This window comes from Streptomyces sp. V1I1 (assembly GCF_030817355.1).
Taxonomy (GTDB): domain Bacteria; phylum Actinomycetota; class Actinomycetes; order Streptomycetales; family Streptomycetaceae; genus Streptomyces.
In genome coordinates this window covers 5,358,548-5,415,435 of record NZ_JAUSZH010000001.1, presented here as the reverse complement: position 1 = coordinate 5,415,435, position 56,888 = coordinate 5,358,548, and the positions used below count along the sequence as shown (strand labels likewise).

The 56,888-nt window shown below is 69.8% G+C and carries 46 protein-coding genes and 8 pseudogenes (2 of these 54 running past the window's edge); 27 read left to right on the top strand and 27 right to left on the bottom strand.

Features of this window, described 5'->3' with window-relative positions:
• Together QFZ67_RS25610 and QFZ67_RS25605 are read left to right on the top strand one after the other, a co-directional pair.
• A pseudogene (locus tag QFZ67_RS25610) lies at window positions 1-3,105 on the top strand (type I polyketide synthase); its annotated part reaches 15 nt to the left of the window's first position; the annotation flags it as partial.
• Window positions 3,106-3,192: 87 nt separating this feature from the next.
• Window positions 3,193-3,738, top strand: coding sequence for a TetR/AcrR family transcriptional regulator (locus tag QFZ67_RS25605; protein ID WP_307663416.1), 546 nt, complete (start codon window positions 3,193-3,195; stop codon window positions 3,736-3,738).
• Window positions 3,739-3,765: 27 nt separating this feature from the next.
• Here the strand turns inward: QFZ67_RS25605 and QFZ67_RS25600 are convergent, their stop codons facing one another.
• The 3 genes from QFZ67_RS25600 to QFZ67_RS25590 all read right to left on the bottom strand — a co-directional run bounded on the left by QFZ67_RS25600 (window position 3,766) and on the right by QFZ67_RS25590 (window position 6,778).
• Window positions 3,766-4,527, bottom strand: coding sequence for a thioesterase II family protein (locus tag QFZ67_RS25600; RefSeq protein WP_307663415.1), 762 nt, complete (start codon window positions 4,525-4,527; stop codon window positions 3,766-3,768).
• A gap of 93 nt (window positions 4,528-4,620) precedes the next feature.
• The gene (locus tag QFZ67_RS25595; protein WP_307663414.1) at window positions 4,621-5,094 is read right to left on the bottom strand and encodes a DUF1772 domain-containing protein; all 474 of its coding nucleotides are present in this window, start codon (window positions 5,092-5,094) and stop codon (window positions 4,621-4,623) included.
• A 67-nt stretch (window positions 5,095-5,161) separates the two neighbouring features.
• Window positions 5,162-6,778, bottom strand: a complete 1,617-nt coding sequence (locus QFZ67_RS25590) for a von Willebrand factor type A domain-containing protein (RefSeq protein WP_307663413.1) — start codon at window positions 6,776-6,778, stop codon at window positions 5,162-5,164.
• Between the two features lie 365 nt (window positions 6,779-7,143).
• Between QFZ67_RS25590 and QFZ67_RS25585 the strand changes: the two genes are divergently transcribed.
• The gene (locus tag QFZ67_RS25585; protein ID WP_307663412.1) at window positions 7,144-7,746 is read left to right on the top strand and encodes a DNA-binding response regulator; all 603 of its coding nucleotides are present in this window, start codon (window positions 7,144-7,146) and stop codon (window positions 7,744-7,746) included.
• A gap of 45 nt (window positions 7,747-7,791) precedes the next feature.
• On the opposite strand, the gene QFZ67_RS25580 is transcribed toward QFZ67_RS25585, so the two are convergent.
• Together QFZ67_RS25580 and QFZ67_RS25575 are read right to left on the bottom strand one after the other, a co-directional pair.
• Window positions 7,792-8,649: an ABC transporter permease gene (locus tag QFZ67_RS25580; RefSeq protein WP_307663411.1), complete on the bottom strand. Its 858-nt coding sequence runs from the start codon at window positions 8,647-8,649 to the stop codon at window positions 7,792-7,794.
• The gene (locus QFZ67_RS25575; RefSeq protein WP_307663410.1) at window positions 8,646-11,411 is read right to left on the bottom strand and encodes an alpha/beta fold hydrolase; all 2,766 of its coding nucleotides are present in this window, start codon (window positions 11,409-11,411) and stop codon (window positions 8,646-8,648) included. Before QFZ67_RS25575 ends, QFZ67_RS25580 begins: the two co-directional genes overlap by 4 nt.
• A 145-nt stretch (window positions 11,412-11,556) precedes the next feature.
• Between QFZ67_RS25575 and QFZ67_RS25570 the strand changes: the two genes are divergently transcribed.
• A complete protein-coding gene (locus QFZ67_RS25570; protein WP_307663409.1) occupies window positions 11,557-11,973 on the top strand; it encodes a GNAT family N-acetyltransferase in 417 nt (138 codons plus the stop codon).
• Window positions 11,974-12,165: 192 nt separating this feature from the next.
• Window positions 12,166-13,353 (top strand): S8 family peptidase, encoded by a 1,188-nt coding sequence (locus tag QFZ67_RS25565; protein WP_307663408.1) that lies wholly within the window; start codon window positions 12,166-12,168, stop codon window positions 13,351-13,353.
• 108 nt (window positions 13,354-13,461) lie between these two features.
• Here QFZ67_RS25565 and QFZ67_RS25560 read toward each other — a convergent pair whose 3' ends face one another.
• The 6 genes and pseudogenes from QFZ67_RS25560 to iolC form a co-directional block, all read right to left on the bottom strand.
• Window positions 13,462-14,235 (bottom strand): DUF2637 domain-containing protein, encoded by a 774-nt coding sequence (locus QFZ67_RS25560; RefSeq protein ID WP_307663407.1) that lies wholly within the window; start codon window positions 14,233-14,235, stop codon window positions 13,462-13,464.
• A 495-nt stretch (window positions 14,236-14,730) separates the two neighbouring features.
• The gene (locus QFZ67_RS25555; RefSeq protein ID WP_307663406.1) at window positions 14,731-16,230 is read right to left on the bottom strand and encodes a CoA-acylating methylmalonate-semialdehyde dehydrogenase; all 1,500 of its coding nucleotides are present in this window, start codon (window positions 16,228-16,230) and stop codon (window positions 14,731-14,733) included.
• 26 nt (window positions 16,231-16,256) lie between these two features.
• Entirely contained in the window at window positions 16,257-18,173 is a 1,917-nt protein-coding gene (gene iolD, locus QFZ67_RS25550; RefSeq protein ID WP_307663405.1) for a 3D-(3,5/4)-trihydroxycyclohexane-1,2-dione acylhydrolase (decyclizing), read from the bottom strand.
• Window positions 18,170-19,060 carry a 5-deoxy-glucuronate isomerase gene (gene iolB / locus QFZ67_RS25545; RefSeq protein WP_307663404.1) on the bottom strand — a complete coding sequence of 297 codons (891 nt, stop codon included), beginning with the start codon at window positions 19,058-19,060 and terminating at the stop codon, window positions 18,170-18,172. The genes iolD and iolB overlap by 4 nt, the downstream gene beginning before the upstream one ends.
• A 16-nt stretch (window positions 19,061-19,076) precedes the next feature.
• Window positions 19,077-19,961 carry a deoxyribose-phosphate aldolase gene (locus QFZ67_RS25540; RefSeq protein ID WP_307663403.1) on the bottom strand — a complete coding sequence of 295 codons (885 nt, stop codon included), beginning with the start codon at window positions 19,959-19,961 and terminating at the stop codon, window positions 19,077-19,079.
• Window positions 19,958-21,066: pseudogene (gene iolC / locus QFZ67_RS25535) on the bottom strand (5-dehydro-2-deoxygluconokinase). Before iolC ends, QFZ67_RS25540 begins: the two are co-directional and overlap by 4 nt.
• 129 nt (window positions 21,067-21,195) lie before the next feature.
• Between iolC and QFZ67_RS25530 the strand changes: the two are divergent.
• Together QFZ67_RS25530 and QFZ67_RS25525 are read left to right on the top strand one after the other, a co-directional pair.
• Window positions 21,196-22,107 carry a sugar phosphate isomerase/epimerase gene (locus QFZ67_RS25530; protein WP_307663402.1) on the top strand — a complete coding sequence of 304 codons (912 nt, stop codon included), beginning with the start codon at window positions 21,196-21,198 and terminating at the stop codon, window positions 22,105-22,107.
• 214 nt (window positions 22,108-22,321) lie between these two features.
• Window positions 22,322-22,519: an AlpA family transcriptional regulator gene (locus tag QFZ67_RS25525; protein ID WP_307663401.1), complete on the top strand. Its 198-nt coding sequence runs from the start codon at window positions 22,322-22,324 to the stop codon at window positions 22,517-22,519.
• A gap of 43 nt (window positions 22,520-22,562) precedes the next feature.
• On the opposite strand, the gene QFZ67_RS25520 is transcribed toward QFZ67_RS25525, so the two are convergent.
• Window positions 22,563-24,947: an MMPL family transporter gene (locus QFZ67_RS25520; RefSeq protein WP_307663400.1), complete on the bottom strand. Its 2,385-nt coding sequence runs from the start codon at window positions 24,945-24,947 to the stop codon at window positions 22,563-22,565.
• 164 nt (window positions 24,948-25,111) lie between these two features.
• Here QFZ67_RS25520 and QFZ67_RS25515 point away from each other — a divergent pair, with 164 nt between their 5' ends.
• The 3 genes from QFZ67_RS25515 (at window position 25,112) to QFZ67_RS25505 (ending at window position 28,825) form a co-directional block, all read left to right on the top strand.
• Entirely contained in the window at window positions 25,112-25,963 is an 852-nt protein-coding gene (locus tag QFZ67_RS25515) for a TetR/AcrR family transcriptional regulator (RefSeq protein ID WP_307663399.1), read from the top strand.
• Between the two features lie 118 nt (window positions 25,964-26,081).
• Window positions 26,082-26,393 carry a heavy-metal-associated domain-containing protein gene (locus tag QFZ67_RS25510; RefSeq protein WP_307663398.1) on the top strand — a complete coding sequence of 104 codons (312 nt, stop codon included), beginning with the start codon at window positions 26,082-26,084 and terminating at the stop codon, window positions 26,391-26,393.
• Window positions 26,394-26,566: 173 nt separating this feature from the next.
• Window positions 26,567-28,825, top strand: coding sequence for a cation-translocating P-type ATPase (locus QFZ67_RS25505; RefSeq protein ID WP_307663397.1), 2,259 nt, complete (start codon window positions 26,567-26,569; stop codon window positions 28,823-28,825).
• Between the two features lie 405 nt (window positions 28,826-29,230).
• Here the strand turns inward: QFZ67_RS25505 and QFZ67_RS25500 are convergent, their stop codons facing one another.
• From QFZ67_RS25500 to QFZ67_RS25490, 3 genes are all read right to left on the bottom strand, one after another.
• The gene (locus QFZ67_RS25500) at window positions 29,231-30,520 is read right to left on the bottom strand and encodes a citrate synthase (protein ID WP_307663396.1); all 1,290 of its coding nucleotides are present in this window, start codon (window positions 30,518-30,520) and stop codon (window positions 29,231-29,233) included.
• A 229-nt stretch (window positions 30,521-30,749) separates the two neighbouring features.
• A complete protein-coding gene (locus QFZ67_RS25495; protein ID WP_307663395.1) occupies window positions 30,750-32,957 on the bottom strand; it encodes an ATP-dependent RecD-like DNA helicase in 2,208 nt (735 codons plus the stop codon).
• Window positions 32,958-33,290: 333 nt separating this feature from the next.
• On the bottom strand, window positions 33,291-33,500 hold the full coding sequence (locus tag QFZ67_RS25490; RefSeq protein WP_307663394.1) for a hypothetical protein: 210 nt from the start codon (window positions 33,498-33,500) through the stop codon (window positions 33,291-33,293).
• A 232-nt stretch (window positions 33,501-33,732) separates the two neighbouring features.
• Between QFZ67_RS25490 and QFZ67_RS25485 the strand changes: the two genes are divergently transcribed.
• The 6 genes from QFZ67_RS25485 (at window position 33,733) to QFZ67_RS25460 (ending at window position 37,670) form a co-directional block, all read left to right on the top strand.
• Window positions 33,733-33,867 carry a DUF397 domain-containing protein gene (locus QFZ67_RS25485; RefSeq protein ID WP_307663393.1) on the top strand — a complete coding sequence of 45 codons (135 nt, stop codon included), beginning with the start codon at window positions 33,733-33,735 and terminating at the stop codon, window positions 33,865-33,867.
• 85 nt (window positions 33,868-33,952) lie between these two features.
• Window positions 33,953-34,444 (top strand): SseB family protein, encoded by a 492-nt coding sequence (locus QFZ67_RS25480; RefSeq protein ID WP_307663392.1) that lies wholly within the window; start codon window positions 33,953-33,955, stop codon window positions 34,442-34,444.
• The gene (locus tag QFZ67_RS25475) at window positions 34,441-35,088 is read left to right on the top strand and encodes a hypothetical protein (protein ID WP_307663391.1); all 648 of its coding nucleotides are present in this window, start codon (window positions 34,441-34,443) and stop codon (window positions 35,086-35,088) included. The genes QFZ67_RS25480 and QFZ67_RS25475 overlap by 4 nt, the downstream gene beginning before the upstream one ends.
• Complete coding sequence (locus QFZ67_RS25470; RefSeq protein ID WP_307663390.1) at window positions 35,088-36,764, top strand: putative T7SS-secreted protein; 1,677 nt, start codon at window positions 35,088-35,090, stop codon at window positions 36,762-36,764. Before QFZ67_RS25475 ends, QFZ67_RS25470 begins: the two co-directional genes overlap by 1 nt.
• A gap of 31 nt (window positions 36,765-36,795) precedes the next feature.
• Window positions 36,796-37,215: a DUF4279 domain-containing protein gene (locus tag QFZ67_RS25465; protein ID WP_307663389.1), complete on the top strand. Its 420-nt coding sequence runs from the start codon at window positions 36,796-36,798 to the stop codon at window positions 37,213-37,215.
• A gap of 5 nt (window positions 37,216-37,220) precedes the next feature.
• Complete coding sequence (locus QFZ67_RS25460; RefSeq protein ID WP_307663388.1) at window positions 37,221-37,670, top strand: DUF4279 domain-containing protein; 450 nt, start codon at window positions 37,221-37,223, stop codon at window positions 37,668-37,670.
• 201 nt (window positions 37,671-37,871) lie between these two features.
• Here QFZ67_RS25460 and QFZ67_RS25455 read toward each other — a convergent pair.
• A pseudogene (locus tag QFZ67_RS25455) lies at window positions 37,872-38,324 on the bottom strand (sugar phosphate isomerase/epimerase family protein); the annotation flags it as partial.
• On the opposite strand from QFZ67_RS25455, the gene QFZ67_RS25450 reads away from it, so the two are divergent.
• The gene (locus QFZ67_RS25450; RefSeq protein ID WP_307665959.1) at window positions 38,269-38,814 is read left to right on the top strand and encodes a DUF937 domain-containing protein; all 546 of its coding nucleotides are present in this window, start codon (window positions 38,269-38,271) and stop codon (window positions 38,812-38,814) included. The pseudogene QFZ67_RS25455 and the gene QFZ67_RS25450 sit on opposite strands and share 56 nt — an antisense overlap.
• Before the next feature lie 130 nt (window positions 38,815-38,944).
• Here the strand turns inward: QFZ67_RS25450 and QFZ67_RS25445 are convergent.
• The 5 genes and pseudogenes from QFZ67_RS25445 to QFZ67_RS25425 form a co-directional block, all read right to left on the bottom strand.
• Window positions 38,945-39,237: pseudogene (locus QFZ67_RS25445) on the bottom strand (ATP-dependent RecD-like DNA helicase); the annotation flags it as partial.
• 64 nt (window positions 39,238-39,301) lie between these two features.
• A pseudogene (locus QFZ67_RS25440) lies at window positions 39,302-39,682 on the bottom strand (hypothetical protein).
• Window positions 39,679-39,933, bottom strand: coding sequence for a hypothetical protein (locus tag QFZ67_RS25435; RefSeq protein ID WP_307665958.1), 255 nt, complete (start codon window positions 39,931-39,933; stop codon window positions 39,679-39,681). Before QFZ67_RS25435 ends, QFZ67_RS25440 begins: the two are co-directional and overlap by 4 nt.
• A 65-nt stretch (window positions 39,934-39,998) precedes the next feature.
• Window positions 39,999-40,325 carry a hypothetical protein gene (locus tag QFZ67_RS25430; protein WP_307663387.1) on the bottom strand — a complete coding sequence of 109 codons (327 nt, stop codon included), beginning with the start codon at window positions 40,323-40,325 and terminating at the stop codon, window positions 39,999-40,001.
• Entirely contained in the window at window positions 40,322-40,603 is a 282-nt protein-coding gene (locus tag QFZ67_RS25425) for a hypothetical protein (protein WP_307663386.1), read from the bottom strand. Before QFZ67_RS25425 ends, QFZ67_RS25430 begins: the two co-directional genes overlap by 4 nt.
• A 127-nt stretch (window positions 40,604-40,730) precedes the next feature.
• Between QFZ67_RS25425 and QFZ67_RS25420 the strand changes: the two genes are divergently transcribed.
• From QFZ67_RS25420 to QFZ67_RS39155, 3 genes and pseudogenes are all read left to right on the top strand, one after another.
• On the top strand, window positions 40,731-41,552 hold the full coding sequence (locus tag QFZ67_RS25420) for a helix-turn-helix transcriptional regulator (protein WP_307663385.1): 822 nt from the start codon (window positions 40,731-40,733) through the stop codon (window positions 41,550-41,552).
• Window positions 41,539-41,763, top strand: a complete 225-nt coding sequence (locus QFZ67_RS25415) for a DUF397 domain-containing protein (protein ID WP_307663384.1) — start codon at window positions 41,539-41,541, stop codon at window positions 41,761-41,763. Before QFZ67_RS25420 ends, QFZ67_RS25415 begins: the two co-directional genes overlap by 14 nt.
• Window positions 41,711-41,842 (top strand): annotated as a pseudogene (locus QFZ67_RS39155) (hypothetical protein); the annotation flags it as partial. The gene QFZ67_RS25415 and the pseudogene QFZ67_RS39155, both read left to right, overlap by 53 nt.
• Window positions 41,843-41,860: 18 nt before the next feature.
• Here QFZ67_RS39155 and QFZ67_RS25410 read toward each other — a convergent pair.
• A pseudogene (locus QFZ67_RS25410) lies at window positions 41,861-41,950 on the bottom strand (DUF993 family protein); the annotation flags it as partial.
• A 77-nt stretch (window positions 41,951-42,027) separates the two neighbouring features.
• Here QFZ67_RS25410 and QFZ67_RS25405 point away from each other — a divergent pair.
• Window positions 42,028-43,731, top strand: coding sequence for a serine/threonine-protein kinase (locus tag QFZ67_RS25405; protein WP_307663383.1), 1,704 nt, complete (start codon window positions 42,028-42,030; stop codon window positions 43,729-43,731).
• Between the two features lie 112 nt (window positions 43,732-43,843).
• Here the strand turns inward: QFZ67_RS25405 and QFZ67_RS25400 are convergent, their stop codons facing one another.
• From QFZ67_RS25400 to QFZ67_RS25390, 3 genes are read right to left on the bottom strand one after another with little or no spacing between them, the layout of a single operon-like run.
• Entirely contained in the window at window positions 43,844-44,644 is an 801-nt protein-coding gene (locus QFZ67_RS25400; RefSeq protein ID WP_307665957.1) for a sugar phosphate isomerase/epimerase, read from the bottom strand.
• Between the two features lie 38 nt (window positions 44,645-44,682).
• Window positions 44,683-45,825 carry a dihydrodipicolinate synthase family protein gene (locus QFZ67_RS25395; protein WP_373430124.1) on the bottom strand — a complete coding sequence of 381 codons (1,143 nt, stop codon included), beginning with the start codon at window positions 45,823-45,825 and terminating at the stop codon, window positions 44,683-44,685.
• Window positions 45,822-46,973, bottom strand: a complete 1,152-nt coding sequence (locus QFZ67_RS25390) for a Gfo/Idh/MocA family protein (protein ID WP_307663382.1) — start codon at window positions 46,971-46,973, stop codon at window positions 45,822-45,824. Before QFZ67_RS25390 ends, QFZ67_RS25395 begins: the two co-directional genes overlap by 4 nt.
• 156 nt (window positions 46,974-47,129) lie before the next feature.
• On the opposite strand from QFZ67_RS25390, the gene QFZ67_RS25385 reads away from it, so the two are divergent.
• Complete coding sequence (locus tag QFZ67_RS25385) at window positions 47,130-48,194, top strand: LacI family DNA-binding transcriptional regulator (protein ID WP_307663381.1); 1,065 nt, start codon at window positions 47,130-47,132, stop codon at window positions 48,192-48,194.
• 116 nt (window positions 48,195-48,310) lie between these two features.
• Here QFZ67_RS25385 and QFZ67_RS25380 read toward each other — a convergent pair whose 3' ends face one another.
• Entirely contained in the window at window positions 48,311-50,353 is a 2,043-nt protein-coding gene (locus QFZ67_RS25380) for a TerD family protein (protein WP_307663380.1), read from the bottom strand.
• 365 nt (window positions 50,354-50,718) lie between these two features.
• On the opposite strand from QFZ67_RS25380, the gene QFZ67_RS25375 reads away from it, so the two are divergent.
• Complete coding sequence (locus tag QFZ67_RS25375; protein ID WP_307663379.1) at window positions 50,719-51,654, top strand: helix-turn-helix domain-containing GNAT family N-acetyltransferase; 936 nt, start codon at window positions 50,719-50,721, stop codon at window positions 51,652-51,654.
• Window positions 51,651-52,421, top strand: a pseudogene (locus QFZ67_RS25370) (sugar phosphate isomerase/epimerase family protein); the annotation flags it as partial. The gene QFZ67_RS25375 and the pseudogene QFZ67_RS25370, both read left to right, overlap by 4 nt.
• Here the strand turns inward: QFZ67_RS25370 and QFZ67_RS25365 are convergent.
• Complete coding sequence (locus QFZ67_RS25365) at window positions 52,315-53,271, bottom strand: EamA family transporter (RefSeq protein ID WP_307663378.1); 957 nt, start codon at window positions 53,269-53,271, stop codon at window positions 52,315-52,317. The pseudogene QFZ67_RS25370 and the gene QFZ67_RS25365 sit on opposite strands and share 107 nt — an antisense overlap.
• Window positions 53,272-53,372: 101 nt before the next feature.
• Between QFZ67_RS25365 and QFZ67_RS25360 the strand changes: the two genes are divergently transcribed.
• The 3 genes from QFZ67_RS25360 to QFZ67_RS25350 all read left to right on the top strand — a co-directional run.
• Window positions 53,373-54,272: a LysR family transcriptional regulator gene (locus tag QFZ67_RS25360; protein ID WP_307663377.1), complete on the top strand. Its 900-nt coding sequence runs from the start codon at window positions 53,373-53,375 to the stop codon at window positions 54,270-54,272.
• A gap of 290 nt (window positions 54,273-54,562) precedes the next feature.
• Entirely contained in the window at window positions 54,563-56,380 is a 1,818-nt protein-coding gene (locus QFZ67_RS25355; protein WP_307663376.1) for a glycoside hydrolase family 3 protein, read from the top strand.
• Window positions 56,381-56,514: 134 nt separating this feature from the next.
• Window positions 56,515-56,888, top strand: partial view of a hypothetical protein gene (locus QFZ67_RS25350; RefSeq protein WP_307663375.1) — the 5' portion only. The gene runs 316 nt beyond the window's last position; 374 of the gene's 690 nt are visible here — the first part of the coding sequence; the start codon lies at window positions 56,515-56,517; its stop codon lies beyond the right edge, outside the window.

Genomic DNA, 56,888 nt, shown 5'->3' with positions numbered 1-56,888 from the left:
TACCTCAAGTGGGTCACGGCCGACCTGCACGAGACCCGGCAGCGGCTGGCGGAGCTGGAGTCCGCCGCCCAGGAGCCGATCGCGATCGTGGGCATCGGCTGCCGGTATCCCGGGGGTGTCCGCAGCCCCGAAGACCTGTGGCGGGTCGTCGACTCCGGCACCGATGTGATCGGCGGCTTCCCGGAGGATCGCGGCTGGAATCTGGAGGCGCTGTACGACGCCGATCCCGACCGGCCCGGCACCTCGTACACCCGCAGTGGCGGCTTCCTGCCCGACGCCGCCGAGTTCGACGCCGGCTTCTTCGGACTCGGCCCGCGCGAGGCGCTGGCCACCGACCCGCAGCACCGGCTGCTGCTGGAGACCGCCTGGGAGGCGTTCGAACGGGCCGGTCTGGACCCGCAACGCCTGCGGGGCAGCCGGACCGGCGTGTTCGCGGGCCTGATGTACAGCGACTACGCGGCCCGGCTGCCCTTCATCCCCGAGGAGGTGGAGGGGTTCATCGGCAACGGCACCGCACCCTCGGTCGCCACCGGCCGGATCGCGTACACCTTCGGTCTTGAAGGCCCGGCCGTCACCATCGACACCGCCTGCTCCTCCTCGCTGGTCGCCATCCATCTCGCCGTCCAGTCCCTGCGGCAGGGCGAGTGCACCCTGGCGCTGGCCGGCGGTGCCACGGTGCTGGCGACGCCGGGGCTGTTCACCGAGTTCAGCCGCCAGCGGGGGCTCTCCCCCGACGGCCGGTGCAAGTCCTTCGCCGCCTCCGCCGACGGCACCGGCTTCGGCGAGGGTGCCGCGCTCATCGTCCTGGAGCGGCTGTCCGACGCCCACCGCAACGGGCACGACGTACTGGCCGTGATCCGCGGCAGCGCCACCAACCAGGACGGCGCCAGCAACGGCCTGACCGCCCCCAACGGCCCGGCGCAGGAAGCCGTCATCCGCCAGGCCCTGGCCAACGCCCGGCTCGCCCCCGGCGATGTCGACGCCGTGGAGGCGCACGGCACAGGCACCACGCTGGGCGACCCGATCGAGGCGCAGGCGCTGCTGAACACCTACGGACAGGACCGGGACACCGAACGCCCGCTGTGGCTCGGCGCCCTCAAGTCGAACATCGGCCACACACAGGCCGCGGCCGGGGTCGGCGGCGTGATCAAGATGGTGATGGCCATGAACCGCGGCACGCTGCCCCGCACCCTCCACGCCGACGAACCCACTCCGCACGTCGACTGGCACAGCGGTGCCGTACGCCTCCTGCCGCAGCCCCGGCCCTGGCCTGCCGAGGACGGCCGGCCGCGCCGGGCGGCCGTCTCCTCCTTCGGGATCAGCGGGACCAACGCCCACCTCGTCCTCGAGGAAGCGCCCGAGCCCCCGTCCGCGGAACCTGCCGCGGAACCCGGACCCGCCGCGCTCCCCGTCGCCCCCTGGGTCCTCTCCGGCCGTGGCACAGCGGCCCTGGCCGCGCAGGCACAACGGCTGCTGGAGTACGTACAGGAGCAGCCGTCCCTCACCACGGCCGCGGTGGCGAGGGCACTCGTCTCCCGGCCGGCGCTGGAGGACCGCGCCGTGGTGCTCGGCGAGGACCGTGCGGAACTGCTGCGCGGCCTTGCGGACCTCGCCGCGGGTGCGGGAGGCGCCGGTGTCCTGCGCGGCCGGACGGACCGGGGAGCCCGCACGGCGTTCCTCTTCACCGGCCAGGGCAGCCAGCGTCTGGGCATGGGCCGCGAACTGTACGGGACCCACCCGGTCTTCAGGGCCTCCTTCGACGAGGTGTGCGCACTCTTCGACGAACACCTCGAACACCCGCTGCGCGACGTCGTGTTCGCGGCGCCCCGCACGCCGGAGGCGGCGCTCCTGGACCGGACGCAGTACGCGCAGGCCGCGCTGTTCGCCCTGGAGACCGCGCTGTACAGGGTCATGGAACACCACGGCCCGGTCCCGGACTTCGTGATGGGGCACTCCGTCGGCGAGCTGGCCGCCGCTCACGCGGCCGGGGTGCTCACCCTGGACGATGCCGTCGCTCTCGTCGCCGTTCGCGGCCGTCTCATGCAGTCGGCCCGAAGCGACGGCGCGATGGTGTCGGTGCAGGCGTCGGAGGACGAGGTGAGCGCGTTCCTGACGGACGGTTACGCGGGACGCCTCGCCGTCGCGGCCGTCAACGGCCCGCAGGCCGTGGTCGTCTCCGGCGACGCCGATGCCGCCACCGAGGCCACGGCATACTGGCGCGCTCAGGGCCGTAAGACCAAGCGCCTGCGGGTCAGCCACGCCTTCCACTCAGCCCACATGGACGGTGTCCTGGACGAGTTCCGCCGCGCCGTCTCGGAGCTGTCCTTCAAGCCTTCGGCCATTGCGCTCATCTCCAATCTGACCGGCAGACCCGCGACAGCCGACGAACTGTGCGACCCCGACTACTGGGTACGGCACATCCGCGAGACCGTCCGCTTCCACCATGGAGTGCGCTACCTGGAGGACAACGGCGTCCGTGTCCATGTCGAGCTGGGCCCCGACGGGGTGCTCTCGGCGATGGCCGGGCAGAGCCTTGGGACCGCGCCGCTGGTCCTCGCCCCGGCCCTGCGGGGCGACCGCCCGGAGCTGCGGACGCTGCTGACCGCGCTCGGGCTGGCCTGGGCGCACGGCCGTCCGGTGGACTGGCGGCAGGGGCCCGCGGACGGTGTCAGGCGCGTGTCCCTCCCGACGTACGCCTTCCAACGGCGCACGTACTGGCTGCACGGCCCTGCCTGGCAACCCGCGCCGGACGGCGCCCCCTCGACCCCGGCGCAGGACAGCGCACCCGAAACCGTCGATGCCCTCGGGGAAACTGTCCTGCGCCGGAATCTGACCGGTCTCGGTCCCGATGAGCAGGACGCCGTGCTGCTTGACCTGGTCCGCTCCACGGCGGCCTCGGTGCTGGGGCACGAGTCGGCGGAGGAGATCGACCCCGCACTCACCTTCCTGGAGGCGGGCTTCACCTCGTTCACCGGTCTTGAGCTGCGGAATCTCCTGTGCGAGGCCACCGGTCTCGCGCTGCCCGCGGTCGTCGCCTTCGACCACCCCACCCCCGCGCAGCTCGCTCGGCGCCTGCGCGACGAGCTCGAAACCGAGGCAGGGTAGAATCCGGGGGCATACCCCGGTTTGGTGCTGCTGCCGTCACCGACGGGAGCAGCACCGCTCCCTGGACGGCAAGGAGAGAGCAGCCCGATGCGCGCAGACGCCCGCCGCAACTACGAGCGACTCCTGTCGGAGGCCAAGACGGCCTTCGACAAGCACGGTATCCACACGTCGCTCGACGACATCGCCCGGCAAGCGGGGCTGGGAAACGCAACCCTCTACCGGCACTTCCCCACCCGGGAGAGCCTGCTGAAGACGATGCTGCACGACAGCATCAAGGAACTCGGCACCACTGCCGAGGAGTTGCTGACCACGGAGCCCGCGGGTGAGGCGCTGGCGACGTGGGTGCGGGCCGCGGTGGCGCATGCGACGACGTACCGGGGGCTGGTGACCCTGTTGATGGACAGCCTCAAGGACGAGGCGTCCGAGTTGAACAACGCCTGTACGTCCATGCAGTCGTCGGGCCAGCATCTCCTGGAGCGGGCGCAGCGGTCCGGGGAGGTGCGCGACGACACCTCCCCCAACGAGCTGTTCGCGCTGATCGCCTCCGCGGCGTGGGCCCGGGAGCACGCCCCCGACGAGGCCGACCAGGTCCTGACCGTCCTCATCGACGGGCTGTGGCCGCCGCGCCGGTGACGGTCAGCGGGTGGGCGGGTCGTCGGGTCAGCGGGCCGGCCGGGCGACTCTGCGAGTGATCAGGGCTGCCAGGTCCGCTGCGTAGTCCTGGTCCGACAGATAGAAGTGCCCGCCGCCGGGAAAGACGTTCAGCGCGAACTCCCCCGTGGTGTGGGCGCTCCAGGCCCGCGCCTCCTCTTCGGTGACCCGCGGGTCGCGGTCTCCGAGCAGGGCCTCGAGCGGTGTTTCGACGACGGCGTCCGCGTCCGGGCTGTAGGTCTCGATCGCCCGGTAGTCGGCCCGCAGCGGCGGCAGGATCAGCTCCCGCATCTCCGGATCGGCCAGCAGCCGTGCGTCGGTCCCGCTCAGCGCCTCTGTCTCGGCCACCAGCCCGTCGTCGTCGAGCAGATGAAACGCCTCCGGCCGGTGGGTCGACGGCGCTCGCCGTCCCGACACGAACAGCACCTGCGGCGGCAGACGGCGGGCCGCCTCGAACGCGACGAGCGCACCCATGCTGTGCCCGAAGTACGCGAGCGGCCGGTCCGCCCACGGCTCCAGCGCGGCGATCACTCCCGACGCCAGCTCCTGGAGGTCGTCCGCCGGCGCCTCGGCCCGCCGGTCCTGCCGCCCCGGATACTGCACGGCGAGCACCTCGACCGCCGGACTCAGCAACCCCGACAGTGCGTGGAAGTAGCTTGCCGAGCCGCCCGCATGCGGAAAGCACACGAGCCCAATGCGCTCCTCGCCGCCGGCCGGCAAGGAGTGGTACCGCCTGATCCACAGCTCGCTGTCGACGATGATCCCCGCCATGCCTGTCTCCTCCGTACGCCAGTGATCACATGCACTCGGCCACGAGCTTGCGCCAGGCCGCTAAAGCGACGGTTTCCTCCGGCCTGTTCACGGTCACTGCAGCGCGGCGCCGACCAGCAGGGCGAACGACGCGAGCGTGAACAGGGTGCGGATCAGGTGCAGGAGGTTCCAACGGGGCTCGAAGGCCGCGCGAACCTCGCTGTCGGGGGCGGCCGGAGAGAGGTTCTCCGCCGCGGCGAGGGCGTTGTTCAGCGGGATGTTGCCGACGATGGTGATCAGATGGTTGATGACCGCGCACACCAGGCCCGCGACGATCAGCCATCGCTGGGTGTCCGTGCGCCCGTCGACGGGCACGGCGAGTGCCGCGGCGGGGAACGCGATGATCCCGAGGAAGAGGAGAAGGAAGGCAGGGCGCGGTACGACCTCGTTGATACGGCGCATGGCCGGCAGGAACTGGTCGTCCGACAGCCGGGCGAGCGCGGGCATGACCGAGATCTGGAAGGTCAGCATGAAGCCCGCGTACAGCCCCGTGAAGATGATGGCGAGGGCGAGGAGAAGGGTGGCCATGGCGCACATCATGACGCGAGGGGACGGACGACGCGGCATCGCGCCGCGCCGCCCGTCCCCCTCCCCCTCAGTCCCGTACGCGCTGCGCCTGAGCGATCGCCTCCGCCAGCTCACGCACCGCGCCGTCCTCCGTCGAGCCCGCCAGCTTCCTCGCCCGGCCCACCAGTTCGCCCAGCCCCGGCGCCCCGGGCATCGAGCCGCCCCGCATTGATTCTGCGAAGTACGCCGCGACCGCGGTGACTTGGAGCCGCTTCGAGCCCCCGTCCCACAGCGCGCCGTCGACCGCGTCCGTCTCGACCGAGCCCGTCTGTTCGTGCGGCGCCCGCGTCCTCGGGTCGAGCCAGCGGACGGTCGCCGTCGCGACGTGACCGCTCGCGCCTTCCCTGAGCCGTACGGCATACAGCGCCGTCACCGTATGGCCCGGGCCGACCTCGCCGCCGTCCACCGTGTCGTTGCGGAAGTCCTCGTCCTCGACCGCGCGGTTCTCGTATCCGATGAGCCGGAACTGCTGGACGGTCTTCGGGTCGAAAGCCACCTGCGCCTTGGCGTCCCGTGCGCGCAGTTCGACATGCGTGGGCAGCTGGTCGCAGAAGACCTTCCTGGCCTGCTCGCTGGTGGAGACATACGTGGTGTGCCCGTCGCCCTTGTCGGCGAGCCGCTCCATCAGCGCATCGCCGTACTCACTGCCGACGCCCACGCCGAAGAGCGTGATGCCGTACGTGCGACGGGCGTCGTCGATCCGGTCGAGGATCGCGTCGGCCTCGGTCTCGCCGGTGTTGGCGAGTGCGTCGGAGAGGAGGACGACGCGGTTGGTGGCCCCGCGGCGACGGCCCTCGACCGCCTCGTCGTAGCCCTGCCGCACGCCCGCCTCGACATTGGTGGAGTCCGTGGGCTCCAGGCTGTCGATCACCTCGTGGATACGGTCGCGGTTGTCGTCGACCCTGGTCATCGGCAGCCGCGTCTTGGCCTCGTCGCTGAAGGTGACCAGCGCCATCGAGTCGTCGTCGCGCAGCTCGTCGGTGAGGATGCCCAGCGACTCCTTGACCAGATCGAGCCGGCCCGGCTCCGCCATGGAGCCGGAGATGTCGATGACGAAGGTGAGGGCGGCCGGCGGCCGTTCACCCTTGCGGTCGGAGGGGCGGGTGGAGAGACCCACGCGCACCAACGACCAGTCCCCGCCGCCCGCTCCGTCATCGCCCCGGCCGCGGATCTCGCCCTCCGCGCTGCCGGGCCGCGCCCCGTCGACCGTCACCGAGAAGCCGTCGCCCTTCGGCCGCGGGTAGTCCTGCCGGAAGCTGTTGATGAACTCCTCGGGCCGGATCTGACCTGGCTCCGGCCGCCGCCCGTCGGCGAGGGTGCGGCGAGCATAGCCGTACGAGGCGGTGTCCACGTCGAGCGCGAAGGTCGACAGATAGTCGGGGGCCCGTTCGGACTCCCGGAACGCGTCGCCCTCCCGCGCCCCGTCAGCCCCTCCGTCCACTCCCGTGGCGGGCGCGCCTCCTCCCCCGTCCGGCGCTATCGGCGCGGGATCGGGCCTCGCGCCGTCGTTCGCCCGCTCCTTGGCGCCGCCCTGGGAGGTCCGGTCGGCGTGGCCGCCGCCACCGCCGCAGCCGGCGGTCAGCAGCATGCCGCCGGCCAGGACCGCGGCCAGCACTCCCCTGTACGTCCGTGCGCTGAGCTTCATCTGGGCTCCCCTGGGTCGTCAGCACTTGTGAATGTGACGTCCGAGACGGCCCCGGGGAGCTGTCGAAGGAGTTGCGGATGAATCTCAATGCGGCAACGGCGGGCGGGAGTTGCCCGGAACCGTTCCCGGAACCGAAAGGAATGGCAATGACTCGCCAGCCGCGAACCGGAACTTGTCACCATGTGCAATCGTGGTTGTACATGGAGTGGCATACGGATCCGAGGGGACGGGCCGTGTGGCGTGTGAAGGGCGGGGGATGATCTGTCATGGCAGTGGGGGTGGCCCCGGGCTCCGTGCTCGGTCGGGAGGTCTCTCGGTCTGTCCTGCGCGAAGCGCCGGGGCAGCCGGTTCAGGGAGTGACTCAGGTGAGAGCGGCCCTGGCAGGGCTGGTCCGCTCGGCGCGCCATGAGCTCCTCAGCTTCGACGACCCGGCGAGCGCGCTGGGCCACGGCATCCCGGAGCCGTTCCTGGAATTCGGTGGCGCCTGTGTTCGTACGGCCGCCGAACAGACCGCGGCGGTCAGGCGGATCGCGCCCCGGCACGGGCTGACCCATCTTGCGCAGCCGTGGCTCTGCCCCGGCGCGACGCGGGTGACGGACTCCATCCCGTTCAAAATGGTTGTCGCCGACCGTTCGGTCGCTGCCGTTCCCCTCGATCTGGAACTGCACTTCAACGGCGTGCTGTTGATCCGCGACCCCGTCGTTGTCCAGGCCCTGGTGCGCACGCACCGCGCCTGGTGGGACACCGGTGACAATCTGACCCGGCACACCGTGCCCGGCGCCGTGCCGGCCCATCTGCAGCCGGTGCTCCTGGCCCTGCTCGCCGGGCTCACGGACGAGACGGCCGCGACCCGCCTCGGCATGTCCGGGCGTACGTACAGCCGCCGCGTCGGTGAACTGCTCACCGACCTCGGCACGACGAGCCGTTTCCGGGCGGGAGCGGAAGCGGCTCGTCGGGGCTGGGTGTAGCGAGCCCTACGCCGGCGGTCTGCGCCGGCGGGTCTCCGCCGGCGACTACGACACGATGTCCTTGCGGGAGAAGTTCCGGAAGGCGAGCGCGAACAGCACCAGGGCGTATGTCACCGAGACGGCCGCGCCCTTCACCATGCCGTTCCACTCCAGCTGCGGCTGGAGCGCATCGATCCATGCGAACTGCCAGTGCGCGGGCAGCACATCGCGCCACGACCCGAGCGCCGTGACCGCGTCCAGCACATTGCCGATGATCGTCAGTCCGACCGCTCCGCCGACCGCGCCCAGCGGGGCGTCGGTCTTGGTAGACAGCCAGAACGCAAGCCCTGCGGTGACCAGTTGGGAGAAGAAGATGAACGCCACGACCAGCGCCAGCCGCGACACCGTGTCGCCGGCGGCCAGGGAGCCGCCTGTGGGCAGTTTCAGCGGCCCCCAGCCGTATGCCGCGGTGCCCGCCGCCAGGGCCACCAGCGGCAGAAGCACCATGGCCGCCGCACTGAAGCCGAGCGCCACCGCCAGCTTGGACCACAGCAGCCGGGTGCGCGGGACAGGGGCTGCCAGCAGATAGCGCAGCGAGGACCAGTTGGCCTCCGAGGCCACGGTGTCTCCGTGGAAGAGGGCCACCGGCACCACCAGCAGGAAGCCCGCAGAGACGAACAGACAGGTGGCGGCGAAGTTCGCGCCCGACGCGGTGGCGGTGTCGATCAGAGTGATCCGGCCGTTCTCCCCGCCGTCCGGGGTGCCGCCGATCGCGAAGGCGGCGATCAGAATGAGGGGCAGCGCGGCCAGCACCCCGGCCATCACCAGCGTCCGTCTGCGCTTCAGCTGCCGTACCGCCTCGACACGCAGCGGCAGGGTGTGCCGTGCCCGGTAGCCCGGGGCCGAATCGACCAGCGTGCTCATGCGGATCCTCCGATCAGGTTGAGGAAGGCATCCTCCAGGCGGCGGTGCGGACCGACGCCCGTCAACGGCACGTCCAGCCGGACGAGTTCGGCGATCATTCCGGTGGCGGTGGCCCCGTCGAGCCGTACGAGCAGTCCTTCGTCCGTACGGGTCGCCGAACCGATCCCGGGCAGCGCGGCGATCTTCTCGACCACCGGCTCCGGCACCTCCTCCGCGGTGGTGACGAGCAGTGTGTCGCTCTCTCCGGTGATCTCAGCGACCGGTCCCGCCTGCACCAGCCGGCCGCGGTCCATGACCACCAGATGGGTGCAGGACTGCTCGACCTCGGAGAGGAGGTGACTGGAGACGATGACGGTCCGGCCCCCGGCCGCGTACCGGATCATCACGTCCCGCATCTCGCGGATCTGGGGCGGGTCGAGTCCGTTCGTCGGCTCGTCGAGGATCAGCAGATCCGGCATGCCGAGCATGGCCTGGGCGATGGCGAGTCGCTGGCGCATGCCCTGCGAGTAGGTGCGTACGGCGCGGGCGAGGGCGTCGCCGAGACCCGCGATCTCCAGGGCCTCCTCGATGTGCGCGTCGCTCGCTGGCCGGCCGGTGGCCCGCCAGTACAGCTCCAGGTTGTCGCGGCCCGACATATGCGGCAGGAAGCCGGCGCCCTCGACGAATGCGCCGACCCGGGAGAGCACGGGCGCACCCGGCCGGATGGCGTGGCCGAAGACGCGGATCTCACCGTCGTCGGGCCGGATGAGCCCCATCAGCATGCGAAGGGTGGTGGTCTTGCCCGCGCCGTTGGGGCCGAGGAGGCCGAGGACCTGCCCCTTCTCGACACGGAAGGACAGCTCCCGTACGGCATACCGGTCCGCGGACTTGGCGTACCGCTTGGTCAAGCCGGTGATTTCCAGGGGCACTTCGGCACGCTCGGGGTCGGGTGGCGGGGCGAGGGCCCTGCGCCGGGCGGTGAGCAGCAGCGCCGCCGCGATCAGCGCGCCCGCGGCCGGGAGCGCCCAGGTCCACCAAGGCAGTCCCGCGGCCTGGGTCTTCACGGCGGGCGCGGTGGGCACGGCGAGCGCGCCCGCATCCAGGAGAGAGACGGTGTACGTGGCGGGGGCGGCCGGCGAGGCATAGCCGAGGTCCGTCGCCGACAGGACAAGCCGCAGCCGGTGTCCGGCGTCGACGTCGTGGTCCACGGCGGGCAGGGTCAGTGTGACGTCCTTGCCCTGCTTGGCGTTCTCGACGCGGACCGGCGCGACGAGCTGGGAGGGCAGCACCTGTTGGCGGCCGTCGGGCCCTACGTCGTACACCTTCCCGAACAGGACGGCGTCGCCGCTGCTGGAGGCGACCTTGACCCGGACGGTCGGCGAGCCCGTGATCCGCAGTGACCGGTCCAGCGGCGCGGACTCGAAGCGTGCGGACTGGCCGGGGAAGTCGAGCGAGAGGCCGACGCCGAGAGAGGAGAGCCGGCCGAGTCCGCCGCCGAGGCCCGGGACCGCGGAGATGGCGGGCGGGCCCGCGCCGGCCGGGTTGGCGAAGCGCTGCTCGCGGCCGGTGAGCGGGATCGGCTCTGCGCCGCTCGCGAGACCCGGGTAACTGTCGCCGGTCGCGCCGCGCAGCAGGGCCTCGCCATCCGTGGAGTCGACGCCTCCGGTCCGGCTGACGCGGAAGGCGGGTCCTGTGTCCGCGCCCTTGTCCTGCCCCAGATACCGGTCGAACCAGTCGCCGATGCGGCCCTCGACGCGGCCGGTCTCCCGGTCGCCGCCGTCGTGCCCGCCGGCGATCCAGTCTACCGAGACGGGTGCGCCATTGGCGCTGATCCGCTTGGCCATGGCGTCGGCGTGCGAGAGCGGGAAGAGGGAGTCGGCCTGGCCCTGCACGATGAGCGCGGGCACCTTGATGCGGTCGCCGACGGCGGAGGGACTGCGGCTTTCGAGGAGCGTACGGGCTGCGGCGTCGGGCTTTCCGGCGACGGCGACGCGTTCGTACATGGCGCACAGCGCGGGCTGGAAGCGCCCGCAGCCGCCCGGGTTCGCGGGGCCCTCGGCCGCGTCGGCCTTGGCCGCACCGGCGGCTGTTGCCGCGTCGCCCGCAGTCGCGGGACCGGCCGGGGCGTCTCCTGCGGGCGCGTCGGCGGGGGCGGCTCCGTCCGTGCCGGCCGCGGAGCCGGTGGAGAAGAAGATCCCGGCCCAAAGCTTCTTGAAGACGCCGTTCGGGAAGAGGGCGTCGGCCAGGTTCCAGTAGGTGATCTGGGGGGCGATCGCGTCGACGCGCTTGTCGTGTCCGGCGGCGAGCAGCGAGATCGCCCCGCCGTAGGAGGAACCGGTCATGCCGACGCGCGGATCGCCGTCCGCGTCCAGCCGCACCTCGGGCCGTTTCGCCAGCCAGTCGATCAGCCGGGAGACGTCCTTGACCTCGAATGCGGGATCGTTGAGCCCGATCTGCCCGGTGGACGTGCCGTGGCCGCGGGCGGACCAGGTCAGCACGGCGTATCCGTCGCGGGCCAGCTTCTCGGCCTGGGCGCGGACATCGTCCTTGCTGCCGCCGAAGCCGTGCCCGATGAGCACGGCGGGCCGGCGCTCCGTGCCGCCCGTCGTGAAGTAGGAGGTGTCGATCTTCGCCCCGGGCATTTCCTGCACCCGGTCCTCACGGTGCACGGCCGGTGCGCCGTCGTCGGCGACCGCGGTCCAGGTGCCCGCGCCGGCCAGGACGGCGAAGGCGGCCACGCCTGCGAGCCATCGGCCGCGCGGCCGGGGAAGTCGGATCTGCATGGTTGAACCCTAAGCGGATCCCCTGTGCCGTCTCGGCTGCCGCCAGGCGGAACTCATGAGCCTCCGCAAGTAGTACGGAGTACGGTCGCCCTACACCAGACGCGGTACGCACCCCCGTAGGGAAAGGGCCAGGAAAGGGACCCGTATGGACATCCGGCGCGCGACGACTGTCGCCGAGCTCACCGCGGCCGAGCACCTCTACGACGGCCCGGCGCGTGCGGAGTGGGCCGAGCGCTTCCTGGCCTCCCCCGGGCATCTGATGCTGATCGCGTACGTGGACAGGGCGCCGGCCGGGATGGTGTCGGGCATCGAGATGCTCCATCCCGACAAGGGCTCGGAGATGTGCCTGTACGAGCTGTCGGTGGACGAGGCGTACCGCAGGCGCGGCATCGGAAGGGCGCTGGTCGAGGCGTTGCTCAAGGTGGCGCGGGAGCGGGGCTGCTACGACATGTGGGTCGGCGTGGACACGGACAACGACCCGGCGCTCGCGACGTACCGCTCGGCGGGAGCGAAGGACGACGGTGTGTTCGCGATGCTCACCTGGGACTTTCCTCAGACGTAGCCTCCGGAATCCGGCATTCCGTATCGTTTCCACCCGGCCTGATGGGTCTTCACAATCCGGCGTCCCGCCATGTCTTACACATTCCGCTCTCTTGTGTCGCAGGTCACGTCACGAGACCCTGGTCAGCGCATATGCACCTCCTGACACCATGCACGACCGTACTTGCCCGTCCTCCGGTCAACGAAAGGTCAGGTGCACGAGATGAGAAGCACTGCCCGCCGCTATGGGGCGCTGATACCCGCAGTCGCCCTTGCGGCCGGTCTCCAGTTCGCCGCCTCCCCCACCGCGCAGAGCGCGACCATCGGCGATCTCCGTCTCGCTCCCACTGCAACTGCCATACAGAACAGCTGGATTGTCGTCCTGAAGGACGGCTCTACGCGCGCCGCCGATCTGGGCGTCACACCGAAGCACACCTACCGCAGCGTCCTTGAGGGCTTCTCCACGACGATGTCCCGCGCGAAGGCGGCAGAGCTTGCCGCCGATCCGCGTGTGGCGTACGTCGAGCAGAACTCCACGGTCCGCCTGAACGAGACCCAGGCCAACGCGACCTGGGGCCTCGACCGCGTCGACCAGCGGAATCTGCCGCTGTCGAAGTCGTATACATACAACACATCCGCGTCGAATGTGAACGCGTACATCATCGACACCGGGATCCGCACGTCGCACAGCGAGTTCGGCGGCCGTGCGAGCGTCGGCACGGACACGGTGGGCGGCGGCCAGAACGGCCAGGACTGCCAGGGCCACGGCACGCATGTCGCGGGCACGGTCGGCGGCAAGACATACGGCGTTGCCAAGGGCGTCAAGCTCATCGCCGTACGGGTCCTGGACTGCAGCGGCTCCGGCACGACGGCGGGGGTCATCGCCGGCGTCGACTGGGTGACTGCCAACGCCAAGAAGCCGGCTGTGGCGAACATGAGCCTGGGCGGCAGCGCGAACACGTCGCTGGACAACGCGGTGAAGAAGTCCATCGCCTCGGGCGTCAGCTACGCGATCGCCGCGGGCAACGGCATCATCCTCGGTCTGCCGGCGAACGCCTGTAACTACTCGCCGGCCCGCGTCCCCGAGGCGATCACGGTCGGCGCGACGGACAGTTCCGACCGGCGGGCGTCGTTCTCGAACTACGGGACGTGCCTCGATCTGTTCGCGCCTGGCGTGAACATCACCTCGGCGTGGAAGGACAACGACACGGCGACGAACACGATCTCGGGCACGTCGATGGCCACCCCGCACACGGTGGGCGTCGCGGCGCTCTATCTGTCGACGCACGCCACCGCCACCCCGGCGCAGGTCCGGGACGCACTGGTGAACAACGCGACGAGCGGCAAGGTCCAGGACCCGCGGACCGGGTCACCGAACAAGCTGCTGTACTCGCTGTTCTAGACCCGCTCTTCCGGCAGACCCGCTCTTCCGGCCGGGCAAATGCCCGAGGAGCGCCTTCCCATCCGGGTACGGGCGCTCCTCGGACAGCATCGTGCTTGCCGGCTTCGCCTACTGCGACTCCGAATGCTCATGACCCATGCAAGGGCGCGCGCCTTTGCACCAGCCGCCTGCCCGGTCGTGTGCCGGTCGGGTGAGGGTGATGTGGCGTACGAGCTGATGGAAGCAGACCATGGACGCGAGGGCGGGGAGACCGGCGACGGCCGCTCCGCTGACGGTCCTGGGCGCCTCGGCAATGCACGTAAGAACGGCGACTCCGCAGAAGAGCACGGCGAAGGCCCAGGAGTGCGGAGCGCTGCGGCGGTGCAGCGCGGCGCGCAGGATCGAGAGGGATGCGACCATCCACGGTCCGTACACCAGCATCGGCCACCAGGGAGCCAGGCCGTGGGCACCACCGGGGACAGCGACCTGTCGCAGGATGTCGTGGGTGAACAAGCCCCCGAGGACGCTCACCATGGCAATGATGACCGTGCTCACCGCTGCGATGGCGTAGCTGAGGGACTGGTTGCGAGTGAGCGTCCACGCTCTCGTCTTCACCTTGTGCATCGGGCGCCGACGGTGGCAGGACGGGCCGATCGTCGGGGGCCGCAGTTCCATGACCGGCTTCGGCAGGTCCAGGGGTTCGGGGGCTTCCTGCAGCAGCTGCGTCAGTTCGACGTCCGGTTCCCAGCGCCCCTGCAGAACATCTAGGTCCGGGGCGGAGATTGGTTCCTGCACGAACGCGGAAGGGTAGCCGTCCCACTGGCCGGGGAGGGTGGCGTACGCCTCGCCGTATTGCTCAGCAGCAACACCGTACGTCCCGAACTGGTCATATCTGTCATGCATGTGGTTCCTGCCGTGGACGATGTAGGAGGTAGAGGCTGAGGCCGCTCCCGCAGCTGGCCGCAGCTGTAGCGTGCGAGCGCACGCGCGGCGGTCACGCCGGGGAGCGACGGGCGTAATCGGCCTCGATCTGCTCCATGGCCGCCATGAAGTCCGCCAGTTCCGGGTTCCACGGCCGGACCAGGGCGGCGGCACCTTCTGCGCTGGTGTTCATGGGCCGCAGGAGCGATCCCTCGGAATGCGAGTTGAGCAATTGAGGCTGTGCGATAGGCGTTTTCACAGACCTCTCAACGACAACCGTGCCCCGCCCGCTGTCGGCCACCTGGATGACAAATAAATAGGAATTAGGGTAAATCTGCTCTCCCATTCGGCGAGGCCGTGACCCGGCGCACCGCACGTGAACTGCGTTCTCTTTTCAGTGAGTTGGGTGAGCAGCCCTGAAACGGACCCGGCCCGTACGGATGAAGGTTCCGTACGGGCCGGGTGCGTGGTGGGCGGTCAGTGGTTGCGGGGGAAGCCCAGGTCCACGCCCGCCGGGGCGTCCGAGGGGTCCGGCCAGCGGGTGGTGACCACCTTGCCGCGGGTGTAGAAGTGCACGCCGTCGTTGCCGTAGATGTGGTGGTCGCCGAAGAGCGAGTCCTTCCAGCCGCCGAAGGAGTGGTAGCCCACCGGGACCGGGATCGGGACGTTCACGCCTACCATGCCGGCCTCGATCTCCAGCTGGAAGCGGCGGGCCGCGCCGCCGTCGCGGGTGAAGACGGCGGTGCCGTTGCCGAACGGGGACGCATTGATCAGGGCCACGCCGTCCTCGTACGTCTCCGCGCGCAGCACGCACAGCACCGGGCCGAAGATCTCGTCGCGGTAGGCGTCCGAGTCGGTCGAGACGCGGTCCAGGAGCGAAAGGCCGATCCAGTGGCCGTCCTCGAAGCCGTCGACCGTGTAGCCGGTGCCGTCCAGGACGACCTCCGCGCCCTGGGCCGCCGCGCCCGTGACGTAGGAGGCGACCTTGTCGCGGTGGGCCTTGGTGATCAGCGGGCCCATCTCGGAGTCCGGGTCGTTGCCGGGGCCGATCTTGATCTTCTCGGCGCGCTCGCGGATCTTCTGGACCAGCTCGTCGGCGATGGAGCTGACCGCGACGACCGCGGAGATCGCCATGCAGCGCTCGCCCGCGGAGCCGTACGCGGCGGAGACCGCAGCGTCAGCGGCCGCGTCCAGGTCCGCGTCCGGGAGAACCAACATGTGGTTCTTCGCGCCGCCGAGCGCCTGGACGCGCTTGTGGTTGGCGGAGGCGGTGGTGTGGATGTAGCGGGCGATCGGGGTGGAGCCGACGAAGGAGACCGCGGCGACGTCCGGGTGGGCGAGCAGCGCGTCGACCGCGACCTTGTCGCCGTGGACGACATTGAGCACGCCGTCGGGCAGGCCCGCTTCGGCGGCCAGTTCCGCGAGCAGGTTGGACGCCGACGGGTCCTTCTCGCTCGGCTTCAGTACGAAGGTGTTTCCGCAGGCGATGGCCAGCGGGAACATCCACATCGGGACCATCGCCGGGAAGTTGAAGGGCGTGATGCCCGCGACGACGCCGAGCGGCTGGCGGATCGCGGACACGTCGACCCGGTTGGAGACCTGGGTGGACAGTTCACCCTTGAGCTGGGTGGTGATGCCGCAGGCCAGCTCCACGATCTCCAGGCCGCGGGCGACCTCGCCGAGCGCGTCGGAGTGGACCTTGCCGTGCTCGGCGGTGATCAGCGCGGCGATCTCGTCGCGGTGCGCGTCGAGGAGCGCGCGATAGCGGAAAAGGATGCCGGTGCGCTGCGCGAGCGAGGACGTACCCCAGGTGGCGTACGCCTCCTTCGCCGCTGTGACGGCCGTGTCGACCTCCTCGGTCGAGGCCAGCGCGACCTGGGTGGTGACGGCGCCGGTCGCCGGGTCGGTGACCGGGCCCCAGTTGCCGGACGCGCCCTCGACGGTCTTGCCACCGATCCAGTGGTTGACGGTCTTCATTTCGTGCTCCTTCACAGATGGCGGCGTCACAGATGGCGGCGTCGGGCTGCGACCTGCCGGTCGTACTCCTCCCGGGCCTTGACCGCCGACGGGCGGGTCGCGGTCTCGGCCACCGGAACATCCCACCACGCCTGCGCGGGAGGCGCGCCCGACACAGTGTCTGCCGTTTCGGTCTCGACGTAGACACCTGTGGGAACGTCTGACGCCCGTGCCTCGGCGAGGGCTTCGCGCAGGTCACGCACCGTCTTGGCGCGGATCACACGCATGCCCAGCGAGGCGGCGTTGGCGGCCAGGTCGACGGGGAGCGGGGCGCCGGTGTACGTACCGTCGTCGGCCCGGTGGCGGTAGGCGGTGCCGAAGCGCTCCGCACCCACCGACTCGGAAAGGCCTCCGATGGAGGCGTACCCGTGGTTCTGCAGGATGACCACTTTGATCGGGATGTTCTCCTGGACTGCCGTGACGATTTCGGTGGGATTCATCAGATATGTACCGTCGCCGACGAGCGCCCAGACGGGCCGTCCGGGCGCGGCCATCCCCACGCCGATGGCCGCGGGGATCTCGTATCCCATGCAGGAGTAGCCGTACTCGACGTGGTACTGGTCGGCGGAACGGGCGCGCCACAGTTTGTGCAGGTCGCCCGGGAGCGAGCCCGCGGCGTTGATCACGATGTCGTCGCCGGTGACCAGCGTGTCCAGTGCGCCGAGCACCTGGGGCTGGGTGGGGCGGGTGTCCAGGTCCTCGGCCTCGTACGCGGCGTCGACGCGGTGCTCCCAGCGCTCCTTGTCGTCGGCGTACTCCGTCTCGTACGCGGGCTCCACATGGAAGCGCGTGCCCAGCGCGCCGGCCAGCTCCTCAAGGGCGGTGCGGGCATCCGCGACGAGTGAGAGCCCGGACATCTTGTGGGCGTCGAAGGCGGTGACGTTGATGTTCAGGAACCGGACGGCCGGGTTCTGGAAGAGGGTCGCGGAGGCGGTGGTGAAGTCGGACCAGCGAGTGCCGACACCGATCACCAGATCGGCGGTACGAGCCAGTTCGTCGGCCGTGGCGGTGCCGGTGTGGCCGATGCCGCCGACGTCGCAGGGGTGGTCGTGGGGCAGCGAGCCCTTGCCCGCCTGGGTGGAGGCGACCGGGATGCCGGTCGCGTCGGCGAAGGACCGCAGGGCTTCCTCGGCCTCGCTGTGGTGGACGCCGCCGCCCACAACGATCAGGGGGCGGCGGGCCGCGGTCAGCGCACGGCGCGCCGCGTCGAGCGCGTCCAGGTCGGGCCGGGGCCGGCGCACCTGCCAGACGCGCTCGGCGAAGAACTCCTCCGGCCAGTCGTACGCCTCGGCCTGCACGTCCTGCGGCAGCGCGAGCGTGACCGCGCCGGTGGCGGCGGGGTCGGCGAGCACTCGCATGGCCTGAAGGGCGGCCGGGATCAGCGCCTCGGGGCGGGTGACGCGGTCGAAGTAGCGGGAGACTGGGCGCAGCGCGTCGTTGACCGACACATCGCCTGCGTACGGGACTTCGAGCTGCTGGAGGACCGGGTCGGCGGGGCGGGTCGCGAACACGTCGCCGGGCAGCAGCAGGACCGGCAGCCGGTTGATGGTGGCGAGCGCGGCGCCGGTGACGAGATTGGTCGCGCCGGGGCCGATGGAGGTGGTGACGGCGTGGGCGGAGAGGCGGCGGGACTGGCGGGCGTAGCCGACGGCGGCGTGCACCATGGCCTGTTCGTTGCGGCCCTGGAAGTACGGCATGTTGGCGGCGGACGCGCCGGGTGTGGCTGACGTGGCGGACGCGCCGGACTCGAGGAGCGCCTGGCCGAGTCCGGCGACATTGCCGTGCCCGAAGATGCCCCAGGTGGCGTTGATCAGGCGGTGGCGGCGGCCGTCGCGCTCGGTGTACTGGCGGGCCAGGAAGGCGACGAGGGCCTGGGCGACGGTGAGTCGGCGCGTACTGCTCATCGGGGGCCTTCCTTGGCGTCGGCTTCGTACAGGGGCAGTCGGGGGTCGACGGGCTGCGTCGGCCAGGTGTCGCGGATCCAGCCGTGGTCCGGGTGGTCGCAGATCAGCCACTCGCGCTTGTCGCCCGGACCTGCCATGACGTTCAGGTAGTACATGTCGCGGCCGGGCGCGGCGATGGACGGGCCGTGCCAGCCGTCGGGGATCAGGACGGCGTCGCCGGTGCGGACTTCGGCGAGGACGTCCGTACCGCCGGGACGGGACGGGGAGACCCGGTGGTAGCCCATGCCGCCGCGGTCGATCTCGAAGTAGTAGATCTCCTCGAGCTCGGACTCGACGCCCGGGCGGTGCTCGTCGTGCTTGTGCGGGGGGTACGAGGACCAGTTGCCGCCAGGGGTGAGCACTTCGACCGCGATCAGCTTGTCGCAGGCGAAGGTGTCCGCGGCCGCGAAATTGTTGACCTGGCGCGAGCAGTTGCCCGAGCCGCGCAGCTCGACCGGTACCTCCGGCGCGGGGCCGTAGCGAGCGGGGAGTCGTCGCTCGCACTTCGCTCCTGCCAGGGCGAAGCGGCCTCCCGCACCGGAGGCGATCTGTGCATGGGCATCGCGCGGTACGTAGGCGAAGTCCGTCACTCCGCCGAACACGCTTTCCCTGCCCTGCAGTTCAAAGATCTCGCCTTGCGTCCGCACCGTGCAACCGCCGGTGAGCGGGAGCACGATCCACTCGCTTTCCCCGGCGGCGAGGGAGTGCGAGCCGCCGGGCTCCAGCTCCAGTACACGGAGGCTGGAGTAACCCCAGCCGGCCTGCTCGGGGTCGATCCGGAGGGCGTAGGGACCGCTCGCCGCGCTCCCCGCCGGCACGTACTGCTTCTGGTCGTCGTGGTCGCTCATGACTTCTCCGTACCCCCTACAGCAGTCCGACGGCCGTATCGACCGCCCCGGCGACGTCACCGTCGACCGGATAGAGCAGCGACCGTCCCACCACCAGTCCCTGCACGGTGGGCAGTTGCAGCGCACCACGCCATTTCTCGTATGCGCCGTGCTGGTCGTCGCCGATCTCGCCTCCGAGAAGGACCGCGGGCAGGGTCGAGGTCTCCATCACGGCCGCCATGTCGTCGGGGTCGTCGGTGACGGGGACCTTCAGCCAGGAGTACGCGGAGGTGCCGGCAAGCCCGGACGCGATGGCGATCGACCGGGTGACTGCTTCGGCGCTGAGATCGTTGCGGAGCAGGCCGTCGATCCGGTGACAGATGAACGGCTCTATGAAAACTGGAAGCTGACGCGCAGCCATCTCGTCGACGGCGCGGGCGGTGGAGTGCAGCGTGTCGAGGGAGGCGGGGTCCTGGTAGTCGATACGGAGCAGCAGCTTGCCCGCGTCGAATCCGAGCCGGTCCAGGTCCTGTGCGCGGTGTCCGGTGAACCGGTCGTCGAGCTCGAACGCGGCGCCCGCGAGGCCCCCGCGATTCATCGAACCCATGACGACCTTGTCGTCGAGGGCGCCGAGGAGCAGCAGGTCGTCGAGGATGTCGGCGGTGGCGAGGACGCCGTCGACGCCGGGACGGGAGAGGGCCAGGCAGAGCCGTTCGAGCAGATCGAGCCGGTTGGCCATGGCGAAGCGACGGTCCCCGACGGCGAGGGCGCCGCGGGCGGGGTGGTCGGCGGCGATGATCATCAGGCGCCCGCTGTCGCCGATGAGCCGGGGTCGCCTGCGCCGCCGGGTGGCGGCCTCGGCGACGGCCTCGGGATGGCGGGTGCGGATCCCGACGAGCTCGGCGATGTCGACGCGGCTCACGAAGCGGCTCCGGGCGGAGGTGTGTCGCCGTGCCGATACGGCGCGGCGGGTGTCGGGACCGGGGACGGCGGGGGCGGTGCGCTGGGCGGCGGGGTCGGGGACGGGGCGGCGGGCGCGGGCGGTGCGGCGGGCGGCGGGGTCGGGGACGGCGGGACCGGGCCGCCGGTCAGGACCTGGTCGACCTCGGCGGCGTACGGCATCGCGGTGGAGCAGGCGAGGCGGGCGGCGACGATGGCTCCGGCGGCGTTGGCGTACCGCATGATGCGTTCCAACTCCCACCCGGAGAGCAGCCCGTGGCACAGCGCCCCGCCGAACGCGTCCCCGGCACCAAGCCCGTTGACCACCTCGACGGGGACGGGCGGGACCTCGGCCTGCGTCCCGTCCCGGTGTACGGCGAGAACACCTTTGGGACCCTGCTTGACGACGGCGAGCTCGACCCCGGCGGCAAGGAGCGCGCGGGCCGCGGCGTACGGCTCGCGCTCGCCGGTGGCGATTTCGCACTCCTCCAGATTGCCAACAGCGACGGTGGCGTGCGCCAGGGCCTCGGCGTAGTACGCCCGCGCCTCGGCCGGGTCCCCCCAGAACATCGGCCGCCAGTCGAGGTCGAAGACCGTGATGCCGGACCGGTCCCGGTGGGCGAGCGCGGCCAGCGTCGCCGTACGGCTCGGCTCCGCGCACAGGCCGGTCCCGGTCATCCAGAAGACGCGCGCCGCGCGGATCTCCGCGAGGTCCAGCTCGTGCTCATGGATCTCGAGGTCGGGGGCCTTCGGCTGCCGGTAGAAGTAGAGCGGGAAGTCGTCCGGCGGGAAGATCTCGCAGAAGGTGACCGGGGTCGGATAGGCGGCGACCGCGGTCACCCAGCGGTCGTCGACCCCGAACTCCCCCAGCGCCTGGTGGAGATAGTCCCCGAAGGCGTCCTGGCCGGTGCGGGTGATCACCGCCGTCCGCCGGCCGAGCCGAGGGCCGCCCCGACCGCGACATTCGTGGCCGAGCCGCCGAGGAACTTCCCGAACGTGTCGACCTGCGCCAACGGGACCCCGGTCCGCAGCGGATACAGGTCCACCCCGATCCGGCCCATCGTGATCACGTCGTACGGCTGAGGCATGCGCGTCCCTTCGGTTCGACGCCGGCTGTCCCCAGGTGTAGTGCTCCTTCCTGAACCCTGTCAACATTTTGTCCTTACATTCGGACGAAGCCTTGACACCCTTCCGCGGCGGCCGGAAAGCTCGTCCGCATGACCTCATCCGTCCCCTCCCTGAACCGCATCCGGGTCGGCTCGGCCCCCGACTCCTGGGGGGTGTGGTTCCCCGACGACCCCCAGCAGGTTCCCTGGCAGCGCTTCCTCGACGAGGTCGCGAGTGCCGGTTACGAATGGATCGAGCTCGGCCCGTACGGCTATCTCCCGAGCGACCCGGCCCGCCTCACCGAGGAGACGGCCCGGCGCGGCCTGAAGGTCTCGGCGGGAACGGTCTTCACCGGGCTGCACCACGGGCCGGCCGTCTGGGACAAGACCTGGGCGCATGTCTCCGACATCGCCGCGCTGACCCGGGCCATGGGCGCGGAGCATCTGGTCGTCATCCCCTCCTTCTGGCGCGACGACAAAACTGGCCAGGTGCTGGAGGACCGCACCCTCACCCCCGCGCAGTGGCGCGATCTCACCGCCCAGACCGAACGGCTGGGCCGAGAGGTGTGCGAGCGGTATGGACTGAAGATCGTCGTCCATCCGCACGCGGACACCCATATCGACAGCGAGGAGAACGTCAGCCGGTTCCTCGACGCCACCGATCCCGAACTGGTCTCCCTGTGTCTGGACACCGGGCACTACGCCTACTGCGGCGGCGACAGCGTCAAGCTGATCGAGACCTACGGGGAGCGGATCGGCTACCTCCATCTCAAGCAGGTGGACCCGGAGATCCTCGCCGAAGTCGTCGCGGACGAGGTGCCGTTCGGTCCTGCGGTCGGCCGGGGCGTGATGTGCGAACCGCCGGCCGGAGTACCTGCGCTGGAGCCCGTACTGGCCGCGGCCCAGGCGCTGGACGTCGAACTCTTCGCCATCGTCGAGCAGGACATGTACCCCTGCCCGCCGGACAAACCCTTCCCTATCGCCCGGCGGACCCGCGGTTTCCTGCGCTCTTGTGGTGCCTGACGCGAACACGCCACTTCCGTGTGGGTTGTTGCCGCCTCATTTCGCATGTCCCCGTTTTGCGAGTCTTCCGTCACAGTCGATCAACAGCCCCTCCCCTCGCTCCCCTCGCAGTCGTTCAACGGGTACAGCTCAGTGATCGCCAGCGTCCGCGCGGCAGCTCCCCCGACGGCCCCCCGCGCCGCCGCTGCCGCGCACGCACGGAGGTGCCACACAGATGACGGACAGAAGACTCTGGTCCTACAAGGACATCGCCGCGCACATCCGGGTGCAGCCGGACACGGTCCGCTCCTATCGCAAGCACGGCCTTCTCCCGCCGCCCGACCACGTGGAGGCGGGAAAGCCCTACTGGTACGCGGACACGATCCGCATCTGGGTGGCCAATCGCCCCGGGAACAGGAGCCGCAGGGACTGAGCCCCCGCGAGGCGCGCCCGGGAGTGGGCGGTCCGCCGCGGTGTCAGGCCCTGACGCTGTCCCGCACCCCGCCCGGGTCCGGGTCCGGGTCGGGTTCCGGGCCCGGGTCCGGCTCTGAGCCCGGGGCCGGCTTCTGCTCCGAGTCCGGCTCAGGGCCCGGGTCCGGCTTCTGCTCCGAGTCCGGTTGCGAGTCCGAGTCCGAATCCGGCCGCGGTGGCACGGGCTGCGATATCTCCCCCTCGCTCAGCCCGAATCGCTGATGGAACCGGCGCAGCGGGCCGGGCGCCCACCAGGTCGAGGCGCCCATCAGCTTCATCACCGAGGGGACAAGCAGGCTGCGGACCACCATGGCGTCCATCAGCACGGCCAGCGCGATTCCGAGACCGAGCATCTTCGTGTTGGTCACCCGTGAGGTGCCAATGCCCACCATCACGACCGCGAGGATCACGGCCGCCGCGGTGATGAGCCCGCCGGTGCGCTGGAGGCCGAATCTCACCGCGTGCTCATGGTCGTGGGTGCGGTCGTACTCCTCCTTGATGCGGGAGAGCAGAAAGACGCCGTAGTCCATGGAGAGCCCGAAGGCGATGCAGAACATCAGCACGGGCAGCGTCGTCTCTATGTCACCGGTGGAGGTGAAGGCGAGCAGCCCGGAGAGGTTGCCGTCCTGGAAGACCCAGACGACCGCGCCGAACATCGCCGTCAGACTGAGGGCGTTGAGCACGACCGCCTGGATCGGGATCAGCACACTGCCGGTGAGCAGGAAGACCAGCAGCAGGGTCACCACGGCGATGATGGCGAGCGCCAGCGGCAGCCGGTCGGCGATGGCGGCCTTGGAGTCCTCCAGCACCGCGGCCCTGCCCGTCACCGAGGTATCGAACGGGGCCGGGACGTCGCGCAGTTCATGGACGAGCTGCTGCGCCTCCTCCCCCACCGCCTCGCCCTTGGGCTGCACCGTGAAGTAGGCGGTTCCGCCCGAGGCAACGGGACCGTCGACCCGCAGCACCCCCGGAAGGTCGGCGATGCGGTCGCGGTATTCGGCGTACGCGGCGGGCGTCGTCGCGGCTTCGCCGGAGTCCGCATCCTGGGCGACCACCGCGAGGCCGCCGGCCGGGCTCCCGGGGAAGCCGTCCCGTATCTGCTGCTGGACCACATGGGACTCGGCGGTCGACGGCAGCTGGCGATCGTCGGGGGTGCCGAACTTCACGCCCAGGAAGGGCAGTCCGAGCAGCACCAGACCGGAGATGGTGGCGAAGGCGAACAGCGGAGCCCGGCGCATCACCAGGGCCGCGACCCTGGCCCACCCGGCACCGGCCGCTTCCCTGTCCGCGCCCGCCTCTTCGGACGATGCGCCGGCCTTGCCCCGGCCCCGCCGGAAGAGGCGGCGCAGATCCAGCGCATTGACCCGGTGGCCCAGGAGCATCAGCGCGGCCGGCAGCAGGATCAGCGCGGCGGCCGCGGCAAGCAGCACAACCGCGATCCCGGCGTAGGCGAAGGAGCGCAGGAAGTACTGCGGGAAGACCAGCATCGCCGCCAGCGACACGGCCACGGTCAGCGCGGAGAAGAGAACCGTGCGGCCCGCGGTGCGCAGGGTGATGCCCACCGCCTCCCGCACCTCGGCCCCCGCCCCCAGTTCCTCCCGGAATCTGCGCACGATGAACAGGGCGTAGTCGATGGCGAGTCCGAGGCCCAGAGCCGTGGTGAGGTTCTGCGCGAACACCGAGACATCGGCGAACTCGGTGATGCCGCGCAGCACGGCATTCGTCCCCAGGATGGCGATAATGCCGACGCCCAGCGGGAGCAGTGCCGCGATCGCGCTGCCGAAGACCATCACCAGCAGCACCAGCGTCACCGGCAGGGCGATCAGCTCGGCCCGCAGCAGGTCCTCCTGGATGATCGTCGTCATCTCGTGCTGCACGGCGACGGGGCCGCCGATCGAGACCTCCACCGGGCCGTGCGCACCCCGGAAGTCGGGCGCGATCCGCTCCAGCACCTCGGCCCTGGCCTTCTCGTCACCCTCGATCCGGGCCGTTATCAGCGCCTGCCGACCGTCCTCGGCGCGCAGTGCGGGTGAGCCGGTCTTCCAGTACGAACCGACACCCGTGACGTCCTTCTCGGCGGCGAGGCGCTCCGCCAGCCGTCGCCCCTCGGCTGCGACCGCGGGGGCGTCGACGCTCGCCCGCCCGCTGTCCACCAGCAGCAGCAGATTCGGCTGCGATGCGGGGAACTCCCGCTCCAGCGCGGCCGTCGCATACGTCGACTCGGCGGCCGGGTCCTCCCAGCCGCCGCTGCCCATGCGCTCGGCGACCCCGCTGCCGGCGAACACGGCGAGTGCGGTGAGCACCAGGGCGGCCAGCAGCGAGAGCCGCGGCCGCGCGGTGACGAAGCGGGTCCATCCCCCGACCGGCGGCGGGCTGTTGACTTCAGACATGGTGCGGTGTCCCCTTCACCGTGGCCCATGCGCAGGCTTCCCGGCAGGCAGCATGAGTCGACCATTGCCATAGACTGGCAAACACGAGCTGTCGCTCGCATTAATCAAGAATGCGAGTGACCACTCGCGTTTGTCAACCGCACCAGGAAAGCTGGGGATTTCACGTGCCGCAGCCCACGACGCCGGAGCCCGCCGCGACGACTGCCATCGCTGCGGCCGCCGCGGCCAAGGGAACTTCCGGACCGGCCTCGACCACGGGGGCCAGCAGAGCCTCCGGGACCAGCAGCACCTCCGGGGCGGCCAAAGCCCCCGGGACCAGCAGCGCCTCCGGGGCCGCCAAAGCCGCCGGGACAGCCCCCCGGACCGCCAAGCCGCGCCGCCGTCAGGCCCGTGGCGAGCGCCGTATCGCCCAGCTCCTCGAAGCCGCCGCGAACGTCTTCTGCAGCAGCGGCTACACCGCCGCCAGCACCAACGCCATCGCCCGCGAGGCCGGCGTCTCCCCGGGCACGCTCTACCAGTTCTTCCCGAACAAGGAGGCCATCGCCGTCGAGCTCGGCGGCCGGCTCCTCGAGCAGTGGCGCGAGTCCCACGGCGCGGCACTGACCGCCGCCAACCTCAACCTCCCGCTCGACGAGCTGCTCGACGCGGTCCTCGATCCACTCTTCGCGTTCAACCACGAGAACCCGGCCTTCGCCGTCCTGATGCACGGCCCCGACATCCCCGGCCAGATCACCCAGGAGTTCAACGCGCTGCACGCGGGGCTGCTCACCCGGATCGAGGAGATCATCGCGGGCTACCTCCCCGACGCCCCGCCCGCCGAGCTCTCCCGCACCGCCGCCACGATCTTCGCCATCTTCAAGGCCGGCCTGGATCTGGTACTCACCCACGAGGGCGAGGAGCGGCAGGCGTACATCGCAGAAGTCAAGAAGGTCATGTTCGGGTACCTGAACCCGATCGTCGGCGAAGCCGTGACCGCCACGACGGAGCGGCGAAACGCGGCGCCGGGTTCGCATTAATACCCCCTAGGGGTATAGTCTGGTGAGCGTCGGGAAGCTACGGCATTCCCCGTCTCTCCGGCACCATGACCTCGTACGTGTACCCAGTACGTGTTGCACCCTCGAAGAGGAGAACGCCATGACCGCCGAGACGAAGACCGAGAGCGCCCAGGCGACCGGCTCCTGCTGCTCGTCCACCGGCTCCTGTCACGACGGCGCGGCCGACGTCCGGATCGGTGGCGTCACCACGGTCTACCAGGTCACCGGCATGACCTGTGGCCACTGCGAGGGCGCCGTCACCAGCGAGCTCTCCGAGCTGCCGGGCGTCACTTCCGTGAAGGCGGTCGCCGCAAGTGGCCAGGTGACGGTGGTCTCCGATGCCCCGCTCGATGAGACGGCCGTGCGCGAGGCCGTGGACGAGGCCGGATACGAACTCGTCGGCCAGGCCTGAGACCGGGCACCCAGCGCCGGCACCGGGCACCCTGCGCCCAGCACCGCGGCGCGCCCAGCACCGGGCACCGAGCGCCCGCTACTGCAATGCCCTCCCGCCGGGCCGTGCCCGACCAGTCCCACACTGGTCAAGTACGGCCCGGCGGCGCCCGTTGTGGAGATGGAGTCCTGAACGTGGAAACCTCCCAGATCGAGCTCACCATCGGCGGGATGACCTGCGCGTCCTGCGCCGCCCGCGTCGAGAAGAAGCTCAACCGCATGGACGGCGTCAGCGCCACGGTCAACTACGCGACCGAGAAGGCGAAGGTCTCCTACCCGCACCGGCTTGAGATCGCCGACCTCATCGCCACCGTCGTCAAGACCGGCTACACGGCCGAGCAGCCCCCGCCGCCCGAGCCCGAGCCGGACCCCGCTCCCGGCGCGACCTCCGACGCGACCTCCGACGCCGCTCCCACGGCCCCCGTGGCACACGTCGACCCGGAGTCCGCCGCCCTCCGCCAGCGCCTCACCGTCTCAGCCCTGCTCGCGATACCCGTCGTCCTCATGGCGATGATCCCCGCCCTCCAGTTCGACAACTGGCAGTGGCTCTCCCTCACCCTCGCCGCCCCCGTCGTCGTCTGGGGCGCGCTCCCCTTCCACCGGGCCGCCTGGACCAATCTCCGGCACGGCGCGGCCACCATGGACACCCTCATCTCCGTCGGCACGCTCGCCGCCTTCGGCTGGTCGCTCTGGGCCCTGTTCCTGGGCCACGCGGGCATGCCCGGCATGCGGCACGGCTTCGACCTCACCGTCTCGCGCACCGACGCCTCCTCGACGATCTATCTCGAAGTCGCCGCGGGCGTCACCACCTTCCTTCTCCTCGGCCGCCATCTGGAGGCCCGCTCCAAGCGGAAGGCGGGGGCGGCCCTGCGCGCCCTGATGGAGCTGGGCGCCAAGGACGTCGCCGTGCTGCGCGACGGTACGGAGGTACGAATTCCGGTCGGCCGGCTCGCGGTCGGTGACCGGTTCGTCGTACGCCCTGGAGAGAAGATCGCCACCGACGGCACGGTCATCGAGGGCGCCTCCGCCGTCGACGCCTCGATGCTGACCGGCGAGTCGGTGCCGCTGGATGTGGCCGCGGACGACCCGGTCACCGGCGGCTGCGTCAACACCGCCGGCCGTCTCGTCGTCGAGGCCACCCGGGTCGGCGCGGACACCCAACTCGCCCGGATCGCCCGGCTGGTCGAGGACGCCCAGAACGGCAAGGCCGATGTGCAGCGCCTCGCCGACCGGATCTCGGCCGTCTTCGTACCCGTCGTCCTGGTGATCGCCCTCGGCACCCTGGCCGGCTGGCTGCTGACCACCTCGGACGCGACCGCGGCCTTCACCGCCGCCGTCGCCGTACTGATCATCGCCTGCCCCTGCGCGCTCGGCCTGGCGACGCCGACCGCCCTCATGGTCGGCACCGGCCGCGGCGCCCAGCTCGGCATCCTCATCAAGGGCCCCGAGGTCCTCGAGTCGACCCGCCGGGTCGACACCGTCGTCCTGGACAAGACGGGGACGGTCACCACGGGCCGGATGAGCCTTCAGGGTGTGTTCGTCTCCGAAACCGCCGATGAGGAGGAACTGCTGCGCTTCGCAGGCGCAATGGAGCACGCGTCGGAGCATCCCATCGCCCGCGCTGTCGCAGCGGGAGCCGAGGAGCGCGTCGGCGCCCTGCCCGTGCCGACGGCTTTCGAGAACGTCCCGGGCCTCGGTGTACGAGGCGTCGTCGACGGACACCAGGTGGTGGTCGGGCGCGCGCAGCTGCTCGAGAACGTCGGGGTGGAGCTGCCCCCCGCGCTGAAGGCCGCTGCGGCGGACGGACGTACCGCCGTCTTCGCCGCCCGGGACGGCAAGGCGCTCGGCGTGCTCACCGTCGCCGACGCGGTCAAGGACACCAGCGCCGAGGCGGTGAAGCTGCTGCGCGGCCTCGGTCTCACCCCGGTGCTGCTGACCGGCGACAGCAAGGCGGTCGCCGATGCGGTCGCTGCCGAGGTCGGCATCGACGAGGTGTACGCCGAGGTCATGCCCGAGGAGAAGGTGGATGTGGTCAGGCGCCTCCAGGCGCAGGGCCGCAGCGTCGCCATGGTGGGTGACGGGGTCAATGACGCGGCCGCCCTGGCCACCGCCGACCTGGGTCTGGCGATGGGCACAGGCACGGACGCGGCCATAGAGGCCGGTGACCTGACGCTCGTACGGGGGGACCTGAGGGCTGCGGCCGACGCGATCCGTCTCGCCCGTCGGACACTGACGTCAATCAAGGGCAATATTTTCTGGGCTTTCGGCTACAACGTCGCCGCACTGCCTCTCGCGGCATCAGGCCTGCTCAACCCCATGATCGCCGGTTTTGCCATGGCCTTTTCGTCCGTATTTGTGGTAGCCAACAGCCTGCGTCTGCGCTCCTTCAGGTGACTACAAGCGGGGCACAAGACCTTCACAAAGAGACCTAGATCACAGATATTTAGGGGTAACCATTCAGGCTCCTCGCGGGTCTAAATTGGCGATGCCGAGAACGTCTTGGGGGACGTTCATGGGATGTCTTGGGGGACGTCCCAGGCAAGCGTTGGCCGGGGCACGTGCCCGGGGAGCTTTGAGCGGCCCTCCCGTGCGTACGTACCCCGGCAGACCGCGTGAGGAGCTTCTGCAGCCAGCAGACGCCCGGCCGGATCCCGTGGGGGGAATCCGCTCCGGGGATATGGGAAGCGCCCCGCCCGCCGACCCGTGGGGGGATCGGCAGCGGGGCGCTTTCCGCTGTCTGTGCCTGCCACAGGACCGGTTGCGAGGCGCGGACGCGCCCTACCTACCGGAGTCCTGGTGTCAGCGGGCCTCGACCGGGACGAAGTCGCGCAGGACCTCACCGGTGTAGATCTGGCGCGGACGGCCGATGCGGGAACCCGGCTCCTTGATCATCTCGTGCCACTGGGCGATCCAGCCGGGCAGCCGGCCGATCGCGAAGAGCACGGTGAACATCTCGGTCGGGAAGCCCATGGCCCGGTAGATCAGGCCCGTGTAGAAGTCCACGTTCGGGTAGAGGTTGCGCGAGACGAAGTAGTCGTCGGAGAGCGCGTGCTCCTCCAGCTTCAGCGCGATGTCGAGCAGCTCGTCGGACTTGCCGAGCGCCGAGAGGACATCGTGCGCCGCAGCCTTGATGATCTTCGCCCGCGGGTCGAAGCTCTTGTAGACCCGGTGGCCGAAGCCCATCAGACGGACGCCGTCCTCCTTGTTCTTCACCTTGCGGATGAAGGAGTCGACGTCGCCGCCGTTGGCCTGGATGCCCTCGAGCATCTCCAGGACCGACTGGTTGGCGCCACCGTGCAGCGGGCCCCACAGTGCGCTGATACCGGCGGAGATCGAAGCGAACATGTTCGCCTGCGAGGAGCCGACCAGACGCACGGTGGAGGTCGAGCAGTTCTGCTCGTGGTCCGCGTGCAGGATCAGCAGCTTGTCGAGCGCGGAGACCACGACCGGGTCCAGGTCGTACTCCTGGGCGGGGACCGAGAAAGTCATCCGCAGGAAGTTCTCCACGTACCCGAGGTCGTTGCGCGGGTAGACGAAGGGGTGGCCGATCGACTTCTTGTACGCATACGCCGCGATCGTCGGCAGCTTGGCCAGCAGCCGGACCGTGGAGAGGTGGCGCTGCTTCTCGTCGAACGGGTTATGGCTGTCCTGGTAGAACGTCGACAGTGCGCTGACCACGGAGGACAGCATCGCCATCGGGTGCGCGTCGCGCGGGAATCCGCCGTAGAACCGCTTGACGTCCTCATGCAGCAGCGTGTGCTGGGTGATCTCACCCCGGAAGCTGGAAAGCTCGTCGACCGTCGGAAGCTCGCCGTTGATCAGCAGGTACGCCACCTCGAGGAAGGTGGAGCGCTCGGCCAGCTGTTCGATGGGGTAACCGCGGTAGCGCAGGATGCCCTTCTCGCCGTCGAGGTAGGTGACCGCGGATTTGTAGGCGGCGGTATTGCCGTATCCACTGTCCAGGGTCACCAGACCGGTCTGGGCTCGGAGCTTCCCGATGTCGAAGCCCTTGTCACCGACGGTGCTGTCGACCACCGGGTAGGTGTATTCACCGTCCGCGTACCGCAGTACTACAGAGTTGTCGCTCACGTCATCCCTCACCGACGTAGTGCCTCTTCTTCGAGGTGCCCTGACTGTCTCTACCATCCCCCATTTGGCTGAGGAGAGTGCACTCGGGGTCGACCATTGGGCCTATCGGCGGCACTCAGTGCCGCCAACCTGCTCATCTTGCCCCGTTCGCCCAGGTTCCGGAAGCCGGGGTGGCGTTTCCCACCCTGCGGGGCCGGGGGGCTTCCCCCGGGCGGCGGAGCCCTCAGTGTCAGCCGCCGGCCAGCCGGTGGTCCACCGCGGTGAAGCGTCTACCCGCGGAAACAGTGCGCACTGCCTGTCCTATCGCCTTACGGGAGCCGACCAGCACGACGAGCTTCTTGGCCCGGGTCACCGCCGTGTAGAGGAGGTTCCGCTGGAGCATCATCCAGGCTCCGGTGGTGACCGGGATCACCACTGCGGGGTATTCGCTGCCCTGCGAGCGGTGGATGGTGACGGCATACGCGTGTGCCAGCTCGTCGAGCTCGTCGAAGTCGTACGGAACCTCCTCGTCCTCGTCCGTCAGCACCGTCAGCCGCTGATCGTCCAGCTGGAGCGAGGTGACCACGCCGACCGTGCCGTTGAAGACGCCGTTCTTGCCTTTCTCGTAATTGTTGCGAATCTGGGTGACCTTGTCGCCGACACGGAAGACCCGGCCGCCGAATCGCTTTTCGGGGAGGTCGGGCCGCGCGGGCGTAATCGCCTGCTGGAGCAGGCCGTTGAGGTTGCCTGCGCCGGCCGGGCCGCGGTGCATGGGCGCGAGCACCTGCACATCGCGCCGCGGGTCCAGGCCGAACTTTGCGGGAATCCGGCGGGCCGCCACGTCCACCGTGAGCTTTCCCGCGTCCTCCGTCTCCTCCTCCACGAAGAGAAAGAAGTCGGAGAGCCCGGAAGTGATGGGCTGCACGCCGGAGTTGATGCGGTGGGCGTTGGTGACGACACCGGACTGCTGAGCCTGCCGGAAGATGCGGGTCAGCCGGACATTCGGCACCGGGCCGCCGTCCGCGAGCAGATCGCGCAGCACCTCGCCGGCGCCGACGCTCGGCAGCTGGTCCACGTCCCCCACCAGCAACAGATGCGCGCCGGGGGCGACCGCCTTGACCAGCTTGTTGGCCAGCAGCAGATCGAGCATGGACGCCTCGTCGACCACCACGAGGTCCGCCTCCAGCGGTCTGTCCCGGTCGTACGCCGCGTCTCCGCCCGGCCTCAGCTCCAGCAGCCGGTGCACCGTGGACGCCTCCGCGCCGGTGAGCTCGGCGAGCCGCTTGGCCGCGCGCCCGGTGGGGGCAGCGAGCACGACCTTCGCCTTCTTGGCGCGGGCCAGCTCCACGATGGAGCGGACCGTGAACGACTTGCCGCAGCCGGGGCCGCCGGTCAGCACGGCGACCTTGCGGGTGAGAGCCAGCTTGACCGCCTGCTCCTGCTCGGGCGCCAACTCCGCGCCCGTACGCTCCGCAAGCCACGCCAGCGCCTTGTCCCAGACGACGTCCTGGAAGGCCGGCATCCGGTCCTGCGCGGTCCGCAGCAGTCTGTTCAGCTGGGCGGCGAGCGAGATTTCGGCGCGGTGGAAGGGCACCAGATAGACGGCGGTCAGGGGGTCTCCACCGTCCGGGGCCGGGACCTGTTCCCGTACGACGCCCTCCTCCTCGCCCGCGAGTTCGGCGAGGCACTCGATGACAAGGCCGGTGTCGACCTGGAGCAGCTTCACCGCGTCCGCGATGAGCCGCTCCTCGGGCAGGAAGCAGTGCCCCTGGTCGCTGGACTGCGACAGGGCGTACTGCAGGCCCGCCTTGACCCGCTCGGGGCTGTCGTGCGGTATGCCGACGGCTTGGGCGATCCTGTCGGCGGTGAGGAAGCCGATGCCCCAGACGTCGGCGGCCAGGCGATACGGCTGGTTCTTCACTACCGAGATCGAGGCGTCGCCGTACTTCTTGTAGATGCGCACCGCGATGGAGGTCGAGACGCCGACGCCCTGGAGGAAGATCATGACCTCCTTGATGGCCTTCTGCTCCTCCCAGGCGACGCCGATCAACTTCGTCCGCTTCGGGCCGAGTCCGGGGACCTCGATGAGCTTCTTCGGCTGCTGCTCGATGATGTCGAGGGTGTCGGTCCCGAAGTGTTCGACGATGCGCTCGGCGATTCTGGGGCCGATGCCCTTGATCAGGCCCGAGCCGAGATAGCGGCGTATGCCCTGGATCGTGGCGGGCAGGACCGTGGTGTAGTTCTCCACCGTGAACTGCTTGCCGTACTGGGCGTGGGAGCCCCAGCGGCCCTCCATACGCAGCGACTCGCCCGGCTGCGCGCCGAGCAGCGAGCCGACCACCGTGAGGAGATCGGCTCCGCCGCGGCCGGTGTCGACGCGGGCGACGGTGTAGCCGGTCTCCTCGTTGGCGTATGTGATCCGCTCGAGGACCCCTTCGACCACTGCGAGATTGGACATGATCCGACGCTACCGCCGGGGTCCGACAGTGCGGGTGGCCTGTGGACAACTCTGCGCTGGGCTGTGCGCCGGGGAGGCCTGTGGCCTGCGGGGTGGACCGGAACGGTCGAGGAGGCCCGGTCCTACGACCGGGCCCCTCCTGTTCCCCTCCGTCAAGGGCTCCCCAGATCCCCCCAGATCCCTCCCCGGGAGCCTTGATGACAGGTACGACCCTCGTCACGCGGAAAGGGTTGCACGGTTGTGGGGAGTTGTTCTCGCCATGTTTTGAAGCACAGTTTCGGTCAGGCCGGATCGGCGCAGCGTCGGCTCGTCGTCCGAAACCGAACCGACCATCTAGAGCCGCGCTCCCCTGCTCTCCGCGACTCGCATCACATCGCGCAGCGACTCGCTCAGCCGACTCGCGAGGTAGTGCAGTCCACCGCTCGACACCCGGCAGTCGGCCAGCAGACCCGTGGCGTGGCCGAGCAAGCCGCGCGCCATGCCGAACTGGATGCTCTCGACGTCGTCCGCCAAACCGCGATACGTCGCCGGTGCCGTCGCCAAGGGCGTAGCTCGGCTTGCCACTTGGCCCCGCCCACGGCAGCGGCCGAGCGCTGGGCCGCTCATGCCGTTCGCCGTTCACGCGGGCACCTCGACTACGTGGATCAGACGGGGACCGGCATCCACTCCGTGCGCGGCGAGCAATAGCGCTCTCCGCCACGCGCGGTCCCCGACTGTCCACGCTCATCGGGTGGTTCAAGTCCGGCTACAGCCGGAGGCGGGCAGGGAGTGCGCCTTGAAGTCGCCCGCGGCCACGCCGTCGTTCCCCGTGCGGGACAACAAGAACGTGACCGGGCCCGCCGTGGTGTTCTCGGCGGGCGGCTTGCTCGCATTCGTGGCCGCCGCCAGGACCGGCAAACTGCACGTCTGAGTGAGCGGGCATGCTGACGACGATTGCGCCTGGTGCCCCACGCCCTCGTTGCTCGCAGGAACGGTCGCATGGCAGCATTCGGCGCGTGACTGACAACGGGGATGACATACCGAAGCCTCTCCGGGTTTCGAGATTGGTCGAGTTGGCCGAAGCGTCGGTGTCGGAAAGACCGCCCGCACCTCGGAAGGCTCCGCCGACTGCCGCACCGATCGACGAACTCGGCCTTGCCCGCAAGCGGTTTGGGCAATTGCTCGATGAATTCCGGAGTACTGCCGTTCTCGTGCCGCTCGACGCCCACGGGAGTCTGTGGACGGCCGACCAGAACGGTGTGCGGTGGATCTGTGTGTTCTCCGACGAAAACTCACTGTCCCGGTTCGCGCAGGCACAGGGCGACGTCGAGCGCGAGTGGACGTACCGGACGATTCTGGGCGCGCGGCTGTTGGATGTGATGGTGCCGATGCTTCGAGTCCCGGCGGGTGTGGCGCTGGATGCGGGCAGTGAGGACGGCATGCTGTTCCCGCCGGTCGAAGGCATCGTGCCCCGTGCGGCGGCAGTGGATATTGGGGGGACGCAGTGAGCGGGAACGAGCCTTACCTCGCGGCGCCGACGTGGGCGCTGGTGGAGATCGCGAACGGCATCAATCTGGCGCATGCGGAGTTGAAGGAACTCGGCATGATCGGTGAGGCCTCGGTCGGGCGGGGGTTCTCCGATCTTGCCCTGTCGGGGATGGAGTTGGGACACAGCGGACTGACCGGCGAGTTCGAAACATTCTGCAACCGGTGGGAATGGGGCGTCCGGGCGCTCACCCTGCGCGGGAACAGTTTTGCCCAGGGCGTTGGCCTGTCGGCGGGTTCGTTCGCGGAGCAGGAACAGTACGTCAAGGACTCGTTCAAGATCGGCGTGAATTCCCTCAACGGTAACCCGCACCTCTCAGAGGACGAGGTCAAGCAGATGAGTTGGGAAACGATCCGCAACCAGCACGCGTGGGACAACGCGGACTGGAGCGGCGAGTCGTTCTCTCAGGCGCACGCAGAGGTGAAGCAGACCTGGCAGAACACGGCCTACGACGTGGAGGACGCGCTCCTCGACTCGATGGAGCGCTCCGGAGCGATTGACCCCAAGCTGCGGGATGCCCTGGACGAGCAGCTCAAAGAGACGCTTGATCCGGACCAGGCGACGATCGACCAGGCCGAGCAGCCGCGCTGGGGTGAGAGCCGCTGATGGCGGATTTCGGAGTCATCGGCGACCTCGCTGGTAAGGCCACCGACAAGGTCGTCGACGGGATCGACAAAGGAATCGACCAGGGCAAGGAGCTCGTCGGCGAGGGCGTCGACTGGGCGACCGACAAGGCCGGCGACGGCCTGCGGCACTACGGCCACGACGGCGTCGCGGAGGCCGTCGAGGACTGGGGCGACGAGACCGCGTCCTCGCTCGGTGCGGAGGTGGGTGAGCAGCAGCTGGGCCAGACCGAGGAGGCCAACGAGCTGATCCACGGCAAGCCGGACAAGATCGCCTCCACTGTGAAGAATCTGCGGGACTTCCAGAAGGCGTTCGACCTCGTCGGCGGCGGTATGAAGAAGCTCGACTCCAGCAATTGGAAGGGTGAGGCCGCGAACGCCTTCCGGGAGAAGTTCGAGACGCTGCCCACGGACTGGCTGCGCGCTGCCGACGCGTTCGAGGAGGCGGCCAAGGCGCTGGAGACGTACTCCAAGGCGATCACCAGCGCGCAGGGAAAGGCGCGTGAGGCCATCGCGCTCTACAAGGAGGGCGACAAGGACACCGAGACGGCCAAGGCCGAGTACAAGAAGAAGGCCGACGCCTACGACGCCGCCCGCAACAGCGACACCCCGCTGCCGCACCCCGGCAACCCCTCCGATCCGGGCAAGTCCAAGCGAGCCCGCGCGCAGGAGATCCTGGCCGACGCCCGGCGCGCCCGCAACGAGGCCGCGGAGACCGCGAAGGGCGCGGTCACGGCGGCGATGGCGCACGCGCCGAAGGAACCCACCGGCCGCGATAAGGCCAGGCTCGAGATCATGGACTGGGGGTTGGGCCAGAGCATCGAGCTCGCCCACTTCGGCGGCGGCGTCATCAAGGGCACTGCCGGCTTGGTCAACTTCGTCCGCTCGGTCAACCCGATCGACGCGTACAACCTGACCCACCCGGCCGAGTACTACAAGGGCGTCAACATGACGCTCGCCGGCCTCGCCTCCACCGCGGCGAATCCGGACCGGGCGCTGAAGAACGCCTGGGAAGCCCTCAAAAGCGACCCGGGGGAGTTCTGGGGGCGCGTCGTGCCGGAGATCCTGGGCACGAAGGGTGCGGGCGTCATACGAGGCGGCCTGCGCGCCGGCATGCGGCCTGGCATCGGAGGAAAACTCGACCATCGAGCACTTGACAATCTCACGAGCCGAGGGTCAGGCGGCGAACTTCCCTCGTTCGAGGACGTAAAGAGAGCTGTCGTCGAGAGTAATCCGGAGATCGTGTCACGCAAATGGCCCGACGACGACGGGCGCTACTACGCGAGCCGGGTCTTGAAGGGAGGCCGCCCGGACGGTGAGACGGTGCTGGCAGGGCACGGCTATTTCGAGGCCGGCGCCGGAGAGGTGATCGTTCCTCCAGGCACTAACATATCCTTCTATGTTCCACATGGCGACCGAATCCCTGGCCTCAACGGTGTTGCAGTGGAAGGAGGATCCTACCCCGGAGGAGCCGTTGAGACTTTTGGCCCCGGAGATCGAATACCCAATTACACCCTTGCACCTCCCGAACCAAAGGGACCTGGAGGCTTCACTGTATACGAGAATTCAACAACGGTAGCGCAGCGGAAAACGCTCATCGACCTCCTGAAAGAGGACATGGGAAACATTCACTGGGCCGCCTGCCGAGAATTCAAGTGACAGAGGCCCTGATCGAGATTGGCGGAAATCAGTGAACAATGATCACCAGCAAGGTGGGGCTTGGGTCCTGACCGATGTGACTCTCATCATCAAGGGGTCCGAGCTTGACCCGGATGAAGTAACCAAGGAACTGGATATCCAGCCGACAGCAGTTCGCCCCCCGGGGCCGGATCGCTGGGGCCCTCCGGGTGAAGTCGATGGGCAATGGAGACTCCAGTGCAACGAGCACTCCACGAGAATCCTCTCACAACAGCTCGACACAATTCTGACAGCAGCAGAATCTCGATCCAATACTTTGAAGGCATTCCTTTTGGAAGACTTCAAGGTGACGCTAACTATCGGGGGATACGCGGATAGCGATTCGCAGATTATCCTCTCCCCAGCAGAGCTGAGCCGCGTGGCCCGCCTCGGCATCCCTCTCATCCTCACCCCCAGCCTCAGCGAACGGTGACGACCATGTCAAAAGAATCAGAGAACCCCTGCGTCTCGGCTGAGTGGAAATCCCTCAACACTTCTTTGGCCATCACAAGGGACAAGTTGGATGCATCCGCTATCGACCAAGCATTGGGGCTCAGTCGGCTTCCGGGAGTCCAGAGCGGGGCAACCGTCCACTCGGGCCCAGGATGGTGGGCGTTTACATTCGATGCACGCTGTTCTCCCGACCTGGACGATCAGGTCTCGGCCCTAGTCTCACAAATCACCCCCCACCTGGACCAGTTGAAGGATTTGATCGACGCCGGACACTTTATCCAAGTGGCCATTGCAGGAACCGTTGAAGTAGGTGACCAATTGGTTCTTTCGCCACAATCTGCCGGTCGTCTGGCAACACTCGGCCTCCCGGTTTCATTCACGACGCTCACGCAGGAAAACAGACCAGCGGATGACCCCCTGAGCTGGCTCGACTGAACTAACTCCTTGCCGCGAGCAGATCACGCCGAATGCTCGTCCCCGCACCTGTTCAAACAGGCCGGGGCCGCACCCGCCTACTCCTCTGGCAGGCGTCCGTTTCACAGGGTCAGTGCTGCACAAGGGCGCGCGACTTGTGTCCCCGGCCCCGGGTGCGCGGCACCAAGACCGCCCCGGCAAGCCACTCAGGAACGCCTCCGCCACGAACCTCCCCGCCGTCTCCTTCAGCACCTCCACCCCGTCCCGCGCCCACAGCTCCTCGTTGAACAGCTCCACCTCGATCGGCCCGGCCCAGCCAGTCGCCTCCACCCGCTCCCGCCACTCGCGCATGTCGATCGCGCCGTACGGCCTGGGCCCCCGCCCGTGCCACCGCCGCTGGGGTCGTGTCGTCCCACCCGATGTGGTACGTGTCCACGACCACACCCACCTGCGAGGCGGGAAGCGTTCCGCCAGCTGCAGAGCCTGGATCAGGGTCGAGACGACGCAGCGGTCGGCCGCGTACATCGGGTGCAGCGGCTCGATCGCCAGCCGTACGCCCCGCTCCCCCGCGTACCGGTCCCGGCTGCCGGCCGGAAGGCCGCCGGAGGAGAGGACCAGCGTGTCCGTGCCCAGGGCCGCCGCCTCGTCGACCGCCGCGCGGTTGTCGTCCAGCGCCCCTCACGCGTGGGATGTCCTGACCGAGCTCGGCGACGACAAGCTCCAGGAGATCGCCGGGCTGCTCGGAACGGACGCGGCCGGCGCGCAGAGCGTCGTGGAGTCGACGGTCTCGGCCATGTCGGGCGGCCTGCAGGAGAAGGCGGCCGCGCCGGAGGAGGCGGAGGAGGTACGCCATGCCGTCGCGGAGGTCTCGGCCGCGTCCTCGGAGCCACCGCTGGAGGGCGCGGCCACACTGGGCGGCAGGCTCGGCGGGCTTATATCCGGGGTGCTCGGCAAGATGAGCAGACCGGTGGCCGAAGCGGTCTCGAAGAAGACGGGCATCCCTGCGAAGTCGGTGACCCGTGCGATCGAGGTGCTGATCCCGGTGGTGCTAGCGGTCCTGACGAAGCGCGGCAAAGGGCAAGGCCGGGGCGCCGAGGGCAGCTCAGGGCGAGGGCGGGTTGGGCGACCTGTTGGGCACATCCTGGGCGGCGGCGCGAAGAAGTAGGTGCGGGGCGGCAGTTCCCCCCACGGGGCGGTTGTTCCCCCACCCCGCCCGTTCCCGAAACTTGGCGCTGCACCCCCAGAACCCCTGAGGAGGAGCGCGCGGGGGCTGCCCCCCTCAGAGCGGCGCCCCTCGGGCCGATGCCCTTGATCAGGCCCGAGCCGAGATAGCGGCGTATGCCCTGGATCGTGGCCGGGAGGACCGTCGTGTAGTTCTCCACCGTGAGCTGCTTGCCGTACTGGGGGTGGGAGCCCCAGTGGCCCTCCATGCGCAGCGACTCGCTCAGCTGCGCACCGAGCAGCGAGCCGACCACCGTGAGGTGGTCACTGCCGCGTCCGGTATCGACCGCGCGACCGTGTAGCCGTTCTCCTCATTGGCGCATGTGATCCGCTCGAGGACTCCTTCGAGCACGGCGGGTTGGCACACGACCGGATTGGACTGACCCGACGTTATCGGCGGGGTCGGACAGTGTGGGGGGCCTGTGGACAACTCAGGGATTGAGATCCAGCACCCGGACCGGCTCGCCGTCCCATCGCTTCGGCTCCGTGGTGGCGACGATCGCACCGTCGGGCCGGTCAGGGGTGGGCTGTGCCGCGTACTGACTGTGGGCTGCCGCCCACGTCTCTCGGCGTGCCATGAACAGGGCAGCGGGCAGGTCCAGATCGAGAACCGTAATTGCGGGCAGAGCGGCGAGAGGCTCGGCTGTTCCCGGTCTTGCCCGGTCGGCCTCCACCAGCGCGCACGTGGGCGCGTACAGGAACCAGCCCGGCTCGGCATGGGCTCAGTGGATGAGACGGGAGGCGAGGACGTTGCCCTGGCCGGCCGCCGCCATGGCGGTGTCGTCCAGGACGATGTGCGTGGCGTCGGTCACGGGTGCTTCACCTGAGCCAGACGCCGGTCCAGTTCGCTGTCCAGGTCGCGTTGCTCGGTCGCCGTCGGGGCGTAGCCGTTCCACTCGTTGAACGCGGCAAGCGCCTTCTCGGCCCGCTCGGCGCGCTCGGCCGGAGTGAGCAGCGTCTCGGCCAAGCGAGCCAGGTAGGCCCGCAGCGACAGACCCTCGGCGGCCGCTATGGCGGCGAGGCGGTCCTTGGCCTCAGGAATACGGACGTTGGCATCGGGCATCATCGTGCTCCTTCCCACCCACCCTTCCAGGGTATGCGTACGGGTACGCACCCATACCCTGCGGTTCAGTCGGATGGATCGGCATGGGCAGACACCTCCTCCGCCGCCGGCGCCCGGGCGCCCCGGCTCTCGGCGACCCGTTTGACGTCCCGCAGGGACTCACTCAGGCACCTGGCGAGGTAGCGCAGTTCCCCGGTGGTCACGCGGCGTTCCGCCAGCAGGTCGTCGGCGTGCGCCAGAAGGTCGCCTGCCATACCGAGCTGGACACTCTCGATGGCATCCGCAACCCGGGACACCGGGCCGGTGCCGTCACCCAGCACGTAGCACGACTTCCCCTCCGCCCCGGTCCACGGCAGGAGCCGCGGCACAGCCCCGTACGGCGGGGCACTCATCGACCCACCTGCACGCCATGGATCGGCCGGGGCCCGATGTCCACCCCGTGCACGGCGAGCCACAACGCGCGCCGCATGGCCTGCTGTTGCCTCTCGTGCGCGACGAGGTAGGGGCGGACGAGGGGGCTGTCCTCGCCTCTGGGCGGGCGTTCGCCGGTGCAGCGATAGGTGTGGCCGGCGACGTACTCGCACGAGTACGGATACGGGGGTGGCGACGGCGGGCGCCCCTCGAGGCATCGCAGCAGCAGCGCGACAAGGCGATCGGCGAGTCGAGTCATGGGAATGCCTCCGGATCAGCGCGACTGCGTTCTGTCGCGAACTGCTCACAGAGTGGGGCCGCCGCTGGCTACGCTGCCAGTACCGGAGGCTTGACAGCACACCCGTCAGGTTGGGGAGTTGTTCACATTGGAGAAGAGTCGTCAGCCGCGAACGCCGCGCGAGAAGTACGGCGAGGAGCTGAGACTGCGGCGGATCGCGACGGGCCTGACCCAGGAGGGGCTGGGCGAGCAGGTCGTCTGCTCGCCCACACTCAGCCACTTCGAGGCTGGGCGGCGGCTGCCCAAACCGGATGACGCCCAGCGCATCGACCGCGCCCTGGGCACGGACGGGTTCTTCGCCCGCTGGCTTGAGGACCTGGAGACGAAGTACGCCGACCACTTCGCGGCGGTGGAGGAACTGGAACAACAAGCCACGCTGATCCAGCAGTTCGCGCTGTCTTTGGTCCCCGGTCTGCTCCAGACGGACGGCTACGCACGTGCACTGTTCCGTGCCTACCGGCCCAACCATCGGGCGGAGGAACTTGACAGAGCCGTTGTCATTCGAACAGAGCGTGCCCGGATTCTCGACGACGTGTTGAACCCTGTTCTGTGGACCGTGCTGGACGAGGCGGTGCTCCGACGCCAGGTCGGCGGGCCGCGGGTCATGACAGAACAGCTGCGCAAGATCGCGGACATGGCGGAGGCGGGGCGGGTGAGGCTGCATGTGCTGCCGTTCGGGGCGGGTGCGCATGCGCTGCAGGAGAGCCTCCTCACCCTGCTGAGCTTCAAGGACTCGGCGCCAGTGGCGTACGCCGAAGGGCTATTCACCGGGCACTTGATGGACGATCCGGCTCTGGTGAACGCCAGTCAGACCGCCTACGCTCTTGCGCTGAGCGATGCGATGTCGCAAAAGGAGTCACTGGCCCTTGTCCGGGCCGCAGCGGAGGAACACGACCATGGTCAGCAGTGAGCACACCGTCTCTGACTCGTCCACCCTCACCGGGTGGTTCAAGTCCAGCTACAGCGGCGGCGGCCAGGGCGAGTGCCTGGAGGTCGCGCGTGGCTACGCGGGCGTGCCGGTGCGGGACAGCAAGGCGATGAACGGGCCTGCGCTGGTGTTCTCGGCGGATGGGTGGGCGGTGTTCATCGCAGCCGTGGGGAGCGGCGAGCTGCCCGAATGACACTGGTATGCAGTGCGCGGGGTCCGTTCGAGGCGCAGTGCTCGATGAAGCCGATCTCTCCGGTGCGATGCTGGTGGAGACGGTGCTCTCCGGCGCCAAGCTGTACAACACCCTTTTTACAGAAGCGCGTCGGTGCCCGGAACAGGTGGCGCGAGAGATCGACCGTCGGGTCGAGGAGTTCACGGAACCATCCGCGGCGGTGCCTCGCGTCACCGCCCGTGACCGGAGTGGAATTGGCGCTGCCATCCGCGATAGACAAGAAGCATGAGTAACTATGGGGGATCCCCTCACGGGAACGGTGAGCCGACGAGCTTCACACTGCGGCCGCCTCAGCCCGACGCACCCCACCCCCACCCCGCCCCCGCGCCGCACCGCCTGCCACAGCAAGGCGCTCCACAGGCCGGCGCGCCGTACGCCGCGCCGACGCAACAGGCAGCGCAGCCGCAGGCGGACGCTGCGGACCCCGGTGCGGGGCGGCTGATCGCCGGACGATACCGGCTGCTGGCCAAGCTGGGCCACGGCGGCATGGGAACCGTGTGGCGAGCCGAGGACGCGACGGTCGGCCGCGAGGTAGCCGTCAAGGAGCCCCGGGTCCCCGACCACCTTCCCGGGCGCGAACGTGCCAACGCCTTCGAGCGGATGCGCCGCGAGGCCCGGGCCGCAGCGCGGCTCGACCACCCCGCGGTGGTCAACGTGCACGACGTGGCTGTCGAGGACGGTCAGCCCTGGATCGTGATGGAGCTGCTGCAGGGCCACTCGCTCGGAGCTGTCCTTCAGGAGGGCACGCTGGGCACGCGCGAGGCCGCTCGAATCGGCCTGCAGGTGCTCGGCGCCCTGGAGGCTGCCCATCAGGCCGGCATCCTGCATCGCGACGTCAAGCCTGACAACGTCCTGCTCGGGCGTCACGACCGCGTGGTCCTCGCCGACTTCGGCATCGCCCAGATCGAGGGCGAGACCAGTCTGACCGACACCGGCGGTTTCATCGGATCACCGGAGTTCATCGCGCCGGAGCGGGTACTGGGCCAGCGCCCCGGACCGGCCAGCGATCTCTGGTCGCTCGGCGTGCTGCTGTACGCGGCGACGGAGGGCGTTTCCCCCTTCCGGCGGGGCAACACCCCTGCCACCCTGCAATCCGTTCTCAACACCACCCCGGCTGCGCCGGGGGCCACCCAAGGCCCGCTCGCGCAGGCCATCAACGGCCTGCTCCTCAAGGACCCGTCCCAGCGGTTGTCCGCGGACCGAGTTCGCCGGCTTCTGGAGGAGGCCGCCGCGCCCCCGCCGCCTGCGCCGACGGTGGTGCACTCCCCGTCGTCGGGCGAACGTGGCAGCCAGGGCGTGATCCTGAGCCGGAAGACGCTGCTCGGCGCGGGCGGCGCGGTGGTCGCCGCGTTCGTCGCCATGGCCCTCGTCCTGACCAACCCGTTCGCCGGGGACACCGATCAGGGCGACAAGTGGAAGCAGAAGACGGAGAAGCAGCTCGGCGCGACGCTGTCGGTGCCCGACCCCTACAAGCGGTTGCATCCGACGGAGTCCAACGGCAACGAGGACTGGATCCGGTACGAGGACCCGAGCGGCGCCCTCTGGATCCGGCTGGATCTGACCCGCAAGGACGACGAACTGAACAAGATCGCCGGCACCGCAGCTGCTGAGGCATACGACGACGCCGAGACGTTCCGCGAGAGCGGCAGCACCAAACTCGACATCGGCTCCGACTCCGAGCTGAAGATGCAGACGAAATCGGACATCGCATACAAGGGGCAGAAGGCCGCCACGAACTCGGGCACCTTCATCGACACCTTGGACAGCGCCAACCCCACCCCGCGCGAGTTCCGCATCTTCTACTACAAGACCAAGTCCGGCGACATGTACAGGCTGACGGTGATATACCCGGGCAAGGGTGATCTGACGGAGCGGGGCCGCGAGGTCGCCGAGCGGACCATCCAGGAGCTGGACATCACCAAGCTCTAGGACGTGGGCCACGGTCGGCAGCGGGGTGCTCCAATATGCCGACCGGCCGGTCCCCGAAGTGGTTTCCTCGGCGGATAACTGGTCGGCGTTCGCCGCCAGGGCAGCGGTTGTCTCATCGGAACACGCAGTCCAGGTACCGCCCCGCCGTCTCCTCCAGCACCTCCTCCCCGTCCCGCGCCCACAGCCCCTCGTTGAACAGCTCCACCTCGATCGCGCCCCCGTACCCCGCCGCCTCCACCCGTTCCCTCCACTCGCGCATGTCGATCGCACCGTCCCCGAGCTGGCCCCGCCCGTTCAGCACTCCCGTCGGCAACGGCGTTGTCCAGTCCGCCAGTTGGAACACGTGGATACGGCCCGACACGCCCGCCCTCGCCACCGCGGCCGGCGCCGCCTCGTCCCACCAGATGTGGTACGTGTCCACCACCACGCCGACCTGCGCCGCCGGGAAGCGTTCGGCGAGGTCGAGCGCCTGCGTCAGCGTCGACACCACGCACCGGTCCGCCGCGTACATCGGGTGGAGCGGCTCGATCGCCAGCCGTACGCCCCGTTCTCCCGCGTAGGGAGCCAGTACCGACAGCGCGTCCGCGATGCGCTCCCGCGCGCCCGGCAGGTCGCGGCTGCCCGCAGGGAGGCCGCCCGAGACCAGGACCAGGGTGTCCGTACCGAGCGCCGCCGCCTCGTCGATCGCCGTGCGGTTGTCGGCCAGGGCGCGGGCCCGCTCCGCCGGGTCGATCGCGGTGAAGAAGCCACCGCGGCACAGACTGGTGACCGCAAGCCCCGCGTCGTGTACGAGCTTCGCCGCCGCATCGACTCCGTACGCCCGGACCGGTTCGCGCCACAGGCCCACCCCCGGGATGCCCAGTCGTACGCATGCCTCGGTGAGTTCGGGGAGGGTGAGCTGCTTCACCGTCATCTGGTTGATGCTGAAGCGGGTCAGGTCGGCTGAAGCGGTCACTGTGCGACTCCGTACATCGTCAGCAAGGACTTCATACGCGTCTCGGCCATGCCCGGGTCGGGGAACAGGCCGAGGCCGTCGGCCAGTTCGTACGCCCGGCACAAGTGCGGCAGCGAGCGGGCCGACTGCAGGCCGCCCACCATCGTGAAGTGCGACTGGTGCCCGGCCAGCCAGGCGAGCAGCACGACGCCCGTCTTGTAGAAGCGGGTCGGCGTCTCGAACAGATGGCGGGACAGCTCGACCGTCGGGTCGAGCAGTTTGCGGAACCCTGCGACATCGCCGGTGTCGAGGATCCGTACCGCCTGAGCGGCCAGCGGGCCGAGCGGGTCGAAGATCCCGAGCAGCGCGTGGCTGAAGCCCCGCTCGTCGCCCGCGATCAGTTCCGGGTAGTTGAAGTCGTCGCCGGTGTAGCAGCGGACGCCCTGAGGGAGGCGGCGGCGCAGGTCGATCTCGCTCTGCGCGTCCAGCAGCGAGATCTTGATGCCGTCGACCTTGTCGGGGTGGGCGGCGACGACGTCGAGCAGGACCGACGTGGCCGCGTCGAGATCGGCAAAACCCCAGTAACCCTCCAGCGCCGGGTCGAACATCGGGCCCAGCCAGTGCAGGATCACCGGTTCGCTCGCCTGCCGCAGGAGGTGGGAGTAGACGGAGAGGTAGTCGTCGGGCGTCCGGGCCGCCGAGGCCAGTGCGCGCGACGCCATCAGGATCGCCTGCGCGCCGGTGTCCTCGACGAGCGCCAGTTGTTCCTCGTACGCCGCGCGCACTTGCGTCAGCGAACCGCCGCCGGAGCCGAGTTGGTCCGTGCCCACCCCGCACGCGATCCGGCCGCCCACCGCCTTCGCCTCGGCCGCCGAGCGCCGGATCAGCTCCGCCGCGCCCGCCCAGTCCAGACCCATCCCGCGCTGCGCCGTATCCATCGCCTCCGCGACGCCGAGGCCGTGCGACCACAGATGGCGGCGGAAGGCGAGCGTGGCGTCCCAGTCGACGGCTGCGGGCGAGTCGGGGCTCGCGTCGGCGTACGGGTCGGCCACGACATGCGCCGCGGAGAAGACCGTACGAGAGGCAAGTGCGGCCGCACGGGCGAACACGGCCGGTTCGGTGCGGGGTTCGTACACCCCGTGCGGGAGCCTGATCGTCACAGCGAAAGCTCCGGCACCTCGAGGCGCCGGCCCTCGGCCGAGGACTTCAGGCCCAGCTCGGCGAGCTGCACGCCGCGCGCGCCCGCCAGCAGGTCCCAGTGGTACGGCTCGCCGAGCGCGACATGGCGCAGGAACAGCTCCCACTGCGCCTTGAAGCCGTTCTCGAACTCCCCGTTGTCCGGCACCTCCTGCCACTGGTCGCGGAAGGACTCGGTGGCGGGCAGATCCGGGTTCCACACCGGCTTGGGGGTGGCGGAGCGGTGCTGGGCGCGGCAGCGGCGCAGGCCCGCGACCGCCGAGCCGTGGGTGCCGTCGACCTGGAATTCCACGAGTTCGTCGCGCATCACCCGTACCGCCCACGAGGAGTTGATCTGGGCGACGGCGCCGCCTTCCAGCTGGAAGATGCCGTACGCGGCGTCCTCGGCGGTCGCGGCGTACGGCTTGCCGCGCTCGTCCCAGCGCTGCGGGATGTGCGTGGCGGCCTGCGCGGTGACGGACGTGACCCGGCCGAACAGCTCGTGCAGTACGTACTCCCAGTGCGGGAACATGTCGACGACGATGCCGCCGCCGTCCTCGGCGCGGTAGTTCCAGCTCGGGCGCTGTGCCTCCTGCCAGTGGCCCTCGAAGACCCAGTAGCCGAACTCCCCGCGCACGGACAGGATCTGGCCGAAGAAGCCGCCGACGACGAGGCGCTTCAGCTTCAGCATGCCCGGCAGGAAGATCTTGTCCTGGACGACTCCGTGCTTGATGCCGGCGGACTCGGCGAGGCGGGCGAGCTCCAGCGCGCCGGCGAGGTCGGTCGCGGTCGGCTTCTCGGTGTAGACGTGCTTGCCCGCGGCGATGGCCTGCTTGATCGCGTCGACGCGGGCGGAGGTGACCTGCGCGTCGAAGTAGACGTCGATGCTGTCGTCGGCGAGCACGGCGTCGAGGTCGGTGGAGATGTGCGCGAGGCCGTGCCGCTCCGCGATCTCGCGCAGCGCGTGCTCACGGCGGCCGACGAGGACGGGCTCGGGCCACAGGACCTCGCCGCCCCCGAGGTCGAGGCCGCCCTGTTCGCGGATCGCGAGGAGGGAGCGCACCAGGTGCTGGCGGTACCCCATCCGCCCCGTGACGCCGTTCATGGCGATCCGCACTGTCCTGCGTGTCACGAAGGGGCCTCCATGTGCCCTCGATGCTTCTTGTTCCCTCATCACGGCCGTGTTCCCTCGATACGGCAGTAGCAAGCGCTTTCTACACGGTATGACGCTAGCCTGCCGACAGTGGCCCGGACAAGGGCTCTGTTCCATCTCCCGTGGAGGAAAGCGATGACAGTCACCCTGGCGGATGTGGCGGCGCGCGCCCGGGTGTCCCCGGCCACCGTCTCCCGTGTACTCAACGGCAACTACCCGGTCGCGGCGTCGACGCGGGATCGGGTGCTGAGGGCGGTCGATGAGCTCGACTACGTACTGAACGGGCCCGCGAGCTCACTCGCCGCGGCCACCTCCGACCTGGTCGGCATCCTCGTCAACGACATCGCCGACCCCTTCTTCGGGATCATGGCCGGGGCGGCGCAGACGGAGATCGGCGGACAGGAGGGCTCGGGGCGGGCGGGCGGCGAGAAGCTGGCCGTCGTCTGCAACACCGGAGGCTCGCCGGAACGCGAACTCACCTATCTCACCCTGCTCCAGCGGCAGCGGGCCGCGGCCGTCGTCCTGACCGGCGGTGCACTGGAGGACCCGGACCATATCGCCGCGATGACCGCCAAGCTGGCGAGGCTCGCGGACGCGGGGACGCGGGTGGTGCTGTGCGGCCGGCCCCCGCTGCCGGGCAGCGAGGCGATCGTCGCGGCGCTCGCCTTCGACAACCGGGGCGGCGGGCGGCGGCTCACCGAGCATCTGCTGGCGCTCGGACACCGCCGGATCGGTTACGTCGCGGGCCCGCCGGAGCGCACGACGACCCGGCACCGGCTGGAGGGCCACCGGGCTGCGCTGGCCGCGGCGGGGATCGACGAGGACCAGTCACACGTGACCGTGCACGGCCCTTACGCGCGCCGCTCCGGCTACGACGCGACGCTGGAACTCCTGCGACGCGACCCGGACTTGACGGCGATCGTGGCCGCGAACGACACGGTCGCTCTGGGCGCGTGCGCGGCCCTGCGCGACCAGGGGCTGCGCATCCCCGAGGACATCTCGGTGGCGGGCTTCGACGACCTCCCCTTCTCGGTGGACGCGGTCCCGGCGCTGACGACGGTCCGGCTTCCGCTGTACGAGGCGGGCGCACGGGCGGGCCGCCTGGCGATGGGCAACGAGGCCCCGCCGCCCGGGGGGATCGCGACGATCGCCGCGGAGCTGATGGCACGGGCGTCGACGGCGCCGCCGCGGAAGGGATGAGGGGGCGACTCCGGCACGAGGGCGCCGCACTGCCCCCGCCGGTGAGGCCGCGGGACTGTCAGCCGTACTGCGCCGCCGTGGCGGCGCAGTACGGCTGACAGTCCCGCAACTCAGGATCAGCCGACGGCGGCTGGTTCCGTGGATTGCGATCGGCTGACCGGGCGTCGTTCGAAGGGGCCCAGCTGAGCGACCACGCCTGCGTAGAACCGGTCCACAGCCTCGTCGACGCTGCGGATGAATCCGGATTCCGCGCTGCCGCGAGTGGCGCCCATGCCCTTGAACAACGACAGCCGGAAACCGGTCATCCGGGCGCCGTCCTTGGGAAGGATGTCGGCCGGTTCGGGCCGTAGCCGTTCCAGGGTGCCGCGTGGGCCGTTGCCGCCCTCGACGAGGGTCTCGACGTGGAGGTCCGCAGGCGCCTCGGCCAGCAGCCGGATCAGGCGCTTGGCCGAGGTGAGGGGGTAACTCCCTTCCGGGGCCTGGATTTCGATGGACGTGCGCAGCTTGCCGGTCCGCAGATCGGCCACGATCGCCAGAACACCGGGCGTGCCGTCGATGCGCAACTCGGCGGTCAGTCGGCCTTCCTCGCACAGCCGGTCGGCGAGTGCGGCCCGCCGGGAATGCGGATCGGTGCCGCGCTTGGCACGCTGTACCGGCAGGGCCTTCTGGCCGAGTTCGCCGCCCAGCCGCAGACAGACCTGACGGATGAGCTGCTCCCAGCTCTCGACGACCTCGACGGCGCGCCGGTCCCCCTGGCAGAGAGTCTCCGTGTCGATACCGTTTCGTACGGGCACCCAGGCCGGACCCATGTTCTGAAATCCGTGGCAGCCGGAATTCTCGTGCTGAAGGTAGTGCAGCAGTTCCTGCAGGAGCCACGCATGGGCGGCGTTGCCGACGCCCTCGTGGCGGATCAGCATCTGTGCCTGGTGGGCCACTTCGGCCCAGGACAAGTGCCACAGCGCGACCTTGTGCTTACGCCGTCCGTCGATCCTGACGTCCACCAGCGGACTGCCTTCCAGAGCCACGTCGTTTGAGAGCGTGATGACGGCCTCGTAGCCGCGGCGGGCGCCGATGTCCATGTAGTTCTGTACCTGATCCGGCTTGAGCGGGTTTCCATTGGTCTTCGTCTCGAGCAGAGCGGTCCAGAGCTTGCCCGCCCTTTCCACGCGGATCACACCGTCCGGGCGCTTGGGGTTTTCTCCGTGCGGCAGCGTGACCTCGGTGAAGGTCTGCATACGGCCCGCCGGTGCGCCGAAAGCAGCGATGAGCCGGCGCCCGAACTCCGGTACTTCGGCCATCACCGAGAGCAGAACGGAAGTTGCCCGTAGCTCACGCTCCTTGTCGCTCTTGAGCGACGGCGCGGGGAAGAGACGTGCAGGTTTCCAGGAATCGTTCTCGGCGAGGGACTTCTTGGCCACCTTGGGAAGCGTGACCTTCTTCTTGGCGGTACGAGGGCCACGGGCGCGCGTCGGCGTCTGCTTCACATCGGCAGGCTGCGCTTCGCGTACTGCCTGTGCGGGGAACGCCACCGGCGGTTCGGCGGCCGGAGCCCGTGGCTCTTCGGCCTTCAGCACCGGCTCCACCTCGGCTGGTTCTGCGGCATCGTCATCGCTCGCGTCATCGATGTCGATACCGAAGTCCGTGGCCAGACCCGCCAGGCCGGTCTCGTAGCCCTGACCGATCGCCCGGAACTTCCACTCCTCGCCCCGCCTGTAGAGCTCACCGAAGATGAATGCGCTCTCGACGCCGGCGTCGGCGATGGAGAATCCGAGCAGAGCCTCGCCGCTGCGATCGGCGAGCGTCACCCGCAGGTCGTCCAGTTCACCGAAGCAGGAACCGCCGTACTGACTGGCCGCAACAACAATGCGTTCGACATTCGGGGGCACTGCGGTCAGATCGAGGCTGATGCGGTCTTCGCTGCCACTGTCGGTCGGTGTCTTGCCCAACAGCTGCACGCTGCCGTCGGCTGCCGCGGGGTTGTTGTAGAAGAAGAAATCGGCGTCGCTGCGCACCTTGCCGTTGTCGTCCAACAGCAATACGGACACATCCGCGTCCCCGTCTCCCGCCGCGCTGCTCCAGCGCAGACTCACGATCACCGAACCGGTGTCATCGCTCAGGGTTGTCAGGCCGACATTGGAGCCCTTGGGCATTTCGAGCATGCAGTCCCCCAGACGTGCGGCCGCCTCAGGGCAGGCCCAAGCAGCCACAACATGTCGATCTGTGACGTAGTGCGCACGTGGTGCGACGAAGAGAACCGTAGCGCTCATAGCCGACGTATGAGGAGATGTTGTGAAGACTGGAGCGAATGAGAAACGGGGATCCTTCTGACCTAGGGCAACCCGGGACGGCCTACCGGGAGAGCGAGAACACCAGTTGGCGCGGCCGCCGCGACCGTGAACGACAAGGTGGCCACCAGCCCTTGCCGGGGCCCGAACCCCGCCATACCGTTGACTCAGTCAAGGGTAGAGCCCGGAGTAAGTAGCCCAGAGTAAGCAGCCCGGAGTGACCCAGCCCGGAGTAGCTCATGCCGATCCATGAAATCCGCGCGTTCAACCGCTTCTACACCAACCTCATCGGCGCGCTCGACTACAGCAAGCACCTCTACACCCCGTACACCCTCACCGAGTCGCGCGTCCTGTACGAACTCGCCCACAGCCCCCGTACCGACGCCGCCGACCTGCGCGCCGAACTCTCCCTCGACGCCGGGTACCTGAGCAGGCTGCTCGCCAAGTTCGAGCGGGACGGGCTGGTCGGGCGGGCGCCGTCCGAGGTGGATCCGCGGCGGCAGCGGATCACCCTCACCCCCCGCGGGCGCGAGGCCGCCGCGCTGCTGGACGAGCGGTCGCGGGAGGCCGTCGGGGCGCTGCTGGCCAAGGTGGCGACGGACGAGCGGCCGCGGCTGGTCGAGGCGATGCGCACCGTGCGCGAGATCCTCTCCCGGTCCCGGACTGCGCACCGCGAGGGACCGGTGGTGCGCGAGCCCGGGCCCGGCGATCTGGGGTGGGTCGTGCAGCGGCACGGTGCGCTGTACGCCGCCGAGTACGGCTGGAACGCCGACTTCGAAGGGCTCGTCGCCCGGATCGTCGCGGACTTCGCGCAGGACCACGACCCCCATCTGGAGCGGGTGTGGATCGCCGAGCTGGACGGGCGGCCGGTCGGGTCGGTGATGTGTGTACGGGACGACGCGCCGGCGACCGCGCGGCTGCGGCTCCTGCTCGTCGAACCGGAGGCGCGCGGTCACGGACTCGGCGACCGACTCGTGAGCACTGTCGTGGATTTCGCGCGCGATGTGGGGTACCGAGAACTGGTGCTGTGGACCAATGACGTACTGACCGGGGCCCGCCGGATCTATCAGCGGGCCGGGTTCACCCTCGTCGCCGAGAAGCCGCACCGCTCGTACGGAGCGGATCTGGTCGGCCAGGACTGGCGGCTGCCCCTGCAGGAAGGAACGGTCAAATGAGGTTCGCCTTCTCGACGCTCGGCGTGCCGGGCATGCCCGTCGCGGATGTGGTCGCGCTCGCCGCGGACACCGGCTATCAGGGGGTCGAGCTGCGCGCCGACCCCGAGGAGCCGGTGCATCCGGGGATCGGAACGCGGGAACGGGCCGCTGTGGTGGCGGAGTTCGAACGCGCGGGCGTGGAGATTCTCACCGTGTGCGGGTACACCGGCGTCGCGGCTCCCGGCGACGACGCTCCGGTGTACGAGGAGCTCGACGAACTCCTCCGGCTGGCGAAGGACTTGGGCGCGCCGAATGTACGCGTCTTCCCCGGCGGGGGCGACCAGGACCCGGCCGAGGCGGAGGCCACGGCCGCCCGCCGGCTCGGAGCCGCCGCCGAGACCGCGGCCGGACTCGGCGTACGGATCCTGCTGGAGACCCACGACTCGCACCGTACCGGCGCCGATGTCTCCCGCATCCTGGGCCCCGTCGGCCACAAGCACGCGGGCGCGATCTGGGACGTGGTGCACCCGTGGCTCGACCACGAGGAACCGGCGGCGGCGCATGCGGCGCTCGCTCCCTTCCTCGGCTATGTCCAGGTCAAGGACGTCGCATCGCGCGACGACCTCGCGCCGCTGCCGCTGGGCGCAGGCGTACTGCCGCTGGCCGAGTGCCTGGCGACGCTCACCGAGGAGACGTGGCTGTGCTGGGAGTACGAGAAGCGCTGGCATCCGGAGGCAGCTGACCTGCCGGGGCTACTGGTTCCGGGACGGGAGCACCTGGAGCGCCTGCTCGCGACAGTGAGGTGAGTGCCACCCCGCCGACCAGCAGCGCTGCCGCGCCCCAGCGCAACGGGCTCACCGACTCGTCGAGCAGCAGGGCCGCCGACGACATGCCGAAGACCGGCACGAGCAGTGAGAAGGGGGCGACGGCGGAGGCGGGGTAGCGGCGCAGCAGGAAGCCCCAGGCGCCGAAGCCGAAGACCGTCGCGCCCCAGGCGACGTAGACGATCGCGCCGGCGCCGCTCCAGTCCAGGGCGCGCAGCGCTTCCAGATCGGCCTGCGGGCCTTCGAAGAGCAGGGAGAGCGCGAGCAGCGGCAGTACGGGGACGGTCGAGACCCAGATCATGAAGTTCAGTGCGTCCGGCGGGGACGCCTTGCGGGTCAGCACATTGGACACGCCCCAGCAGGCCGCGGCCGCGATGACGAGCAGGAAGGCGAGGACGGGGCCCGAGGTCCCTTCGTCGACCGCGGCGAGGGCGATGCCGCACAGGGCGACCGCCATGCCAAGGACCCGTACCCTCCCCGGCCGTTCGCTGAGGACTACAGCGGCGAACAGGGCCGTGAAGACCGCCTGGATCTGCACGACGAGCGAAGACAGCCCGGCCGGCATCCCGCGGTCCATGCCGATGAACAGAAGTCCGAACTTCGCGACACCCAGCGCCAGTCCGACGCCGATCACCCACTTCCAGGCGACTTTCGGACGGCCCACGAAGAAGACCGCGGGCAGCGCGGCCACCAAGAAGCGCAGGGCGGAGAAGAGCAGCGGCGGGAAGTGGCCGAGCCCGAGCTCGATGACGACGAAGTTCACTCCCCAGACCGCGGCGACCAGGACGGCGAGTGCGATGTGTACGGGACGCATGTACCGAGGATCACCGGCCTCGACCATGTAGCACCAGCACGGATTTCTTCATGGTGGAATTGAGCGTTGCTTACGAATGCCCGAAGAAATGGAGGTCGGCCATGCTCGATCTGGGACGACTGCGCGCACTGCACGCCGTCTCCGTCCACGGTTCCGTGGCCGCCGCGGCCATCGCCCTCGGGTATACCCCGTCCGCCGTGTCGCAGCAGATCACCAAGCTGGAGCGGGAGACGCGTACGCCCCTGCTCGAACGGCGGGGACGGGGTGTCGCGCTCACCGACGAGGCGCGTCATCTGGCCGCCACCGCACAGGAATTGCTCGCCATCGTCGAGCGCGCCGAGACCACCCTGGAGGAGCGCAGGGGTCAGCCGACCGGCCGGCTCACCATCGGCGCGTTCGCCTCGGCGGCCCGTGGACTGCTGCCCGGCGTGCTCGCCGAACTCGGCCGGAGGCATCCGGGGCTCGACGCCCGGATGACGGAGGTCGACCCGCATCTCTCCATCGACCTGGTGGCCCGCGGGGTGATCGACCTGGCCCTGGCGCACGACTGGGACATCGCGCCGCTGCCCGCTCCCGAGGGCGTGGAACAGGCCGTCATAGGCGACGACCTGTGCGATCTCCTGGTGCCGGAGGGGCATCGGCTGGCGTCGCGCGTGTCCGTGCGCCGCGAGGATCTGGCGGGGCAGCGGTGGATCTGCCAGCCGCCGGGCACGGTCTGCCACGACTGGCTGGTCCGTACGCTGCGGGCGGCCGGCTGCGAGCCCGATCTCGCCCACCAGGCCGAGGAGTACCACACCCAGCTCGCTCTGGTCGCGGCCGGGCTCGGCATCGCCTTGATCCCGCGGCTCGGCCGCGGCCCGCTGCCTGCCGGGGTGGTGGCTCTCGCCCTGGATCCGGTGCCGAAGCGACGGCTGTACGCGCTGTGGCGCACGGGCGCGGCGCGCCGCCCCGCGATCACGGCGACGGTGGAATCGCTCCAGCGCCACTGGCCGGGCGCGTGAGCCGCGCGGCGGATGCGGGGGGCGGGTCCGGGTGCGGGTCCGTCGGGCGGTGCGCACCCGGGACCGCCATCGCGTCCGGGCCGCCCGCGCCCGGGCCGGCCGACCGTCACCGCGTCCGGCACCGTCGCCGTCACCGCCACCGCCACCGCCACCGCGTCCGGGTGACCTTTCGCGTGCCGCGCGTGCTTTCTGTTGCCACACCCTTGACCTGGCAGTAACTTTCCGGCTATCCGTGAATCCTTGGAAGTTTCCTTCAACTCCCTTGTCGAGCAAGGCCGGAAGGAGCACCCATGCACGACCGGAGCCTCTCCAGACGCACCCTCCTCACCGCGACCGCCGCGACCGCCGTCGCGGTCGGCGCCGTAGCCACCGCGTCCCCCGCCCTCGCCCACCCCTCCCACCGCGACCGTCTCAAACGGCTGATCTCCCGGATGAGCCTCGAGGAGAAGGTCGGCCAGCTTTTCGTGATGCGGGTGTACGGGCACTCCGCCACCGCTCCCGACCAGGCCGACATCGAGCTCAACCTCAAGGAGATGGGCGTCCGTACGGCCGCCGAGCTGGTCGCCGCGTATCACGTCGGCGGGATCATCTACTTCTCCTGGGCGCACAACACCCGCGATCCGCACCAGATCGCCGATCTGTCCAACGGCATCCATCGCGCCGGGCTCGCCCAGTCCACCCCTGTACCGCTGCTGATCTCCACCGATCAGGAGCAGGGCATCGTCGCCCGGGTCGGCAAGCCCGCCACCCTCGTGCCGGGCGCGATGGCGCTGGGGGCGGGCGGGTCACGGTCCGACGCCCGCAGCGCCGCGCAGATCGCCGGGGCCGAACTGGCCGCGATGGGCATCCTGCAGAACTACGCCCCGGTCGCCGACGTCAACGTCAATCCCGCCAACCCGGTCATCGGCGTACGGTCCTTCGGCGCCGACCCGGAGGCGGTCGCCCGCCTGGTCGCCGCGCAGGTCAAGGGTTACCAGGGCGCGGGCATCGCGGCGACCTCCAAGCACTTCCCGGGGCACGGTGACACCACCGTGGACAGTCACACCGGCATCCCCGTCATTACGCACACCCGTCAGCAGTGGGAGGAGATCGACGCCCCGCCGTTCCGGGCCGCGATCGCCGCCGGCATCGACTCGATCATGACGGCGCACATCCAGTTCCCGGCTCTGGACCCGAGCAATGACCCGGCCACGCTGTCCCGCCCCATCCTCACCGGCATCCTGCGCGAGGAGCTCGGCTACAACGGGGTGGTCGTCACCGACGCGCTCAATATGCAGGGCGTGCGCGACAAGTACGGAGACCACCGGGTGCCGGTGCTCGCGCTGAAGGCGGGCGTGGACCAGCTGCTCAACCCGCCGGACCTGGCCGTCGCCTGGAACGGCGTCCTCAGCGCCGTCAAGAGCGGCGAGATCAGCGTGGCACGCATCGACGAATCGATCCTGCGCATCCTCTGCCTCAAGGAGCGACTGGGCCTGTTCCGCGACCCGTTCGTCTCCCACCGGCGTCTCGATCGCACCGTCGGCGTCGGCGCCCATCTCGCAGCCGCCGACCGGATCGCGGAGCGGACGACGACCTTGCTGGTCAACGAGGGCGGGCTGCTGCCGCTGAGTCGGCGCACGCAGCCGCAGCTCCTGGTGGTCGGCGCCGACCCCGCCTCGCCGACCGGGACGACCGGGCCGCCGACCGCCGTACTGGCGAAGGCCTTCACCGAACTGGGCTTCACCGCGACCGCGCTGTCCACCGGCATCACCCCCACCGCGGCGAAGATCGAGGAAGCGGTGGCGGCGGCGGGCGGCAAGGACGCGGTGATCGTCGGCACGTACAACGTCTCGGCGACCAGCCCTCAGCGCACCCTGGTGGCACGGCTCGCCGTGACGGGGGTGCCGGTCGTCGCGCTCGCCATCCGCAATCCGTACGACATCGCACGGCTCGACGGCGTACGCGCGGCGCTCGCCGCGTACTCCTGGACCGATGTCGAACTGCGCGCCGCGGCAAGGGTGATCGCGGGCCGTGCCGAGCCCGAGGGGCGGCTGCCCGTGCCCGTGCAGCGGGCCGACGATCCGGCCCAGGTGCTGTATCCCATCGGCCACGGATTGTCGTTCGGCTGACGTAACCGACCCGTCCCGCGCCACCGGCGCACTCCCCCCAATTGTCCCGAAACACTCCGCGCGTCTGGCGTGTGCCCGCCTCGGCGGGCCACGCTGGACCAACCGGCCGGGGGGCCGGGGCTCGGGGGGTCCGGATGGGCACACAGCGGCGGTCCGCCGGGGCGGTGAACGCCCTGGTACTGGTACTGGCACTCGCGCTGGCGTCGGCGCTCACCGTCGGCTGCCAGCAGGCGACGGGACGCGCCACAGCGGCCGGCGGCAGCGCCTGGAGCCCCACCGCCACGCCCTTCGGGTACGGCCCGGTCTTCCTCGGCCCCGGCGACTGCGGCTCGCGCGGCCGTGACGTCCAGGAAGTGCCCTGCACCAGTGAGAAGGCGGCGGCCCGGGTGATCGCCCGCCACGAAGGCCGGTACGAAGGCGCATACGGGGCCGGAGACGGGGGCGGAGACGGGGGGCGGCCCGCGAGCGGCCCCGCCTGCCCCGCGGTCACCGACTTCGTGCTGCACAT

Coding starts and splice junctions, on each gene's coding strand:
- QFZ67_RS25405 (WP_307663383.1), top strand. CDS start 42,028: ATGAGTAACTATGGGGGATCCCCTCACGGGAACGGTGAGCCGACGAGC.
- QFZ67_RS25570 (WP_307663409.1), top strand. CDS start 11,557: ATGGACATCCGGCGCGCGACGACTGTCGCCGAGCTCACCGCGGCCGAG.
- QFZ67_RS25595 (WP_307663414.1), bottom strand. CDS start 5,094: ATGGCCACCCTTCTCCTCGCCCTCGCCATCATCTTCACGGGGCTGTAC.
- QFZ67_RS25605 (WP_307663416.1), top strand. CDS start 3,193: ATGCGCGCAGACGCCCGCCGCAACTACGAGCGACTCCTGTCGGAGGCC.
- QFZ67_RS25360 (WP_307663377.1), top strand. CDS start 53,373: ATGCTCGATCTGGGACGACTGCGCGCACTGCACGCCGTCTCCGTCCAC.
- QFZ67_RS25520 (WP_307663400.1), bottom strand. CDS start 24,947: ATGTCTGAAGTCAACAGCCCGCCGCCGGTCGGGGGATGGACCCGCTTC.
- QFZ67_RS25555 (WP_307663406.1), bottom strand. CDS start 16,230: ATGAAGACCGTCAACCACTGGATCGGTGGCAAGACCGTCGAGGGCGCG.
- QFZ67_RS25525 (WP_307663401.1), top strand. CDS start 22,322: ATGACGGACAGAAGACTCTGGTCCTACAAGGACATCGCCGCGCACATC.
- QFZ67_RS25380 (WP_307663380.1), bottom strand. CDS start 50,353: ATGCTCGAAATGCCCAAGGGCTCCAATGTCGGCCTGACAACCCTGAGC.
- QFZ67_RS25580 (WP_307663411.1), bottom strand. CDS start 8,649: ATGAGCACGCTGGTCGATTCGGCCCCGGGCTACCGGGCACGGCACACC.
- QFZ67_RS25365 (WP_307663378.1), bottom strand. CDS start 53,271: ATGCGTCCCGTACACATCGCACTCGCCGTCCTGGTCGCCGCGGTCTGG.
- QFZ67_RS25415 (WP_307663384.1), top strand. CDS start 41,539: ATGGTCAGCAGTGAGCACACCGTCTCTGACTCGTCCACCCTCACCGGG.
- QFZ67_RS25560 (WP_307663407.1), bottom strand. CDS start 14,235: ATGCATGACAGATATGACCAGTTCGGGACGTACGGTGTTGCTGCTGAG.
- QFZ67_RS25425 (WP_307663386.1), bottom strand. CDS start 40,603: ATGACTCGACTCGCCGATCGCCTTGTCGCGCTGCTGCTGCGATGCCTC.
- QFZ67_RS25495 (WP_307663395.1), bottom strand. CDS start 32,957: ATGTCCAATCTCGCAGTGGTCGAAGGGGTCCTCGAGCGGATCACATAC.
- iolD (WP_307663405.1), bottom strand. CDS start 18,173: ATGAGCAGTACGCGCCGACTCACCGTCGCCCAGGCCCTCGTCGCCTTC.
- QFZ67_RS25510 (WP_307663398.1), top strand. CDS start 26,082: ATGACCGCCGAGACGAAGACCGAGAGCGCCCAGGCGACCGGCTCCTGC.
- QFZ67_RS25385 (WP_307663381.1), top strand. CDS start 47,130: ATGACAGTCACCCTGGCGGATGTGGCGGCGCGCGCCCGGGTGTCCCCG.
- QFZ67_RS25575 (WP_307663410.1), bottom strand. CDS start 11,411: ATGCAGATCCGACTTCCCCGGCCGCGCGGCCGATGGCTCGCAGGCGTG.
- QFZ67_RS25375 (WP_307663379.1), top strand. CDS start 50,719: ATGCCGATCCATGAAATCCGCGCGTTCAACCGCTTCTACACCAACCTC.
- QFZ67_RS25470 (WP_307663390.1), top strand. CDS start 35,088: ATGGCGGATTTCGGAGTCATCGGCGACCTCGCTGGTAAGGCCACCGAC.
- QFZ67_RS25400 (WP_307665957.1), bottom strand. CDS start 44,644: ATGACGGTGAAGCAGCTCACCCTCCCCGAACTCACCGAGGCATGCGTA.
- iolB (WP_307663404.1), bottom strand. CDS start 19,060: ATGAGCGACCACGACGACCAGAAGCAGTACGTGCCGGCGGGGAGCGCG.
- QFZ67_RS25590 (WP_307663413.1), bottom strand. CDS start 6,778: ATGAAGCTCAGCGCACGGACGTACAGGGGAGTGCTGGCCGCGGTCCTG.
- QFZ67_RS25530 (WP_307663402.1), top strand. CDS start 21,196: ATGACCTCATCCGTCCCCTCCCTGAACCGCATCCGGGTCGGCTCGGCC.
- QFZ67_RS25430 (WP_307663387.1), bottom strand. CDS start 40,325: ATGAGTGCCCCGCCGTACGGGGCTGTGCCGCGGCTCCTGCCGTGGACC.
- QFZ67_RS25435 (WP_307665958.1), bottom strand. CDS start 39,933: ATGCCCGATGCCAACGTCCGTATTCCTGAGGCCAAGGACCGCCTCGCC.
- QFZ67_RS25600 (WP_307663415.1), bottom strand. CDS start 4,527: ATGGCGGGGATCATCGTCGACAGCGAGCTGTGGATCAGGCGGTACCAC.
- QFZ67_RS25355 (WP_307663376.1), top strand. CDS start 54,563: ATGCACGACCGGAGCCTCTCCAGACGCACCCTCCTCACCGCGACCGCC.
- QFZ67_RS25460 (WP_307663388.1), top strand. CDS start 37,221: ATGTCAAAAGAATCAGAGAACCCCTGCGTCTCGGCTGAGTGGAAATCC.